Origin of the sequence: Streptomyces sp. NPDC019224, from assembly GCF_040632605.1 — a bacterium.
Lineage (GTDB): Bacteria > Actinomycetota > Actinomycetes > Streptomycetales > Streptomycetaceae > Streptomyces.
This window is the reverse complement of record NZ_JBEYCF010000007.1, coordinates 56,954-114,624: the sequence shown is the minus strand read 5'-3', so window position 1 is coordinate 114,624 and position 57,671 is coordinate 56,954. Positions and strand designations below refer to the sequence as shown.

The following is a 57,671-nucleotide window of genomic DNA, read 5'->3' as shown; positions in this document are numbered from 1 at the left end:
GGCAGACGGAAGACGGCAGATACCGACTTCCCGGCAAGAGTGACAAGATTGGTGTTATTACGGCTTTCTGTGTAGGGACGAACCGATGCCCTGAAAAGGTGAACTCGGCATGACATTTTCACGTGACTACGGAGCATGGAGCGGGGAGGCGTTGACAGAGCTGCATCGCACCTTGATGTGGCAGCTGCTGCGCTTCGTTTCGGTGCCGCTCGCCGGAGACACCTGTCAGGTAGTTCGCGGTGTCCTTCAGCCACCGGAGCGATGCGATGTCACCCGGGTCGTCATGTGGGACGGCCGAGACTTTGATTCCTCCGTGGCGTACGACCTGCCACTGATCGAGAGCGGCGACAACATCTCCTGGTCCGACCTCATCGCCGCTGTACGCTCTGCCCTCGGTGACGCTGGGCGCAACCAATCAGGGACGCGAGATCCGCTGGGCGTACCGGTTGTTGACCTGCGTGGCGAAGTTCTCAGGTTTCTGACCGCACCGGTCTTCGACCTGACGGATGCGCTCCACTCAGCGGCCTCTGTATTCCGGCCACTGGTTGAGGAATACGAGGAGAGGGTGCAGATGAGCGGTTTTCTCCTGCTGGACCGCAGTGTTGCGAGACTGTATGTGGACGGGCCGACTCTGGAGGGCAGGGTAGGCCTTGACGTCACGCTGCAGGACGGCAACGGGCGCGTTGCCGGTGGCCACACGGCGCTGATGGCTACGCTGCCCTCCCTTCTGTCGGACGGACTCGGAGAAGGCCGTTCCGGCTCCCAAGACCCTTACTGTACGACGGTTCACGACCTCACCCAATGGTGATGGCCGATAACGAGGACTTACGGACTTGTGCTAATACCGCGCCAGCCCCGCCTCCACCAGGAACGTACTCGGCGCGCCCGACCACGACACGTACAGCCCGTCGCGCGCCCGCGTGCACGCGACGAACAGGAGACAGCGCTCCGCCATCAGGTCCGAGGCGTGCTGTACGTGGTCCACCTCGACCGGTGTCAGCGCCCGGGGATACGGAAGCGCGCCCTCACGCACCCCGAGGACCGCGACGCAGCGGAACTCCAGCCCCTTGAACGCGTGCATCGTGCCCACCTGCACGGCGTCCGGCGAGGAAGCGACGTCGCCCCGAAGCCTCGTCGCGAGGATCCCCGCCGCCCGGAGCCGGTCCACGGCCTGGTCGCAGTTCTTGTTGAACCGGGCGGTCACGCCGATGTCCCCCGGAGCGATCCCGCTGTCGATCCAGCCGCGCACCCGCGACAGAAGGGCGTCGAACTCGGCCTCCTCCGAGTCCGCGGCGTGCACCTCCGGCCCGTTGCCGTGCAGGGCCGAGCGGTAGCCGAGCAACGTCTCGTTGCCGGCGCCGTCCTCCAGCTGCTCGAAGGGGCGGCCGACGAGGAGGGCGGTGGACCAGCTCAGGATCTCGTGAGTGGAGCGGTAGTTCTTGCGCATCTTCGCGGACCGGCCCGCGACCTTGATCCCGACCGCCTTCAGCGAGACCTTCGAGTCGTAGATCCGCTGGTGCGGGTCCCCGGCGATGAACAGGTCGTCCGGGCGCTGCGGGGCCGCCGCCCGCAGCAGCCGCCACTGGGCGGGGTGCAGGTCCTGCGCCTCGTCGATCACCACGTGCCGGTATCGGGGTCCCTCCGCCGCCAGCAGATCGGCGGCCTCCGCACACGTCCCCAGGTAGGTGCGCAACCCGTCGGAGGCGAGCCGCCCGGTGAACTCCTCCACCGTGCGCCACACCAGCGGACGGGCCGACGTGGGAAGCCTTCTCCCGCGGCCCGGACGGTCGCAGGCCACGTACTCCTGCTCGGTCCGCAGATTCTGCGCCAGGACCACGTGCCGGTACTCCTGGCCGAGGAACTGCGCGCTGCCCGTGAACCCGGTCGCGTTCGCCGCCCGGGTCCACCTGGCCTCCTCCTCGCCCCCGCGCAGGGGCCGGCGTGAGGTGGACAGGACCCGCCCCGCGAACGCGTCGACGGTCATGATGTCGACCCGGTCCCGCAGCGCCTCGTCCTCGACGAGGGAGGCCAGCCCCGTCCGCAGGGAAGCCACCAGTGCGTTGGTGTACGTGGTGAGGAGGATGCGCTCCCCGTCCCTCAGGTACCTCAGCAGGTGGCGTACACGGTGCAGCGCGACGACGGTCTTGCCGGTGCCCGGGCCCCCGGTGACCTGGGCGGGGCCGGAGTACGAGGCCCGGTAGGCGACCTTGTGCTGCGACGGGTGCAGGAAGACCCGCCAGGCGGCGAACGGCTTGTCGAGGATGTCCCGCAGCTCCTCCGACCCGGTGACGTGCGCGATACGGGTACGGGTACGGCGGATGGCGGTCGCGAAGTCCTCCGTGTCCACCGGCGCGTCGTCCCCGGGCGAGGCGGCGAGCGCGACGGAGACGACATCCCGCCACACCTCCTCCACGGTGAACCCGGCGGCGAGATATTCGAGCACCTCGCGCTGGTCCTGGGGGAAGTACGGTGCGAAGACCTCCAACTGCTCGGCATCGGTCAGCGCGCGCGCCTGGCGGAGCGTGGTCTCGTCGATCCCGAGCGCCGCCAGATCCCCGTCGGACACCTTCGAGAAGAGCCGGCGCTCGGGGGCGGCGGCGATGCGTTCGTACGCGGGCGTGAGCTCGTCGAGCATCGCGATGTCCCGCACCTCGACAGCGCGGGTGACCGTGTTGATGCTCGCCCTCTGCTTAACGGCCCAGTCGATCGCCTTGTCGTGCGGCATCACGCGCAGCAGCACGTACGTGTCCCCGCTGTCGGGCGCGAGCACGACACCACGCGTCGCCTGATCGATCCTGATGGTCCGGATGTGGGGGTCCCGCGCCCGCTTCAGCGTTTCGAGCTTCAGCCCGGGGTCCTTGAACAACTGGTCCAGGGTGAGCCGCTCGAACTTCTCCCACGCGTCGAACACCCCCTGCTTCACGCTGCCTTGCAGCTTGCCGAGCTGGGCGCAGAAACCGATGTCGAACGCGAGACGCGGCATGGGCGTACTTTCCGGGCGAGGGGCGAGGGGCGAGGGGCGAGGGGCGGGGGTGTCGGGCGGAGTCAGGGGGAGAGGGTCAGGCGGCCGGTCCGTCGAGCCCCAGGCTGATCAGGGCCAGCGCCTCGGCGACCTCTTCGCTCATCTCGTCGTCGGTGCCGAAGACCACGCACAGGTCGTCGTACAAGGGCCGCAGGATCCGGTCCGCCTCGGCGGCCTGCCCCTGAGCGAGCAGCAGCATCCCGATGTCACGGCGCAGCTCGACCGCCTCCTCGCTCAGGTCGCTGTCGACGGACCGGACGACAGCAAGCAAGGCACGGAGTTCGGCGAGCGCGTCGGTGGCCCGCCCGAGTTCCGCACGGCAGCGGGCGGCCTGGGCACGACAGGCGCGTGCCGACGCCCCGGCCGGCCCGTCGGTGCGGGCGTAGGCGTCGGCCAGGGCATCGAACTCGGGCAGCGCCGCCCGGTAGTCACCGCCGAGCAGTCGGATCGCCGCCCGGTTCTTCCGCAGCTCCAACACCCGCTTGCTCTCGGCGCCCAGGACGCGAGCGGCGGGTTCGATGACCTCGCCGAGCACCTCCGCGGCCTGCGCGAACCGCTCCTCCTCCAGAAGGGCGTCGGAATGGGCGTAGGCCTCGTCGATCTCCTCGCGCAGCCGCGCCGGCACGGGGACGGGGGCGGGCGCCTGCGGGTCGATGGTCGTCGCAGCGGCACGGCCGGCGCCGACGCGTGCTCGCGGGGCGTACGGGTGACGGAAAATGCCCGTCGGGTCGGGCACACCCGCCGGTCCGTCCTCCTCCGGCCCGCGGCTTTCACCCGGGGGTGGCAGGAACGGCCGCAGCCGCTCGTACACCTCCTGCACATCGGCCGGCCGGGCCTCCGGCGACTTGAGCAACAACTGGAGGACGAGCTCCTCCAGGGCCGACGGTACGTCGGGGCGCAGCACGCGCAGCGGGGTGGGAGCCGCGTTCACATGCTGGTACATCACCAGGTACTCGCTGTCCGCGCTGAACAGCACACGGCCGCTGAGCAGTTCGTGCAGCACGCACCCGAGTGCGTAGAGATCGGTCCGCGGCGAGATCCGCCCGCCACGCACCTGTTCCGGCGCCATGTACTGGTAGGTGCCGATGGGGTTGCCGGTGGCGGTCAGCTTGGTGACATCGGTCCGCAGTATGGCGGCGATCCCGAAGTCGAGGACCTTCACCGTTCCGTCGCGCGCGACCAGGATGTTGCTCGGCTTCAGGTCGCGGTGGATCACCGGCACCTCGTGTGCGTGCGACAGCACGGTGGCGACCTGCGCCGCCACGGCCACCGCCCAGCACACAGGAAGCGGACGCTCCGGGTGGACGCAGGCGGACAGCGGCACACCGTCCACCAGCTCCATCACCAGGAACAGCCGCTCATAGCTGTCGTCGAGCACCGCGTCGTACACCTGCGGCACACCGGGATGCTGGATCCGCGCGGTGATACGCGCTTCCCGGCGGAATCGCTTGACGAACTCGTCCGCCAGCTGCGGGGACCCGGCGACGGCCTGCGGCCTGATCCGCTTCACCGCGACGGGCCGGTCCAGCACCGTGTCGTAACCCCGCCACACGTCCCCCATGCCGCCGTTGGCGAGCGGTTCGAGGAGCTCGTACCGACCGGCGATCGACTGCTGCTGCGGCACATGTCCCCCGGGTGTGCGTATGTGCGGGCGCGGGGCCTGGCACGTACGGCACGCGTGTACGTGCCGTACGTGCCAGGCATCGTCGGGGCAAGTCTCTCCGGAAGGACGATCACCGGTCCAGCCGAAGCCGGGCCGGTGATCGTGGAACGTTGCTTTCCGGTCACGGGATGTGGCCCCGGCCCCGCGGAATGCGCCCTGCCGCCCTTCTACGCGGGCTGGGCGGGGAAGACGACCACCGAGCCGTCCTGGCTGCGCGCGATCTCGATCGTCACGTCCGTCGGACGGCTGTTGACCACGGCTCCGTCCCCCAGCCTGCGGATGTGGTGCGCCGCGCGCATCAGACGGTCCACCTCACCGGTCGTGAAGACGGGCCGCAGACCGCTCGGGCGTGCCAGCTCCAGTACCGAAAGGCCTATGAGGACACCGGCGATCCCCGACTCCAGCTCATCGAGGCGCTGCTGGTCCGCCTTGAGCGCGCGGGCGAAGTTCTCGAAGAGGTTGTCGGGGGCGCTCTGGGCGTGTTCGACGGCCTGCAGAACGACGACCCGCCGCTTCAGGGCGATGGCCAGGGAGGCGAGTTCGAGGTGGGCGCGGAACGTGCCGCCGAGATCGTCGACGCCGGGGAACGACTTGGTGAGGGTGCCGATGTCGACGGGCTTTCCCTCGGGCAGCTTGGCGAGCGCGTTCTGCCACTGGGCGAGACGGCGGTCAGCGGCGCCAAGGGCCGTGTTGATCGCGTGCACGGCGGAGTCCAGTCCCAGAGAGGCTCCGAGCTTGCCCTGGTCGAGCAGGATGGCCGTGGCCTTGTCGATGGCGTCGCGGCAGCCGTCGAGTTCGCTGTGCTCCTCGTCGAGCTTCTGCTCCTGCAGTTGCTCCAGCAGCTCGGTGATGTGCTCGATGGCCTGCTGCCGCTTGCGGTCGACATTCGCGCTCACCCCCACCGCCACGGCCATGAGGACGAGCGGCGCGGCCACGGTGAGCATCGCGCTGCCGCCGACCGCGATGCCGGCCGTCGCTCCGGCACCCCCGGCCGCGCCTGCCGTAGCCGCTGATCCGACCGGTATGAACGTCGCGCCGCCGACGATCCGACCCGTTGCGGTGTTCACGAGGGGGCTCCGGAGGGCATCGGTCGTTCCCTTGGCCACCATCGACTTGACCGCACCCTGACCCATCTGGGCTGCGACCTTCGCGGGAACCACCAGGCGGTACAGGCCTTCGCCGGAAGCGGTCGCCTTTGCAGCCGCGGACGAGTTGCGCGCGGTTTGCGTGATGAGCTGCGACAAGTGCGTCGCGAGGGGACTCACGGCGTCGAGCGGGATGCCTCGGCGGCGGTCGAGCTCGCCGGGCAGTGGATGGACCTCAAGCGTGGCGATCGGTGCGTCGGCCAGGCCGGCCAGCACACTGCGCAGTTCGGTCAGGCGCTCGGCCGTCATCGGCCCGTCCCCGGCCACTGCGGGCACCTGGACATCGCCGGTCGCCAGCGTCCATACCGGAATGAGCGCCTTGCGGTCGTCAGTCATCGTTTCTCCTCGTTCTCCGGCGACAGCCTACGGTCGATGCTCGGGCTGACGGACTGAACTTCAGAAACACCCTTTGGGGGGAACCAACTGCGAACCCCGTGCAGGCGGATCGATGGGTGATTACGGTGCCCGAGTGGGCGAGCCGAGGCGGGCGCTGCAGTTCGGGGCGCCTCATCGTGGTTGCTGCGGTGCTGATTTGGGGCGGATATGGGACGTAGGCGTATGTGGGACAGGCGGTGGTGGTGATGGCGCTGGACGAGGTGGGGACGGGCCCGGGGGCCGAAGGGGGCGGCGGGCCCGAGACAGGTGGTCGGCGGGACGAGGCTGGTTCGGGCGTGACGATCGCGTTCGGGCGGCAGCTGAAGCTGTTACGGATGCGGGCGGGGCTGGACCGGACGGAGTTCGGGAAGCGGGTGGGATACGCGGCGCCGTCCATCGCCTCGTTCGAGCAGGGGCGACGAATCCCCCAGCCGGCGTTCATCGATGAGGCGGATGCGGTACTGGATGCCGGTGGGTTGTTGCTTGCGCTGAAGGAGGAGGTTGCGCGGGCGCAGTATCCGGCGTTCTTTCGGGACGCTGCACGGCTGGAGGCCGAGGCGCTTGAGCTGTATCTGTACGCGGTGAGCGCAGTGCCCGGACTTCTCCAGACCGAGGAGTACACGCGCGCTCTTCTCGCAATGCGGCGACCGCTGCTCGACGAGGACATCATCGAGCAGCGTGTGGCGTCTCGCATCGCTCGACAGGAAGTACTCAACCGGTGGCCTGCTCCCCTGATGAGCTTCGTGATCGAGGAAGCTGTACTGCGAAGGCCGTTCGGCGGAGTGGCTGTGCTCAGGGGCGCTTTGGAGCGCATCCTTCTGGCCGGGCGGCAGCGAAGCGTCGAGATTCAGGTCATGCCGACGGTTCGCGAAGACAACGCCGGACTGGATGGGCCCTTCACTTTGATCACGTCCAAGAGCGGCGAGCAGCTCGCCTATCTGGAGGTGCAAGGGCGCAGCATCCTGCTGACCGACCGTGACGAGGTGCGCTCCGTCGCGGCACGCTATGGGATCATCCGCTCGCAGGCGCTGACTCCACAGGAGTCTCTGGTATTCATCGAGAAGTTGCTGGGAGAGCTATGAAGACCACTGATGCTGCTGTCACGCAGGAGCTGGTTTGGGTCAAGAGCAGCTACAGCGGTGCTGAAGGCGGCGAGTGCGTCGAGGTCGCTGCAGTCGCCACGCAGGTATACGTCCGTGACTCCAAGCAGACCAGCGGCCCCGTGCTGACCGTCGCACCAGCAGTATGGACGGGATTCGTCGGTCTCGTCACGAGCTGAGCCGCAGCCATGCGGGTGGGCCCCGCCGCGTGCCGAACCGGCAACGCGGCGGGGCCCACCCGTGCGTACGGACGAACTACTCGTCCACGCCCTCGTCGCGGCGGATCATCCGCCACGCCGCCCGGCGTGCACTGCGGTCCAGGCTGGAGCGGAAGCTCTTGTCGGGGCCGAAGTACTGGCGCCCTATGCCGGCCGTCGTCTCGATGTGGTCGGCCATGTTGTCGGCGAAGGCGCGGTCGAAGACCTTGCCGAAGTTCGCCTCGTCGTTGACGACGGCCGCGGCCCGGACCTTCGGGTCCTCGGTCGTCTTCTTGAACGGTGCGCGGACGTCGTCCTCGGTGAACTCCGTACCGAACTTCGCGTTGAACGCCTCGATCAGCTCCGACAGCAGCGACTTCTCCGGCTCCGCCGCACCACCCGTACCGTCCCCGAAGCCGGGCAGCTCGGCCGGCCCATCGGGGGACAGCGACACGTCCACCTCGCCGGTCTTCTCCACGCGGAGGTGGCTGAGGTCGATCTCGCCTATGTCGACGCCGCCGTCCGCCCGGCGGGGAAGCCGGTTGAGGAGGTAGCGGCCGTAGAGGTGCAGCCGCTCCAACTCCGCGTCGCGGTACGGGACGATCTGGGCGAGGAAGCCGTACTTCCGCACGTAGTCGTTGAGGTTCGCCCGGAAGTCCTCGGCCGTCTCGATATCGTCGTCCTCCTCGCTCTCCAGCAACGGGGTGAAGCGGGCGACGGCGGGGGAGAGGAGCCGGTACAGCTCGGCGTGCAGCTTTTCCCACTTCGCCTGCGAGCCGGCCGCCTTCTCCTTCGCCGCGAAGTACGCGGCGGCGAACTCGTCCATCTCCGACTCGGAGATGATCGGCGCCGACATGACCCGGCTCTGCGCGGTGTAGAGCAGGTTCGGGTCGGAGGGAAGGGTGTTCGCCTCCTCGAAGTACGGGCGGAACGCGTCCTGGATGTCCTGGGCGTCGTTGGCGAAGTCCAGGACCGCCAGGTCGGCCTGCGTCTTGCGGTCTGCGGTGCGGTTGAGACGGGAGAGCGTCTGGACGGCCGAGATCCCGGTGAGCTTCTTGTTGACGTACATGGTGGTCAACAGCGGCTGGTCGAAGCCCGTCTGGTACTTCTCCGCGACCACCAGGATCTTGTACTCCTGCTGCCCCCGCCCGCCCGCGCCGACCGTCTTGTCGTCGGCCCGGGTGTACGCGAACGCCTTCGGCAGCGCGCTCTCCGCGATACCGCCGTTCTCCTTCGACTCGGTGGTCTCCTCCTTGTCACCATCGACCTTCAGCGAGCCGGAGAACGCCACCAGCACGCCCAGGTCGGGGTACTTCGTGTGGTAGTCCCGGTCCTTGATGTAGCTCCGGATCGCCCGGGCCATGTCCACGGCGGACCTGCGCGAGGCCGTGACCACCATGGACTTGGCGCGCCCCCCGAGCCGGCCCCGGGAGTGCGCCACGAAGTGCTCGACGATCACCTGGGCGTGCTGGGAGACGGTGGACTCGTGGGTGAGCGCGAACCGGGCGAGGAGGCCGTTGGCCTTGGAGGGGTCAACCTCCCGCTCGTCCGGGTTGCCGTTCACCAGCTTCCAGTACGTGTGGTACGTGACGTAGTTCCGCAGCGGGTCGAGGATGAAGCCTTCCTCGATGGCCTGCCGCATGGAGTACGTGTGGAAGGGGCGGTAGACGGCCTTCCCGTCCACCGTGTCCTCCGTGCCGAAGAGTTCGAGGGTCTTCGCCTTCGGGGTGGCGGTGAAGGCGAAGTAGGAGAGGTTCGCGGCCTTCGAACGCTCCGCGGCCTTCTGCTTCAGCTTCTCGTAGACGGTTGCGGTGCTCGCGCCCTGGTCTTCCGAGTCCGCGTCCAGGCCGAGGTCCCGCAGCGCGGCCTTGACGGCGGTGGAGGCATCGCCGGACTGCGAGGAGTGGGCCTCGTCGATGACGATCGCGAAGTTGGTGCCCTTGATCTCCGTCGGGTTGCGCTCGATGTAGTCGATGAGCGCGGGGAACGAGTGCAGGGTCACCGTCACGATCTTGCCGGTGTCGCGGGACAGCGCGCGTGCCAGCTGCTCACTCTTCGAACCGTGCTTCTCGTCCACCTTCACGACCAGGCCCTCGGTCTGCGAGAAGCTGCCGACCGTTTCGCGGAGCTGGGCGTCGAGGTTGCGGCGGTCCGTGATGACGATGACCTTGTCGAACACGGGCGAGCCCGGCTTGATCCGGCCGGCCGCGAGGGCGTCGGGGTCGAGCGCGCGGGGATCGGTGCCGGCGTGCAGGTCACTCAGCCGGTGAGCGAGCCAGCCGATGGTGTTCGACTTGCCGGAGCCGGCGGAGGCCATCACCAGGTAGTTCTGGCCCACGCCGTGGAAGGAGGCGTGCGCGGTCAGCCTCTTGACGACGTCCCACTGGTGGAAGCGCGGGAAGATCGTCGACTTGGTGGTCCCGCCGCCGGGAGTCTTCGTCTTCTGCTGGTGCACGTAACGCTGGAGCAGGTCCAGCCAGTTGTCCCGCGCCCAGACCTGCTCCCACAGGTAGGAGGTGGCGTACGTGCCGTACGCGGTCGGGGCCGGGTTTCCGGCCCCGCCGGGCAGGCCGGCGCCGTTGGAGCCGGTGTTGAAGGGGAGGAAGCGGGTTTTCTTGCCCCGGAGTTGGGTGGCTACGAACACGAGGTCCGGGTCGACGGCGAAGTTCGCGATGACCCGCCGGGAGAAGATCAGCTCGGTGGGGTCGCGGTCGGTGCGGTACTGCTCCTTCGCGTGCTCGACGCCCTGCCGGGTGAGCGGGTTCTTCAGCTCGGCGGTGGCGACCGGGATGCCGTTCAGGAAGAGAGTGAGGTCGAGCTTGTTGCCCCAGTCGGCCTGCTTGGTGGCATAGACGAGTTCGCGTACGACGGTGAGGCGGTTGGCCCGGTAACCGTCGAGCACGGAGTCGTCGGCGACGAGGTTCGGCTTGAAATAGGCCACGCGGAGGCGGACGCCCCGGTCCTTGACGCCGTTACGGAGGACGTTGAGGAGGCCGTCCTCACTGATGGCCTTGTCGAGGCGCTGGGCGAAGCCGCGCTGGGCTGCGTTGGGGTCTTTGCCGTAGACGGCGAGCAGTTCGGCCCACTCGCGGGGCTGGCTTTCGCCGAGGAAGGTGAACAACTCGTTGGTGTCCAGGCCGAGGTCGGCCTGGTAGTCCTCGGGCTGCGCCTCGCGCCAACCGCGCTCGGTCATGGCCGCGACGATGGCGTCCCCGAAGGCGGACTCGCTGTGTATGGGGCTCATGCTGTCGGCACTCCGTCCGTTACGTTGCGGCCGCTGGCGGTGGAGACGTCGAACTGGCCGGTTACTGCGGCGGTGATGAGGGCCTGGCGGCGTTCGGCAAGGAGGGCGAGCCGCTGGTTGACCACGGGGCGCAACGCATCGAGCTGCTTCCGGCTGCGGGAGACGCGTTCCACCAGCTGCATCTGCATGGACAGGGAAACAGCTGGCATCGGCCACCTCTTGATTTCTTCGAACCTGATGTTTGCCATCGACGAGGAGGCCCCGTTGGATCCAGCTGCACTCAGAGATCGAACGCGGCTTCCTCGTGCGACTGCGGCGACGAATTCGGGCGAAATATTCTCTGACAGGCGTACGCGGAAAATCTTGTCAGAGAGTAGAATCTTTCTACGTACCTGACGGACTACTGCTGTTGATCCGACCAATTGAGGCGTGTTGGCTCGGGTGATCAGGAGATCTCCCTCGCGTACTTCATTTCTGTGATCTGGTTGAATCTCTGCAGGGAGACGTTTGTTTTCTCGCGGATCGAAAACCCCAGGGCGCAGGCAGCTGACCTTGAGCACCCCCCATTCATCTTCGGACGCGGGAACCGCCTCGCACTGCGGGCTCGTCCCTTGATCTACGCTCCACACGAAGCGGCGGAAAGGTACCATGCCTGCCCGTGAAATCAAGTCGTCGATGGCGATATCGAGTTGAGCGGCCTCGCGCTCATTGAGGCCAGCGATCATTTTCCGTTGCAGATCGGCAAGTCGATCGATGCGGGCGGTTTCGGCGTCGAGGAATTCGGCGATGCGGTGCTGCTCTTGCAGGCTCCAGTTGGGGAACTTGAGGTTGCCGACATCCTCCGCGGTTACGGCCTTGTATGTTGTTCCGGTGGAGACTGCGTCCAACTGCGGCCGTTGGCTATGCAGCCACCACCAGAGGAATCGACCTTCGCACGATGTCGGAGTAATGGAGCACAGGCCTCGTCCGATTCCGTAGGGTTCATCGGCGACGTTCAATGCGCCCACCGGTGCTCGCACTGAAAGTAGAACGTCATTTCGTGTAGCTACTTTTGGAGAGGTGGTGCATTCGAGTCGGGGGAGAGGATGCAATTCTTTGAATTCTGCATTCCCTTGCAGGAAAGGCCTTCCGGATGAAAGAGGGAATACCTCTGCGGAGGGTGGTGACTGGCCAGCGTTGATTCGAGCCACATATTTGAGCGGGATGTTACTCATTCCGCGACCTCCCCTAGCAGCGCCTGAATCTCTGCCTCAAGCGCCTTCAGCTCCGCATCGATCTCCGCCAACGGGCGCGGCGGCTCGTACACGTAGAAGTGGCGTGTGAACGGAATCTCGTACCCCACCTTCGTCTTCGCGTGGTCGATCCACGCGTCCGGCACGTGCGGGTGCACCTCCCGCTTCAGGTACTTCTCGACGTCCTCGCCCAGCGGCACGTTCTCGTAGTCCCGCAGCTCCGCGTCCGGCTCCGGGGCACCGCCCTTGAGGAGCTGGAGCTCGCCCTCCGGATCCCGCACCCCCACCGCATCCCGCAACGCCTTCGCGAACGGCGCCCCCGTCGGCCCCGGGACGCCGGCCTGCGCCATCGCATCCCGCACCGCCACCTGAGCCTCGGACTTGGTCGCCCACTCCGATCCCAGCAGCGGGCTCAACGCCTCCCCGAGCACCGCCCCCTCCGCATCGGCCAGCTTCCGGAACTGCGCCTCCTCGTCCTCCGTCAGCTTCCGCCGGGCCTTCGCCTTCGCGGCCAGCTCCGGTTCACGCGGCAGGAAGCGCTCCTCCGCCCACTTCTGCACCGGCTTCGACGCGAGCAGCGCGGCAAGCGTCTCCTCCGTCAGCTCGAAGCGCAGCTTCAGCGGCCGTTCCACCGTGATCCGCTGGTAGCCGAACGCCGTGTTGTCGAAGACCTTCACCTTGGCGTGCATCGGGTGCTCCGGGTTGGCCGCAGCGTCCACCGCTTCCCCGTACAGGCGGGTGATGTCGCCGATGTGGTTCGGCTTGCCGCCCGTGCCGTCGCCCAGTTCCTTGCGCTTGTCGCCGAGCGACTTCCGCATCTTGACCCACTGGTCGCGCGCGTCCAGCAGCACCACCTTGCCCTTGTGCTGGGCGTCCTTGCGGTTGGTCAGGATCCAGAAGTACGTAGAGATGCCGGTGTTGTAGAAGAGCTGGTCCGGCAGGGCGACGATCGCCTCCAGCCAGTCGTTCTCCAGGATCCAGCGGCGGATCTCCGACTCGCCCGAGCCGGCCGCACCCGTGAACAGGGGTGAGCCGTTGAAGACGATCGCGATGCGCGAGCCGCCCCCACCGTTCACGTCGACCGGCTTCATCTTCGAGATCATGTGCTGGAGGAAGAGGAGCGAACCGTCGTTGATGCGGGGCAGTCCCGCACCGAAGCGGCCGGAGTCACCGAGGCTGTTGTGCTCGAGCTCGACGGCCTCCTTGACCTTCTTCCACTCCACACCGAACGGCGGGTTCGCCAGCAGGTAGTCGAAGGTCTCGCGCGCGTGGCCGTCGTCCGAGAAGGAGTTGCCGAAGGCGATGTTCTCCGGATTCTGATCCTTGATCATCAGGTCGGACCGGCAGATCGCCCAGGACTCCGGGTTGAGCTCCTGACCGTACATCTCCACCGTGGCGTCTTCGTTGTACGCCTTGATGTGATCTTCAGCCGCACTGAGCATGCCGCCCGTGCCGCAGGCCGGGTCCATGACCGTGCGGACGACGCCCGGCACGCTGAGCGCGTCGCCGTCCGGGGCGATCAGCAGGTTGACCATCAGCTTGATGACTTCGCGGGGGGTGAAGTGTTCACCCGCGGTCTCGTTCGACTGCTCGGAGAAGCGGCGGATCAGCTCCTCGAAGATGTAGCCCATGTTGTGGTTGGGCACGGTCTCCGGGCGCAGGTCCAGGTCCGTGAACTTGCCGATGACCTGGTAGAGCAGGTTCGCGCTGTCCAGCTTGCGGATCTGCTGGGCGAAGTCGTACTTCTCCATGACCTCGCGGGCGTTGGGGGAGAAGCCCCCGATGTACACCTGGAGGTTCGCCGCCGCGTTGCTCGCGTCGCCGGCGATCTTCTTCAGGGTCAGGCTGCTCGTGTTGTAGAACGAGTGGCCCGAGGCCCGGCGCAGGAAGTGGTCCGTGTCGATGTCCTGGCCCTCGAAACGGGCGACCGTCTCCGCGACCTTGTCCCGCGTCGGCTCCAGTACGCATTCGAGGCGGCGCAGTACCAGGAACGGAAGGATGACCTTCCCGTAGTCCGACTGCCTGTAATCGCCGCGCAGAAGGTCGGCGACGGACCAGGCGTGGTTCGCCAGCTCCGTGTGCTTGCTGCTGTTCAAGTCGTTCCCCGGTTCCCTGTCGAACCCGCTCTGCCGGAGCGGGTATGGGCAAGTGTGATGGTTGCGTGAAGGGTGTGGTGCCGGTTCAGGCCGATCCGGCGCCTGATGTCCTGTCGTCCCCGGTCGGGGGCGGTGACGGGATCAGGCCGCCGCCCGTGAGGCCGCCCGCCAGCAGCCGGGCCGTTTCGTCGGCCAGTTCCGTGGCGCGTGCGGCTTCCGCGCGCAGCGTGTGTACGCGGCGGAACGCCTCGCCGTAGCGTCTCTGCTCCTCCAGCGGAAGCAGCGGCACCCGGAGGCGGCCCGGACTGACGTGTACGACGGTGCTGCCCGTCGAGGCGGCGGCGATGTTCTCCGTGGAACCCAGGAACCCGGCCAGGAACCACGGGTCGAGCCGGGCCGGGTCCGGGCGGAACAGGTGGACCTGGGGGCCGAGCAGCGCCCCCGTGTCCGTCTCGTCCGCCACCCGGGACATCGCACCGCTGCCTCCCGCGACCGCCCGGACGAGGACATCGCCGGTCGCGATCACCGGTGCCGTGTCCGCCCGCAGGCTGCCGGGGCCGCCGGACGGGGCCGTGCCCCGGGCGATGTCCTGGCCGGTGAGCACGGGCAGCGTGGCCGTCGATGCCTCGCCCGCAGTCTCCCGTGACTCCGGCGCCGTACGCAGCAGCGTCAGCGCACCGCCTCGTGCCAGGTCCGCCGCGGTGGCCGTGCGCCACTCGCGGGGTTTCGGGCCGGCCGCGCCCCAGTCGGTGTAGCGTGCGGCCTCGCCGAGCGACGCGGCTCCGGCGATCAGCCGGCGGCGCACCTCCTCCGTCTCGCGGGCCAGGTCGGCCGGGGCGATGTCCGTGCGGGAGGCGCGGACATGGCGGGCGGGCGTGAGGTCGACGAGGTCGTCCAGGAGGTCCACCACCGGCACCGCACGCGCCGTACCCGGCTCGTCCGTGAACGTGTCCGGGGCCTCGGCGAACGCCGACCACTGGCCCAGGGCGGCCTCCGTGAGCGACGGCCAGTCCGGGGCGGAGCGGGCACCACGCGTACCGGCCGCAGTCCCCGCCGCCCCCCGATCGCCCGTGCCCGCCGCCTCCGCCGTGTCGACGAAGAGGACCGACTTCCGCTCCGAGCCCGCCGGTTCGGGGCGTTGCAGCACCCAGACCTGGAGTCCCACGTGGAGGGGTGCCGCCGCTCCGGGCGGCAGCGCGACGACCGCGCGGACGGCTCCGCTGCGCACGAGATCCATGCGCACCCGACGGCCCGACGCGCGCGAGGCGGTGGCCGGCGGGAGGAGCATCACGGCGTGGCCGCCCGGCACCAGATGGGCCAGCGCGTGCTGAACCCACGCGAGTTCGGACTCGGCGCGGGGCGGGACGCCGTACGCCCAGCGTGAGTCGTACGCCAGCTCGTCGTGACCCCAGTCGCGGTCACCGTACGGCGGATTGCACAGGACGGCGTCGACGGTGAGGTCGGCGAAGGCGTCGGCGCGGAGACTGTCGCCGACACGCACCTCGACGTCCGCCTCGGGCGCGGCCAGCAACAGGCTCACCGCGCTGCGCTGCGCCTGCACCGTAACGGTGTCCTGGCCGTACAGCGCCCCCGCGCCGAGCCGCGCCGCCGCCGCGAGCAGCGATCCGCTTCCGCACGCGGGGTCGAGCACCCGCGCGCACGGACCTGGGAGGAGCCGGGCCATGAGGTCCGCGAGGGGGGCCGGAGTCCGGTACGTGCCCCCGGCCGCACTGTCCTCCAGCTCGCGTTCCGCCAGTACGGCCAGCGCCGCCTCACCGGTGCCGTCGTCCTGTACGCAGCGCAGCAGCGCTCGCAGCACGTCGATGTCCTCCCCGGCGAAGCGCACGGCCTCCGCCCCGGGGACGAGATCCGCGACATCGGCCGAGGCCCCCTCGGCGCGGACGATCAGGCTCGGGTCGGACAGGCCGGCGAGCGCCGCGCGTTCCTCGGGCGTGCACTGGGCGGCCGCCAGCACCAGCGGGAGCAGTACACCGCTCGGGCCGCCGGCCGCCCGGTGCAGGCGCAGCGCCGTGCGCAGCTCCTCCGCCGGGTCGGCCGTCGCCGCATAGCCGCGGGCGCCGAGCCAGGTCCGTACGTCGAGGAGGTCGTACAGAGGGCTGGAATCGGTGCCCCCGGAAGGGGCCGGGAAGTCGTCGTGCCTGCGACGCCAGTTGCTGACCGTGGCGCGCGTGACTCCTGCGATGCGTGAGATCTCGGCGGCGGTCACCTGGGCGGATGGCTGTGGCATGGCGGGAGTCCTGAGCCTCTCGGTAGTGAACAGCTCACAAGCTACACCAGTCGTCAAATCGATGGAAGTGATTGACAATGCTTTCATGGCTCTGCTTCTCTGGGTTTGCTTCCGGGTGAAAGTGCCCGGCAGTCGCTCAACGACCCAGGGGGAAGCATCGCCATGCCCATCACCATGCCGACCGCAGTCATCGAGGGGACCCAGCTCACCGTCATGCCGTTCCGGACCGACGCGGTCATCGGGACCATGTCCGTCGCGACGCTCGTCCAGCTCGTCCCGTCACCCCGTCGCGAGGAGGACACCAAGACGCTCAAGGCGGCCTCGGGCGCCTTGCGGCGTCACGCCGAACTGCGGGCGCTCGTGCAGCGGGCGCTGAAGTCCACGCAGAAGGGGAAGAACGTCGGTTCCTACGCGGAGTACATCGCCGACGGGGTCAAGGGGGAGCTCGGCTCCGGCTGGTCCACCCCGCCGGTGACCTTCTGGCACGCCGGCCCGCTCGCCGCGCTCAGCGACGAACTGCTGCCCGGCACCGGACTGCGGACCCTGACGATCGCACCGGGCACGTCGGTGGTCGCCATCGACGGCGAGACGCAGACGACGGCGTGGCACGAGCTCTACGACGATCCCGAGCGTTTCGGACTGACGTATGCCGAACTCGCGCAGGTACGGGTCCCGTTCGAGCTGTACGTGGACCTCGGCGTCGCCGACGCGCGGCAGATCTTCTACGACCGCAATGTGCAGGGCGTGGCCGTCGCGAAGAACCTGGCGATGTCCATGGACCAGCGCGACTTCGCCACCCGTCTCGCCCACCGCGTCGCGGAGTCGGTGAAGGTGGACATCGACGGCCGGCTCGTCCCCTTCACCAAGTTCGTCAACGCCACCAAGCGGCAGGTCGGCAGGACCGATCCCGAGGTCGTCACCCTGTCCGCGCTTCGGGCGCTGGTCATCACGGCGGTCTACGGCAAGGGCGGTCTCTCCCGGTCGGCCGAGACCGTGCACGAGGACGAACTGCCCATGGCGGCGACCGCCGAGCAGGTGGAGCAGTACGTGGTACCCGTGCTGGCCCGTCTGATCGCCGGGCACAGCGCGCACTTCCTCTCCCGTAGCGCCCTCACCGCACCCGCCGTACTGGCCGGCCTCGGCATCGCCGTGCACCACACCACTCCGTGGGCCGACCCCGCGCACGCGATGAGCGGCGACGCGCTGGACCGGCTCCTCGGCGGCATCCACTGGGAACGCGAGGCCCGCTACTGGGACGGCGTGGCGGCGAAGGCCGGCGCTTCCGGGCGCCTCAACTTCAGCGGCGGTGTGAAGGACTCCGGAGGCCGCGTCGCGGACGCGCTGCTCTACCCGGGCACGGAGGCGGGGCGCCGGATCAGGGGGCAGTGACCCCTTCGCCTCCTTGCTCGTCCCCTCGCACATCCGCGCGGCCGCGTTTGTGCTCACCGACCCACCACTGTTCGGAGTACGCCATGAACACACCCGACCACCAGAGCCCCGGCCCTTACCAGGCCCCCCACCCCCAGCCGGGTGGCTCGTACGGGGCGGTTGTTCCGCCCGCTCCGCAGCCGCCCCGTAGGGCCTCACCCGCCAAGGCGTGGCTGACCCACGGCGCGGCCGCCTTCGTGGCGTTGTTCCTCGGAGTGGGCATCGGCGCGAGCGGCGGATCGGACACCGGGAAGACGGACGACAAAGCGGACGGCGAGGTGAAGCCGGGGCCGACCGTGACAGTGACCGGGGCGGCCAGGACCCGTCCGGCGCCGACCGTCACCAGGACGGTGACGGCCGAGCCCAAGCCGCCGAAGAAGACCAAGGCCCCCGGGCCGGCCACGAGCTTCAGCGGCGACGGCGAGTACCTGGTCGGCGAGGACATCCAGGCCGGGACGTACAAGACGGCCGGGGCGGAAGGCGCGTTCGGCTGCTACTGGGAGCGGGCCAAGGACGCGAGCGGGGAGTTCGGGTCCATCATCGCCAACAACAACCTCGACGGACCGGGTCGGGTCACGCTCAACAAGGGCGAGTACTTCAAGACGAACCGGTGCGCGGAGTGGAAGCGGACCGGCTGAGGAGTCCCGCCACGTCACCTCCGCTTTGCGTACACGATCAGGTTGTCCACCGGGTGGCCGTTCTGGTCGAAGGCGCCGTCGCAGGTGATCAGGCGCAGGGCGCGGTCCGTGGTGCGGCCGTAGACGCGGGCGGTGGGGAAGGCGTTCTTGCGTACCGTCTCGCGGGCCGTGACCTCGAAGTGGGTGGTCCTGCCGCGGGCGTCCCGGATCACGATGTCCGCGCCCTCGGCGATTTCGCGCAGGTCGTGGAAGACCGCGCGGCCGTAGCGGGTGTCGTTGTGGCCGATCAGGACCGCCGCGCCGGGTTCGCCGGGGACGGCGCTGCCCGTGTACCAGCCGGCCGTCATGCCCTGGTCGGCCGGCGGGACCTCGACCGTGCGGTCCGGGTTGAGGCCGAGCCGCATGATGTCGCTGTCCACGCCGAGGGAGGGGATGGAGACGTGGGCGGGGGGCCGGGAGGTGGCGGTGGGGGCGGGTTTCGTGGTGGTCGCCGCCGAGGCCGGGGGCTCGGCCGGTGATGTCCCCGGGGCGGGGGAGCCGCCCGAGCAGGCGGTCAGTGCGGCGAGCGCGGTGAGGGCCAGGGCGGCGGCGAGAGGGGTGCGGGGCATGGGAAGGGGCTCCAGAGGTCGTACGCCGGCGGTGGCGCCGCCCGGTCGAGGGGCGGCGCCACCGCCGGTCATCGGCTGCGGGACGGGTCAGCCGTCGCGGCGGGCGGTACGGCGGCGCAGGACGACCGTCCCGGCACCGGCCAGCATCAGCGCGGCGGCCGCGGAGCCCGCGAGGGCGGTCGTGTGGCCGCCCGAGGTGCCGGCCGGGTGCTCACCGGCCGCGACGCCGCCGCGCGGGACCACGGAGGGCGCCGCCGAGGGCGGCTCGGTGGGCTCGGCGGACCTCGCCGGGGTCGGCTCGGCCGACGGTACGACGGACGGCTCGGCGGGCTGCTCCGCCGGCGGCCGGGACGGCTCGGCCGACGGGGTGGCCGTGGAGTCGGCGAAGGCCGGGGCGGCCGGTACGCACACCGCCCCGGCCGCGACGGCGGCGAGGAGGACGGTACGCAGGGATGTGCGCAGGGGCATGGGCAGGGCTCCGTTCCGGATCGGCCTCAGGGGCGGCCGCGGTGCGGGTGCGCACCGCGGCGCGAGGCGTGCGGACAGGCTCGCGCCATGTTGTGAGGAAGCTGTCAGATCGTTGTGTTCATCGCATCAGGGCCGCCCGGACCGCCGGAGGCCGTGGCGTCGGCCGGGAGCCGGAGCGTGAACACCGAGCCCTCACCGGGGGTGCTCACCGCCGTGGCCGCACCGCCGTGCGCCTCCGCGAGCTTGCGCACGATCGCCAGGCCGAGCCCGCTGCCGCCCGTGCGACGGTTCCGGGACTTCTCGCCCCGCCAGAACCGGTCGAAGACATGCGCCAGATCGTCGGCCGGGATGCCGCTGCCCGTGTCGGCGACGTCCACGAGCACCGCGTCCCCGTCCGCGGAGCCGTACGGCCGCAGCGTGACCTCCCCGCCCGCGGGGGTGTGACGCACCGCGTTGGACACCAGGTTGCCGACGGCCTGCCGCAGCCGGACCGGGTCGGCCGTCAGCGGCGGCAGGGGGCGGTCCGGCGGCGCGGGACGCACGCTCAGCGTGACGCCCGCCGCGTCGGCCCGCGCCTGGTGCGCGGCGGCGACCTGGCCGAGCAGCTCCTCGATCCGTACCGGCTCGGGGTGCAGTCGCAGCGCGTCGGCGTCGGCCTGGGCCAGGTCCTGGAGGTCGTCGATGATGTGCTGGAGCTGGACCGCCTCGGTGTGCAGGAAGGCGATGAACGCCGGGTCCGGATCGGCCACCCCGTCCTGCGCCGCCTCCAGCCAGCCCCGGATGTTGCTGAGCGGGGTGCGCAGTTCGTGGGCGACGTCGCTGACCATGGCCCTGCGCTGGGCCTCCAGGCGGGCGCGGTGCGCGGACATGTCGTTGAAGGCGGCGGCGAGCCGCCCGATCTCGTTGTCCGCGGCGACCACCACGGGTGCGGTGTCCTCCCCGTCCCGCATCCGCTGGGCGGCACCCGTCAGGGCCCGGAGCGGGCGCACGAGGCGCGCGCCGACGAGCACCGAGGCGCCGACGGTCAGGGCCAGCACCAGGGCCGCCGCGCCCGCGATCCGCGCGGTGTTCGCCGGTGAGAGGTCGAAGCCGGGCACGGTGGCGCCGCCCGGGTCGCCGATGAACAGCAGCGCGGGGGAGGCGACGTACGAACTGAGCTGCTCGCGGCGGGCCGTGCCCACGCAGGAGGCGACGGCCCGGTCGTCCTCGCCGGTGGCGGTCGCCTGCTGGTCGCCGGGACCGGGCACGGTGGTGGGGGCGGGGCTCGGTTCCTCGCGGGGTGCGGCGGTCGGCTCGACGCTCGGCACGGCGGCCGGCGGCAGGGTGGGTGCCGCCACCGCGGGCACCGGCACCGCCCCCACCGGTACGGGCTGGGCCGCCTGACCCCAGGACAGGCCCAGTTCGAGGTGGACGCCGTCGCGGCCCTGGCGCTCCAGACAGGCGTCGGCCAGCTGGTCGAGCGCCTCCAGGGCCTTCCGCTCGGTGGCGGTGGGGGTGTCCAGCGCGTCGACGGCGCACCCCGTGCCCCGGATCCGCTCGGGGTCGTTGCCACCCACCACCTGGACCAGGGGCCGGCCGCTCGCGCCGGCCACCACGTCCGCGGCGATCCCGAAGTCACCGAGGCAGGCCACACCCCGGTCCGCGATCTTCCGCAGCCGGGCCCGCTCCGACGCCGGCAGCCGGAACGGGCCCACCGCGCGCGGATCGACCCGGTCCGTGCTCGTGCCCGTCACCCCGGCGCCCTCGGCCGCCAGCGCGGTGTCCACGGACAACGGGTCGACCACGGCCGACGCCTGGGCCGGGAGCGCCGCCGCGTCCGGTGCCGCCGAGTCGGCGAGCGGGGCGCGCGCCGGGGTCGTCAGGGCGATCCGCCGCCCGGACTGCTCGGCCAGTTCACGTACCGTCCTCCCGACGCCGTCCCAGGTGGGATGAGCCGCCGCGTAACCGAGCAGACGGTGGTAGATCCGGGCGTCGGCGGCCAGGTTCTGGCCCTGCTCCTGGCGGATCGCGCCCGAGGTCGTCTGCACGGCGAGCCAGGCGGTCGCCGCCACCGAACACGCCGCCACCAGGGCCGAGACGGCCAGCAGCCGGGCGAACAGGCTCTTGCGCAACAGGACGGGCCGCCGGACGCCGCCCGTGCCCGGGCGCCCCGGGCTACGAAGTCGCCGCACGGGACGCCGCCTTCGCCGGGTCCGTCAGCTTGTAGCCGACACCGAAGACGGTGAGCAGCCGGACGGGCCGGCGCGGGGCCGGTTCGATCTTCTTGCGGAGGTTCATCACATGCACATCGACGGTCCGGTCACTGATGTACCGGTCGAAGCCGTGCAGTTCGGCGAGGAGTTGCTGCCGGGAGAACACCCGGTCGGGCTCGGCGGCGAGCGTGGACAGAATCCGGAACTCACCCGGCGTGCACTCCACGGCCCGCCCCTCCACGGTCACCACGTGCCGGACCGGATCGACGACCAGCGCCCCCACCCGCAGCACACCCGAGCCGTCCGGATCGCCGCTCGCCCCGCGCCGGTTGCGGCGCAGCAGCGTACGCACCCGGGCCATCAGCTCGCGCGGGCTGTACGGCTTGGTCACGTAGTCGTCGGCGCCCAGATCGAGGCCGAGCAGCAGATCGTCCTCCGTGGTGCGGGCCGTCAGCATCAGCACCGGCAGCTCGCGCTGCTCCGCGCGCAACACGCGTACGACGTCGAGGCCGTCGGCCCGAGGCATCATCACATCGAGCACCAGCAGGTCGGGTTCGCCGTGCCGGACCGCGTCGAGCGCCGCGAGGCCGTCGGGGGCCACGGTCACGCGGTGGCCCTCCCGTTCGAGGTAGCGGCGGAGGAGTTCGGCCTGATTCTCGTCGTCCTCGGCGACGACCACGTTTGCGCACACCTGATCGATCGTAGAGGGGCCGTACTTCCGGACCCTCCGTCGGCCGGGAGTACGCCGCACCCGCCGGCGGGCCTCTCGCGCCCCTTTCCCCTCGTATACGCTCTTCTGGTCTCGGCGCGGCCCTGATGGCAGGGGCCGCCCCACGTGGCGGTGTCCCACCGGCCTCCGCGCACCCGTCCCTTTCCCACCGACTCGCCGGGAAGCCCGCCTGATGCCCGCCACCGCCAGCAGCCGGCCCCCGGACCGGCTCCGCAAGGGCGTGCGGACCGCCCTCACCACCCTGGGCACCGGCTTCCTGCGCCACCCCGCCAACGCGGCCCTCCGCGAGAACGCCGACGCCCACGCCCTGTACGAGGCCCTGTTGCGCCTCGTCCACCGCCTCCTCTTCGTCTTCGTCGCCGAGGACCGCGACGCCCTGCACCCCCCGGACGCGAGCGCCCGGGGACGGGCCCGGTACGCGACGCACTTCTCGTCGGCCCGCCTCCGCGCCCACGCCCGCGAGCGGCGCGGCACGGAGGAGGGCGAGCTGTACGCGGCCCTGCGGACCGTCCTGGACGCCCTCGGCGACGCCGACGGCCGCCCCGAGCTGGGCCTGCCCGGCCTCGGCGGCCTTTTCGACGCCACGGAGGCCGACGCCCCGCTGCACGGCCTGGCCCTGTCCGACGAGCACCTGCTGACCGCCGTGCGCCACCTCTCCCAGGTCCAGGACCCGGGCACGCGCAACTGGCGTGCGGTCGACTTCCGCCGCCTGGAGGCCGAGGAACTGGGCTCCGTCTACGAATCCCTCCTCCAGCTCGTCCCCCGGACCGACGCGGCGGACCGGACCTTCGAACTCGTCGGGCTGCCCGGCAACACCCGTAAGACGACCGGCTCCTACTACACCCCGTCCGCGCTCGTCGAGTGCCTGCTCGACGCCACCCTCGATCCCGTGCTGGACGCCGCCGTCACACGCGGCGAGAAGGCGGCCGCCGCGACGGGTGCCGCCGACCCGTCCGAGGACGTCGCCCGGGAACTGCTCTCGCTCACCGTCTGCGATCCCGCCTGCGGCTCCGGCCACTTCCTGGTGGCGGCGGCCCGCCGCATCGCCGCGCGGGTCGCGGCGGTCCGCGAACACCCCGCCGAACCAACCCCGGACGCGGTCCGCCGTGCCCTCCACGAGGTCGTCGCCCGCTGCGTCCACGGGGTGGACCTCAACCCGATGGCGGTCGAACTGACCAAGGTGTCGCTGTGGCTGGAGGCCCTGGAGCCGGGCCGTCCGCTGGGCTTCCTGGACGAGCGCGTCAAGCACGGCAACGCCCTGATCGGCGCCACGCCGAGCCTGCTGCGGCGCGGCATCCCGGACGAGGCGTTCACGCCTGTGAGCGGCGACGACAAGGGGTGCGCCAGGGCCCTGAAGAAGCGGAACAGGGCCGAGCGGGCCGCCTCGTGCGGCGAGGCCGGCCGGCCGGCGGACCACGCACGCGCGCGGCACGTCGCCGACGCCTGGTGCGCCGCCTTCCTGTGGCGCGAGACGGCGGACGCCCCGCCGGCGGTGACCGAGGCGGTCTTCCGCGATCTGCGGGACGCGCCCCGCTCCACCCACGAGGAGATCGTGCGGCTGCGCGACCAGTACCGGTTCTTCCACTGGCACCTGGAGTTCCCCGAGGTCTTCGGCGCCGGCGGCCCCGGGGACGGCGTCGACGCGGCCACCGGGTGGACCGGTGGCTTCGACTGCGTCCTGGGCAACCCGCCGTGGGAGCGCATCAAGCTCCAGGAGCAGGAGTTCTTCGCCCAGCACGATGCGGAGATCGCCGCCGCGAAGACCGCCGCGGCCCGCAAGCGCCTGATCGCCGCGCTGAAGGAGGACGTGGACCGCACCGCCCTCCATACCGGGTTCGAGGCGGCGAAACGCATGGCGGAGGGCACGAGCCACTTCCTGCGCAACGGCGGACGGTACCCGCTCACCGGCCGCGGCGACATCAACACCTACGCCGTCTTCGCCGAGGCGGGCCGGACGCTGACCGGTCCGCGGGGCCGGATGGGCGTGATCGTGCCGACGGGCATCGCCACGGACGCGACGACCCAGTTCTTCTTCAAGGACCTGGTGGTCAAGGGCGCGCTGGCCGCCCTGTACGACTTCGAGAACGCCGCACCCGTCTTCCCGGACGTCCACCGCTCGTTCAAGTTCAGCATCCTGTCCCTGACCGGGCGCGCGGTGCGCGAACCCGCCGCCAGGTTCGCCTTCTTCCTCCGCGAGCCCGCCGAACTCGACCAGGAGGAAAAGGCGTTCGCGCTCACGCCCGAGGAGATCGCGCTCCTCAACCCCAACACGGGCACCTGCCCCGTCTTCCGCTCCCGCCGGGATGCCGAGATCACCCTCGGGATCTACGCGCGGGTCCCCGTCCTGGTCGAGGAGGGCGCCCCGGACGGCAACCCGTGGGGCGTCACGTTCGGCACGATGCTGCACATGGCCGACGACTCGCACCGCTTCCGCACCTGCGACGAGCTGACGGCCACCGGCTGGCGGCCGGCCGGAAACGCCTTCGTCAGGGGGGACCGGGCCATGCTGCCGCTGTACGAGGCCAAGATGGTCGACGCCTACAACCACCGCGCGGCGGACGTGGTCAAGAGTGCCACCGCCGTGAAACGCCAGAACCAGCCGTGCTACCTGACGGCCGACGCCTGGGCCTCCGCGTCCCGTCTCGCCCTGCCGGGCAACTGGGTGGACCGGGCCGACACACCGCCCGACGCCCCGCCCGGCTGGCTCGCCTTCCTCCGTATCAGCAGCCCCACCAACCAGCGCACCATGATCTCCGCGATACTGCCCCCGGCCGCGATCGGCGACTCCGTCTTCCTGCTCCGCACCAGGTCCTCGCGGGACAGCGCCGCCCTGGCCGCCCACTTCAACTCCTTCGTCTACGACTACGTGACCCGCCAGAAGGCCGCCGGGCTCAACCTCAACTTCTTCTACATCCGCCAGCTCCCGGTGCTGCCGCCCGCGATCGCCCACCGCCACACGGACTTCCTGATCCCCAGGGTCCTGGAACTCACCTACACGGCCCACGACATGCGCCCCTTCGCCGCCGACCTCGGCGACGCGGGAGCCCCCTTCCGCTGGGACGGGGAACGCCGCAGCCGGATCCGCGCCGAACTCGACGCGTTCTTCTTCCACCTCTACGGAATCGGCCGCGCCGACACCGGTCACATCCTGGACACCTTCCCCATCGTCCGGCGCAAGGACGAGGCGCGGTACGGCGGTTACCGCACGAGGGACCTGATCCTGGCCGTGTACGACGACATGGCCGCCGCCGGCCTCGTGGCGGGCGGGACCTATACCTCCCCGCTGAGCCCACCGCCGGGGGAGGGGGCCCGGCACCGGTGCTCCGTTCCGTCCGTGGCCCAGTGGAAACACGCCGAGGCGGCGCCACCTCACGCGGCGGTGGCGAGGGCGTCCTTCGCGAGCACCGCGTAGCAGTCAGCCGGGCGCCGCTCGAAGTCCGCCCGGGCCGGCAAGTGGTGACCTCGCCCGCGGTGCCGGTGTACCGCCGGGCCACGCGCGCGGCTGCGTCCCGCCGCCGCGGACCGCGCCTGACCAGGCCCTGGAGCCACGGGCCCGGGGCGGAGCCGCGGCTGCGCGAAGGGCTGGGCGGGGTGATCATCCCTACCCGCGCGCCCCTTTGTCCACACCAGAGAAAAAGTTCGACGAGTTCCTGCATAAGGGCTATCCGTCCCGGACGAACAGGTCTACCGTCCAAACCGTCCAAGACGCATACATGACATAAGTCCCCTCAGTCGCCGGTGCCCCGCAGGCCCCGGCTGACCTGCGCGGCAGTCCCCGCGCGGAACGGCACTGCAGTACCCGCCCGTACCACCGGCACTCTCCGGAGGACACACGTGCACCGATCCAGAACTGCATCCGGCAGCGGATCCGGGAGCCGCACCAGGCTCCGCGTCCGCAAGTCCCTCGCCCTGTTCACCGGCGGCCTCCTCGCCGCCGCGACCCTGAGCCTGAGCGCCGCCTCGGGCACCGCCGCCGCCCACGAGGAGCCCGCGCCTGCCCCCGCCGCGGAGGACTTCCAGCAGGTCACCCTCGCCAAGGGCGCCGCCGAGACCGGCGAGCCCATGTCCCTGGCGGTGCTGCCCGACCGCAGCGTCCTGCACACCTCGCGCAGCGGTGAGCTGCGCATCACCGACAGCGCGGGCAACACCCGGATCTCCGGTGTCATCCCCGTCTACTCGCACGACGAGGAAGGCCTCCAGGGCATCGGGGTCGACCCGGACTTCAGCGAGAACCGGGCCATCTACCTCTACTACGCGCCCCCGCTGGACACCCCGGCCGGCGACGCCCCCGAGACCGGCACCGCCGCCGACTTCGCCAAGTTCGACGGGGTCAACCGGCTCTCCCGCTTCGTCCTCAACGAGGACGGCACGCTCGACCTCGGCAGCGAGAAGAAGGTCCTCGACGTCAAGACGTCCCGCGGCATCTGCTGCCACGTCGGCGGCGACATCGACTTCGACGCCGAGGGCAACCTGTACCTGTCGACCGGCGACGACTCCAACCCCTTCGCCTCCGACGGCTACACCCCGATCGACGAGCGCCCGGACCGCAACCCGGCGTTCGACGCCCGCCGCTCCTCCGGCAACACCAACGACCTGCGCGGCAAGATCCTCCGCATCAAGGTCGCCGATGACGGCTCGTACACCATCCCGGAGGGCAACCTCTTCGCGCCCGGCACGGACAGGACCCGCCCCGAGATCTACGCGATGGGCTTCCGCAATCCCTTCCGCTTCTCCGTCGACAGGAAGACCGGCATCGTCTACGTGGGTGACTACGGCCCCGACGCGGGCGCGGCCGACCCCAAGCGCGGACCGGCCGGACAGGTCGAGTTCGCCCGGGTGACCAAGGCCGGGAACTTCGGCTGGCCGTTCTGCACGGGTGCCAACGACCCTTACATGGACTACGACTTCGCGACGAAGACCTCCGGCGCCGCCTTCGACTGCGCGGCCCCGAAGAACACCTCGCCGCACAACACCGGCCTGGTCGACCTGCCGCCGGCGCAGGCCGCCTGGATCCCGTACGACGGCGGCTCCGTACCGGAGTTCGGCACCGGCTCCGAGTCCCCGATGGGCGGACCGGTCTACCACTACGACCCGGACCTCGACTCGCCCGTGAAGTTCCCCGAGGCCTACGACGGCGACTTCTTCGCCGGCGAGTTCGGCCGCCGGTGGATCAAGCGCATCGAGCAGGACGCCGACGGCAAGGTCCAGTCGGTCAACGACGTCCCGTGGTCCGGCACCCAGATCATGGACATGTCCTTCGGTCCCGACGGGGCGCTGTACGTCCTGGACTACGGCCTCTCCTGGTTCGGCGGCGACGAGCACTCCGCCCTCTACCGCATCGAGAACGCCACCGGAGGACACTCCCCGATCGCCGAGGCCTCGGTGAACAAGACCTCCGGCACCGCACCCCTGAGGGCGCAGTTCTCCTCGGCCGGCACCACGGACTCCGACGGCGACGCGCTCACGTACACCTGGGACTTCGGCGACGGAGGCACCTCCACGGCCGCCAACCCCACGTACACGTACAAGAAGAACGGCACCTACACCGCGACCGTCACGGCGAAGGACCCCACCGGGCGGACCGGCTCGGCCAGCGTCCACATCACCGTCGGCAACACGGCCCCGGTCGTGAAGCTGGAACTCCCGGGTGACGGCCAGCTGTTCACCTTCGGCGACGACATCCCGTTCAAGGTCACCGTCACCGATCCCGAGGACGGCACCATCGACTGCTCCAAGATCGAGGTCAGCTTCGTGCTCGGCCACGACAGCCACGGCCACCCGATCACCTCGGAGCACGGCTGCACCGGCACCATCGCCACGGAGATGGACGGCGGGCACGACCCCAACGCCAACATCTTCGGCGTCATCAACGCCTCGTACACCGACGGAGGGGGCGGCGGCCAGGCCGCGCTGAGCGGCCACGACCAGGCACAGCTCCAGCCCCGCCACCGGCAGGCCGAGCACTTCAGCGACTCCTCGGGCGTCAAGACGTACGACAAGGCGAACGCCGAGGGCGGCAAGACCGTGGGCGACATCGACAACGACGACTGGATCTCCTTCGAGCCGTACATCCTCGGCGACTCCACCAAGCTCACCGCCCGGATCTCCTCCGGCGGCGCCGGCGGCTTCCTCGAGGTGCGGTCGGGCTCGGCGACCGGGAAGATCCTCGGCTCCGCACCCGTGCCCGTGACCGGTGGATGGGAGACGTTCCAGGACATCGACGTCCCGCTGCGCGACGTGCCGAAGAAGGCCACCGAACTGTTCCTGGTCTTCAAGGGCGGTGCCGGAGCCCTCTTCGACATCGACAGCTTCGAACTCTCCAACACCCCGCCCGACAGGACCGCCAAGCGCGTCCTGGTCTTCTCCAAGACCGCCGGCTTCCGCCACGACGCGATCCCCGAGGGCATCGCCGCACTGAAGGAACTCGGCAAGGGCAGCAACATCACTGTCGACGCCACCGAGGAGGCGGGCCAGTTCACCACCGCCAACCTGGCCCGCTACGACGCCGTCGTCTTCATGTCGACGACCGGTGACGTGCTCAACGCCGACCAGCAGAAGGCCTTCGAGAACTACATCGCCACCGGCGGCGGATACATGGGCGTCCACGCCGCCGCCGACACCGAGTACGACTGGTCGTTCTACGGCGGACTCGTCGGCGCGTACTTCGCCGGTCACCCCGCCATCCAGCCCGTCACCGTCCGCGTCGAGGACCACAAGCACCCGGCCACCGCCCACCTGGGCGACGCCTGGGAGTGGACCGACGAGCTGTACAACTACCGCACCAACCCCCGCGACAAGGTGAAGGTCCTCGCCACGCTCGACGAGACCACCTACACCGGCGGCACCATGAAGGGCGACCACCCGATCACCTGGTGCCAGGCCTACCAGGGCGGCCGTTCCTTCTACACCGGCCTCGGCCACACCAAGGAGTCGTACGCCGACGCGGACTTCCGGGGGCTGCTCCTCGGCGGAATGCGGTACGCCGCCGGTCAGGTCAAGGGCGACTGCAAGCCCGACACGGGCTACCGGTCGATCTTCAACGGCAAGACGCTCGAAGGCTGGAAGCAGGCGGGCCCGGGGAAGTTCGACGTCGTCGACGGCGAACTGCGCTCCCAGGGCGGCATGGGCCTGCTGACCTACCAGGCCAAGGAGCTGAAGTCGTACTCCCTGAAGCTCGACTGGAAGATGGCGGGCGACGACAACTCCGGTGTCTTCGTCGGCTTCCCGGAATCCGACGATCCCTGGTCCGCGGTGAACAACGGCTACGAGGTCCAGATCGACGCCACCGACGCCGTCGACCGCACCACCGGCTCGATCTACACCTTCAAGGCCGCGAACATCAAGGCCCGCGACCAGGTGCTGCGGCCGCCGGGACAGTGGAACAGCTACGAGATCAAGGTCCAGGGTGAACGGCTCCAGATCTTCCTCAACGGAGTGAAGATCAACGACTTCACCAACACCGACCCGGTCCGCAGCCTCAAGGAGGGCTACATCGGCCTCCAGAACCACGGGGCCAACGACCAGGTGTCCTTCCGCGACATCCAGCTGAAGGAACTCCCCTCGGCGTAGGACCGCCCTCCGCCCGGCGGCGGGCGGGACCTGACGCCCCGCCCGCCGCCCGGCCCGACCAGCCCCACGGGGCCCCGGCCCCCTCCTGTACAGCGCCACTTGCTCTGCCCAGCCGGCACCACCAGTCAGGGAGGCAGCCCGTGTCAGCACACGCCGTTCGTACCGGAGTCTGGTTCATCGGAGCACGCGGCTCCGTCGCCACCACCGCCACCGCGGGATGCGCGGCGCTCGCGGCGGGTCTCCACCCGGCGGCGGGCATGGTCACCGAGACCGCCCCGTTCGCCGGCATCGGTCTGCCACCCGTGTCCTCCCTCGTCTTCGGCGGGCACGACACCCTGGACTGCCCGCTCCCCAAACGCGCCGAGGCGCTCGCCGCCGGGGGAGTGCTGCCGCACGGCCTCCCCTCCGCAGTCCGCTCCGAACTCTCCGCCGCCGACGCGGAGATACGCACCGGCGGACCCCTGCCGGGCGACACCCGCACCGACGAGGAACTCATCGCGGCGTTCGCCGCCGACCTCACCGACTTCACCCGCCGGAGCGGCCTGGCCCGCACCGTCGTCATCAACGTCGCCTCCACCGAACCCGCGCCCGCCGCGGACGCCGACCGGCTCCCCGCCAGTTCCCTCTACGCCGCCGCCGCGCTCCGGGCCGGCTGTCCGTACGTCAACTTCACCCCCTCGACCGGGCTGCGCGCCCCCGCCCTTCGGGACGCCGTCGCGGCCTGCGGCCTCCCGCACGCCGGCCGCGACGGCAAGACCGGCCAGACCCTGCTGCGCTCGGTCCTCGCCCCGATGTTCGTCCAGCGTGCCCTGCCCGTCCGGGCCTGGTCCGGCACCAATCTGCTGGGCGGTGGCGACGGCGCCTCCCTCGCCGACCCGGCCGCCGCCGCGGCCAAGAACGCCGGCAAGGAACGGGTGCTCGCCGACACCCTCGGCACCGCCCCCGAGGGCGAGGTCCACATCGACGACGTACCGGCGCTCGGTGACTGGAAGACCGCCTGGGACCACATCGCGTTCGACGGGTTCCTCGGCGCCCGCATGGTGCTCCAGACGACCTGGCAGGGCTGCGACTCCGCGCTCGCCGCGCCCCTGGTGCTCGACCTGGCGCGGCTGCTGGCCCGCGCCCACGAAGCGGGCCTGACGGGCCCCAGGCCCGAGCTCGGTTTCTACTTCAAGGACCCGGACGGCGGACCCGCCGCCCTGTCCGAGCAGTATCTGGCCCTGCTCGCCTTCGCGGAGCGGCTGCGGGGCGCCGAATGACGGCACGCGCCTGGGCGGAACTGCTCAGGGTCTCCGCCCTGTTCACCGTGCCGGGCGACGCCCTGGCCGGCGCCGCCGCCGTGGGCCGGCGCCCCGGCCGCTCCACCGCCCTGGCCATGGGAGCGTCACTCTGCCTGTACGAGGCGGGCATGGCGCTCAACGACTGGGCCGACCGGGACGAGGACGCCGTCGACCGCCCGCAGCGGCCGATCCCCTCGGGCCGGATCACGCCCCGGGCCGCGCTCACCGCGGCCGGCGCACTGACCGCGGCCGGCCTCGGACTCGCCGCCCGCGCCGGCCGCCCCGCCCTGGCCGTGGCCACCGGCCTCGCGGCCACCGTCTGGGCCTACGACCTCCGGCTCAAGCACACCGCGGCCGGCCCGGCCGCCATGGCGGCGGCCCGCGGCCTGGACCTGCTCCTGGGCGCCACGGCCACGGCGACGGGCGGGACGACGGCCCCGGCGCCGGGACCACCCGCCCCGCACGCGAGCGGCGCGACGGCGACCGCGACGGGGCGGCCCGCCCCGCACGCGGGCGGCGCTCTCGCCGGCGCGGCTCTCCTCACCGCGCACACCTACGCCGTCACCGCCGTCTCCCGCCACGAGACCCGGGGCGGATCCACCGCGGCACCCCTCACCGCCCTCGCCTCCGTCCTCGCCCTCGGCGGCGCCATGGCGGCCGAGCGGCGGACCTCCCGCGACGGCGCGCCGGCCGCGCGGGCTCCCGGCAGGCTCCTGCGCACCGCACTGGCCGGCGCCTACCTCCGTACCGCCGCCCGCCCCCTCGCGCACGCCGCCCTCAATCCTTCGCCGCCGCTCACCCAGCGGGCGGTCGGCGGCGGCATCCGAGCGATGATCCCGCTCCAGGCCGCCCTCGCCGCACGCGCCGGAGCCACCGGCACGGGCCTGGCCGTCATGGGCCTCGTCCCGCTCGCCCGCGCCCTCTCCCGGAAGGTGAGCCCCACATGACACTCCGCCTCGGCTACGGCACCAACGGGCTCACCGACCTGCGCCTCGACGACGCCCTCGCCCTCCTCGCCGACCTCGGCTACGACGGCGTCGGCCTCACCCTCGACCACATGCACCTCGACCCCATGGCCCCGGACCTCGCCGCCCGCACCCGCCGGGTCGCCGCCCGGCTCCGGGAACTCGGCCTCACCGTCACCGTGGAGACCGGGGCCCGCTACGTCCTGGACCCGCGCCGCAAACACGGCCCCTCCCTCCTCGACCCGGACCCCGACGCGCGCGCCGCCCGCACCGGGCTGCTCCTGCGGGCCGTGGACATCGCCGCCGAGCTCGGCGCCCACGCCGTGCACTGCTTCAGCGGGATCCGGCCCGCCGACACGGACCCCGGCACCGCCTGGCAGCGGCTGACCGGCGCCCTCGCCCCGGTCATCGACGCCGCGGAACGCGCCGGAGTGCCCCTCGCCGTCGAACCGGAGCCCGGCCACCTCCTCGCGAACCTCGCCGACTTCCACCACCTGCGCGTCCTGTGCGGCGACCCCGCACCGCTCGGCCTCACCCTCGACATCGGCCACTGCCAGTGCCTGGAGACCGCGTCGCCCGCCGACTGCGTACGCGAGGCCGCGCCCTGGCTGCGCCACGTCCAGATCGAGGACATGCGCCGCGGCCTCCACGAGCACCTGCCCTTCGGCGACGGCGAGATCGACTTCCCGCCCGTGCTCGCCGCACTCGACGACAGCGGGTACGCCGGGCTCACCGTCGTCGAGCTGCCCCGCCACTCCCACGCCGGGCCCGAACTCGCCCGCACCTCCTTCGACTTCCTGGACAAGCACCGTCCGCCGCGCGAGGGCGAGAGCGCCGAAGGGAGCACGTCATGACCCGGACCCCCCTCCTGACCCGCAAGGAACTCGACGCCCTGCTCGGCGGCGTCGCGCGCGCCTGGCTCGACGAAGCGCTCGCCGAGGCCGCCCACGCCGGCACCCACCCGGACACCGCGCCCTTCGACGGATACGCCGTGCCGCCGTGGGAACTGCGGTACGCCGCCGCGGGCCGGCACTGCGGACTCGAACACGGCGACTCCGTACGCGCCCTGCTGCTCGTCGAGGCACGCGCCCAGCTGCCCACCCTCACCCGCCTCTACGACCAGGGCACCGCCGCCGAACGGCGCGCCGTCCTGCGCACCCTGCCCGCCCTGGACCTCGGCGCCACCGCGCTGCCCCTCGTCGAGGACGCGCTGCGCACCAACGACACCACGCTGGTCGCCGCCGCCGTCGGACCGTACGCCGCCGCGCACCTCGGCCCGCACGCCTGGCGCCACGCCGTGCTGAAGTGCCTGTTCACCGGGGTCCCCGTCGCCGCGGTCGACGGACTGGCGCGGCGCGCGCGGGGAGACGCGGAGCTCGCCCGGATGCTCGGCGACTACGCGGCCGAACGCACCGCCGCCGGCCGCACCGTCCCCGCCGACCTGCACCACGCCCTGGAGGCCACCCGGCCCTGATCCACCGGGCAGCCCCTCACCCCCACGGCCCCCTCGGCCCCACGCCCCCACGGCCCCCACGGTCTCGACGGAGGAGTCCTGATGCGCATCTTCGACCCGCACATCCACATGACCTCCCGCACCACCGACGACTATCAGGCGATGTACGACGCGGGAGTGCGCGCCCTCGTCGAACCCTCCTTCTGGCTCGGCCAGCCCCGCACCTCGCCCGCCAGCTTCCTCGACTACTTCGACGCCCTGCTCGGCTGGGAGCCCTTCCGCGCCGCCCAGTACGGCATCGCCCACCACTGCACCCTCGCCCTCAACCCCAAGGAGGCGAACGACCCGCGGTGCACGCCCGTACTCGACGCCCTGCCCCGCTACCTGGTGAAGGACTCCGTCGTCGCCGTCGGGGAGATCGGCTACGACTCGATGACCCCGGCCGAGGACACCGCCCTCGCCGCCCAGCTGCAGCTCGCCGCCGACCACGGGCTGCCCGCCCTCGTCCACACCCCGCACCGGGACAAGCTCGCCGGACTGCACCGCACCATCGACGTCGTCCGCGAATCGCACCTCGCCCCGGAACGGGTCCTGCTCGACCACCTCAACGAGACGACCGTCAAGGACGCTCTCGACAGCGGCTGCTGGGCCGGGTTCTCCATCTACCCCGACACCAAGATGGACGAGGACCGGATGGTCGCCGTCCTCCGGCTGTACGGCACCGAGCGGATTCTCGTCAACTCGGCCGCCGACTGGGGAAGAAGCGATCCGCTGAAGACCCGCAAGGTCGCCGACGCGATGCTCGCGGCGGGCTTCACCGAGGACGACGTCGACCTCGTCCTGTGGCGCAACCCGGTCGCCTTCTACGGCCAGAGCGGCCGCCTCCACCTCGACGCCCCCGAACCGGAGAACCTCCACGAGGGCAACTCCATCCTGCGCGGCGGGGAGTGAGGCGATGCGCTTCCGGCACCCGGACGGCACCGTCGTCCACCTCGCGTACTGCACCAACGTCCACCCCGCCGAAACCCTCGAAGGGGTCCGCGCCCAGCTGCGGGACCACTGCGAACCCGTACGCAAGAGGCTCGGCCGCGACCGCCTCGGCATCGGCCTCTGGCTCGCCAGGGACGCCGCCCGCACCCTGACCGACGAACCCGCGCAACTGCGCGCCCTGCGCACCGAACTCGACGGCCGGGGCCTCGAAGTCGTCACCCTCAACGGCTTCCCGTACGAGGGGTTCGGCGCCGAGGAGGTCAAGTACCGGGTGTACAAGCCCGACTGGACCGACCCCGAACGCCTCGCCCACACCACCGACCTGGCCCGGCTCCTCGCCGCCCTGCTGCCCGACGACGTCACCGAAGGCACCATCTCCACCCTGCCGCTCGCCTGGCGCACCCCGTACACCGGCGACCCCGAGGCCGCCCGCACCGCGCACGCCGCCCTCACCACCCTCGGTGAACGCCTCGACGTCCTCGCCGAACTCACCGGCAAATCCATCCGGATCGGCCTCGAACCCGAACCCGGCTGCACCGTCGAGACGACCGCCGACGCCATCGCCCCCCTCACCGCCGTCGGCCACCCGCGCATCGGCGTCTGCGTCGACACCTGCCACCTCGCCACGTCCTTCGAGGACCCGGCCACCGCACTCGACACCCTCGACACGGCCGGCGTCCCCGTCGTCAAGGCACAGCTGTCCGCCGCCCTGCACGCCGAGCACCCGCACCTCCCGGAAGTGCGCGCCGCGCTCGCCGCCTTCGCCGAGCCCCGCTTCCTGCACCAGACCCGCACCCCCACCACCGCGGGCCTGCGCGGCACCGACGATCTCGACGAGGCCGTCACCGGCGACGCCCTGCCCGACGGTTCCCCCTGGCGCTCCCACTTCCACGTCCCCCTGCACGCGCCGCCCGCCCCGCCGCTCACCTCCACCCTGTCCGTGCTCCGCGCCGCCCTGTCGCGACTGGCCGGCGGGGCCCGGCCGCGCACCCGGCACCTGGAGGTCGAGACGTACACCTGGCAGGCGCTCCCGGCCGAGCTGCGCCCCCGCACGCGCGTCCAGCTCGCCGACGGCATCGCCGCCGAACTCACCCTCGCCCGCGACCTGCTGGCCGACCTCGGCCTCAAGGAGCTGCCATGACCACCGCAGGGAAGGCCGGCACGCCCACCCCGCTCCTCGTCCTCGACGTCGTGGGTCTCACCCCGCGGCTCCTGGCCCACATGCCCCGCCTCAAGGCCCTCGGCCAGTCCGGCACCCACGCCCCGCTCGGCACCGTGCTGCCCGCCGTGACCTGCGCCGCCCAGTCCACCTTCCTCACCGGCACCCTGCCCGCCGAGCACGGCATCGTCGCCAACGGCTGGTACTTCCGCGAGCTCGGCGACGTCCTGCTCTGGCGCCAGCACAACGGACTCGTCGCGGGCGACAAGCTCTGGGACGCGGCCCGCCGCAGCCACCCCGGCTACACCGTCGCCAACATCTGCTGGTGGTACGCCATGGGCGCCGACACCGACATCACCGTCACCCCGCGCCCCGTCTACTACGCCGACGGCCGCAAGGAACCCGACTGCTACACCCGGCCGCCCGCCCTCCACGACGAACTCACCGGGAAACTCGGCACGTTCCCCCTCTTCCACTTCTGGGGCCCCGGCGCCGACCTCGTCTCCTCGCAGTGGATCATCGACGCGACCCGGCACATCCTCGACACCCGCCACCCCGACCTGGCCCTGTGCTACCTCCCGCACCTCGACTACGACCTCCAGCGCTACGGCCCCGACGACCCGCGCGCCTTCGCCGCCGCGGCCGAACTCGACCGCGCCGTCGCCCCCCTCCTGGACGACGCCCGCCGCGAGGGACGCACCGTCGTCGCCCTGTCCGAGTACGGCATCACCCGCGTCGACCGGCCCGTCGACATCAACCGGGCGCTGCGCCGGGCCGGACTCCTGGAGGTCCACACCCAGGACGGCATGGAGTACCTGGACCCGATGGCCTCCCGGGCCTTCGCCGTCGCCGACCACCAGCTCGCCCACGTCTACGTGCGCCGCCCCGAGGACCTGGAGGCGGCCCGCGAGGCGCTGGCGGACCTCCCCGGCATCGGGCAGCTCCTCGACGACGAGGGGAAGAAGGCCCACGGTCTGGACCACCCCCGCTCCGGCGAACTGGTCGCCGTCGCCGAACCGGACGCCTGGTTCACGTACTACTACTGGCTCGACGACGCCCGCGCGCCCGACTTCGCGCAGCTCGTCGAGATCCACCGCAAACCCGGCTACGACCCCGTCGAGCTCTTCATGGATCCGCAGGATCCGTACGTCCGGGTGCGGGCGGCGACCGCCGTCGCCCGCAAGAAGCTCGGCATGCGGTACCGCATGGCGGTCGTACCGCTCGACCCGTCACCCATCCGCGGCAGCCACGGCCGCCTTCCCACGAGCGACGAAGAAGGGCCGCTCATCCTCTGCTCCACCCCCCACGCGTTCACCGGCCCCGTCCGGGCCACCGAAGTGAAGTCCCTGCTCCTCACGCTCGCCGGCCTCGCGTGACCGGCCCGCGCAGCGTGTTCCGCACGTCTTCGACAAGGAGAGACACCGTGACCGCGTTCAACGAATCCGGATCGCACGACGCCCTGCGCCGCAGCCTCGGCGTCAGCCGCCGCAGCTTCCTCAGCACCTGCACGGCCGTGGCGGCGGGAGCCGTCGCCGCACCCGTCTTCGGGGCCTCGCCGGCCCTCGCCCAGCCCGCGCCCGACCGCGGCGCCGGCAGAGGCCTGTCCCTCGTCCCGGCGGACAAGCGGGGCATCATCCTGTACACCGTGCGCGACGCCACGGGCCGGGACCCGCTCAGCACCTCCCTGCCCTCCGGCTTCCGGGAGGTCTTCGGCGAGCTGGCCCGCTACGGCTACAAGCAGGTGGAGTTCGCCGGGTACGGCCAGCACGCCAACGCGCCCGGCGGCGGCAACCTGCAAACGGCCGAGGGCGCGAAGCTGCTGCGCTCCTGGCTCGACGAGTACGGGCTGCGGGCCCAGGGCAACCACGGCTTCATCCCCGGATCCTGGCCGCTGACCACCAGCGACCTGGACGAGTTCAAGCGCCACCTGGAGATGGCGAACATCCTCGGCATGGACCACATGGGCACCGGTGGCGACCCCACCGGCAGCGCCTACGCAGCCGACTGGGACGTCGCCGCCGAGAAGTGGAACGCACTGGGGCAGATCGCCCGCGCCGCGGGCATCAAGCTGTACACCCACAACCACGACGCGGCCTACGGCTTCCTGCTGGACGGCGGCCCGCTGGACGCCCAGGGCCGCCCGACCCGCAGCTCCGGCATCCGCAAGCTGGAGTACTTCCTCCAGCGCACCGACCCGAAGGCGGTGTGGCTGGAGATGGACATCTACTGGGCGCACGTCGCCCAGTACAAGTTCCACACCTACACCGCGCACGACGGGTCCACCCAGGAGGACATCTTCGACCCGGCGGCCCTCGTCCGCTCCCACAGCAAGCGCTACCCGCTGTTCCACGCCAAGGACGGCGTCGTCAACACGGCAAACGGACAGGGCTACGACATGGTCCCGTTCGGGACCGGGGTCATCGACTACCGGACCTTCTTCCGCCGCGTCGGCGCGAAGAACTACCACAACCCGATGATCGAGCAGGACAACGCCCCGAGCTCGTCCGTCCCCGGCCAGTCCCTGGCCCACGCGAAGATCGGCTACGACAACCTGGCGGCGCTGCGCAAGTAGCACCACGCCCCACCCGACGGGCCTCCCCGCACACCGTGGGGAGGCCCGTCGCGTGGGGGCCGTTCCCGCGTCGCCCGTGAGGCCCGCCCGGGCAGGGGGCGCGGAGGGAAACGGCACCGGGCGGCAACCTTTTGCCGGGTGACGGCGACTGTGTGCACGAGTCCACGTCCCGAACCGAACGCAGGTGCCCCCCATGAAACGCATCACCCGCCGAAGGGCTCTCGCCGTCCTGCCCGCCGCACTCCTCCTGGCCCTCGTGCCGGGCAGCGCGTCCGCCTACCCCAACCCCGGCAGGGTCACCGGGGACGTCGTCGTCCACGACCCCTCGATGGTCCGCACGTCCTCGGGGCAGTACCTCCTCTACTCCACCGGCGACAACCTCCAGCTGCGCACCTCCACCGACCGCACCGCCTTCGGCCGCGCGGGATCGGCTTTCGCCACCCCGCCGGCCTGGTGGAAGAACTACTCCCCGGCCTCCGACCCGTGGGCCCCCGACATCTCGTACCACGGCGGCAAGTACCTGATGTACTACGCGGTCTCGTCCTTCGGCTCGAACACCTCGGCCATCGGACTGGCCGGCTCCACCACAGGACAACCGGGCAGCTGGAGCGACTACGGCATCGTGTACACCTCCGGCCCGTCGAGCGACTACAACGCCATCGACCCCAACCTCTTCGTGGACGACGACGGCCGGTGGTGGCTGTCGTTCGGCTCCTGGTGGACCGGCATCAAGATGATCCGGCTCGACCCGTCCACCGGGAAGCAGTACGCCGGTGACACCGCGCGCCGCTCACTGGCATCCCGCCCCACCGGGACCAAGGCCGTGGAGGCGCCGACCGTGGTCGAGCGCAACGGGTACTACTACCTGTTCGCCTCCTACGACACGTGCTGCGCGGGCACGAGTTCCACGTACAAGGTCAAGGTCGGACGCGCCAGGAGCGTCACGGGGCCGTACTACGACCGCAACGGCGTGAGCATGCTCAGCAACGGCGGGACGCCGGTGCTGGAGTCGCACGGGCGGTACATCGGGCCCGGTGGCCAGTCGGTGCTCCCCGACGTCGACGGGGACCTGCTCGTCTACCACTACTACGACGGCCAGGACAACGGGACGCCCAAGCTCGGCGTCAACCTCCTGGACTGGAGCAGCGGCTGGCCCGTGGCCCGCTGACCCGGCGTCCGCCGGGGCCCGGCAACCTCGCGGCCCCCGGCGGCAACCACTACCCGCAGACTCACCACCTCCCCGACGCGAAGGTTCAGCTCATGACAGCGCATCACCGAACGGCACAGCACACCTCCCGCACACCGGCAGGCGGCGGTCACCGCAGGCGCCGCCCGCGAATGGTCCTGGCGGCAGCGGTCGCCACCGCCCTCGCGGCCACGGTCGCCGTCACCGCCGTGAACGGACTCTCCCCGGCGGCGGACGCGGCCGAAGCAGCCGCCGTCTCCCCGGTCCGGGCCGACGAGGCGGCCGACGGCTTCGCCTCGGTCGACGCCCTGGGGCAGAACGGCACGTACGGCGGGCGCGGCGGCGAGACCGTCACCGTGCGCACGCTCGCCGACCTGGAGAAGTACGCGACGGCGACGCAGCCCTACGTCATCGTCGTCGCGGCGGCCATCACCATGGACCCCAAGGGCCGGGAGATCAAGGTCGCTTCCCACAAGACGATCATCGGCTCCGGCACCTCGGGGCACATCGTCGGCGGGGGTTTCTTCCTCGGGCAGGGGGTGCACAACGTCATCATCCGCAACCTGACGATCCGGGACTCCTACGCCGGGACCTGGAACGACAAGGACCACGACTGGGACGCCATCCAGATGGACGGCGCCCACCACGTGTGGATCGACCACAACGACCTGCGGAACATGGCCGACGGGCTGATCGACAGCCGCAAGGACACCACCTACCTCACGGTCTCCTGGAACCGGCTCCAGCACGACAACAAGGCGTTCGGCATCGGCTGGACCGAGAACACCACCGCCGACATCACGATCCACCACAACTGGTTCCACGAGACCGAACAGCGCAACCCCTCGACCGACAACGTGGCCCACGCCCACCTGTACAACAACTACCTCCAGGACGACCCGGGCACCGCCATCACCTCCAGTTACGGCAACTACGCCCGCGGCCACACGAACATGGTCCTGGAGAACAGCTACTTCGACGGTCTGAACAATCCCGTCACCCGGGACAGCACCGCCACCCTCGTCCAGCGCGGCAGCGTCTTCAGCGGCACGAGCGGACGCAACGAGAGCGGCGGCGGCGCGTCCTTCGACCCGCGCAGCTTCTACCCCTACACGCTCGACGCCGCCAAGGACGTCCCCGCGCTGGTGAAGGCGGGCGCGGGGCCGCGCGCCGCCATGGGAACCACGGCCCCCGCCGCGGCCGCGGCCGTGAAGACGCTCACCGTCGCCAAGGACGGCAGCGGTCAGTACGGCAGCGTGCAGGCCGCCGTGAACGCGGTGCCCGCGGGAAACACGGCCCGGACCGTCATCGCCATCGCGCCCGGCACGTACCGCGAGACGGTGAAGATCCCCTCGACCAAGCAGAACGTCACCCTCCAGGGCACCGGACCCAGCCGCAAGAGCACCGTCATCGTGTACGACAACGCCTCCGGTACCCGCAAGCCCGACGGGTCGGGGACGTACGGCACGGGCGGCAGCGCGACCGTCGCGGCCGAGGCGGACGGCTTCCAGGCCCGCAACCTCACCATCGCCAACGACTTCGACGAGGCCGCCCACCAGGACATGAACGGCCAGCAGGCGGTGGCGCTGCGGACCGCGGCCGACAAGGTGTTCCTCGACTCGATCATCACCGAGGGCGACCAGGACACCCTGCTGCTCGACACCGCCGCCAAGGACAGGCTCGGCCGCGTCTACATGAAGAACTCCTACGTCGTCGGCAACGTCGACTTCATCTTCGGCCGGGCGAGCGCGGTCATCGACGCCTCGGTCATCACGCTGAAGAAGCGGTGGGACGGCAGTTCCGCCGGATACGTCACCGCCCCGAGCACGCCCGCCGGCCGCAAGGGCTTCCTCATCAACAACTCCACGGTCAACGGCGACGTCTCCGCCGGCACCTTCTACCTCGGTCGCCCCTGGCACGCCGGCGGCGACGCCACGCTCGACCCGATGACCACCGTCCGCGACAGCACCCTGAGCGCCGCGATCCGGCCGGCGCCGTGGACCGACATGAGCGGCTTCTCCTGGAAGGACGACCGCTTCGCGGAGTACCGCAACGACGGCCCTGGGGCCGGTGCGGCGAGCGGCGACCGGCCGCAGCTCGGCGACAGCGCGGCGGCCGGGCAGGAGGTCGCCGACTGGCTCGCGGGCTGGACGCCGACGGCCGACTGAGCCGGGCGGTCCGCGCTCCCGGTGATGTCCCGGGCGGCGGGCGGGCATATCGTGGCGGCAGCCGTCCGGCTGCCGCCACGAGCGGTTCTGGACGAGCTCTCGCCGGGACATTGAGTCGAAGCGCTTCGACAGTAGTCTGGACATGCTGTGCGGGACAGGTCTAGTCTCGGATTATCTGCATGTCGCAGGCGGAGAGGTGAAGTCGAAGCGCTTCGCCTCTTTCGACCGAAACCGCCGCAGCGGACCGAATCGTGTGCCGGATCCGACGACGCCCCTCCTGGAGAGCAGCATGGTCACCCTTGCCGAGGTCGCGCAGCATGCCGGAGTCTCGGCGAGCACGGTGAGCTACGTCCTCAGCGGGAAGCGGTCCATCTCGGTCTCCACGCGTGAGCGCGTCGAGCAGAGCATCCAGCAGCTCGGCTACCACCCCAACGCCGGCGCCCGCGCGCTCGCCAGCAGCCGGTCGAACATCATCGCGCTCATGGTGCCGCTGCGCACCGACATGTACGTGCCCGTGATGATGGAGATCGCCATCGCGGTCGCCACCACCGCCCGCACCCACGGCTACGACGTCCTCCTCCTCACCGGCGAGGAGGGGCCCGCGGCGGTGCGGCGGATCGCCGGCAGCTCGCTGGCCGACGCGATGATCCTGATGGACGTCGAACTGCACGACGAGCGGCTGCCGCTCCTGCGCGAGACCGACCGGGCCGCCGTGCTCATCGGCCTGCCCGCCGACACCAGCGGGCTGACCTGCGTGGACCTCGACTTCGAGGCGACCGGCGCGCTCTGCGTGGAACACCTGGCCGGTCTCGGACACCGCGAGATCGCCGTCATCGGCGAGGCCGCCGCGGTGTACGAGCGGCACACCGGATTCGCCGAACGGACCGTCGACGGCGTACGGACCAAGGCGCAGGAGACGGGCGTGCGCGTCCTGCACCGGCCGTGCGAGGGCGGGTACGCGGCGATGGCCCAGACCCTGTCGCGGATATTCGACGAGCGCCCCGGCACCACCGGCTTCATCGTGCAGAACGAGGCGGCGGTCGAGCCGCTGCTCAACCTGTTGCGGCAGCAGGGCCGGGCCGTGCCCGAGGACGTGTCGGTGGTGGCGATCTGCCCCGAGCAGGTGGCCACCCAGGCATCCGTCCGGCTCACCTCCGTCGCCATACCGGCCCAGGAGATGGGGCGCCGCTCCGTCGAGCAGGTCGTCGCCAAGCTCTCCGGCGGGGGCACGGACGAAGTGGAGCTGCTGGCACCTGAGCTGACGGTGCGGGAGAGCACCGGGCCCGCCCCGGTGTGACCACGTGGCCCGGCCCCCGGGCGGGGGGCCGGGCCACGTGCGCGCGGGTCAGCCCGCGGAGACGCCGAAGGAATTCGTGCGGAAGTCGAGGCCGCCCGCCGACGAGGTGATCTCGTAGCCGAACTGGACGTCACCGATGGTCTCGTTGCCCCACCAGCCCTTGGTGTCCTTGATCCACTTCAGGATCGGCAGGATGTTCACCGTTCCCGAGGTCGAGTCCGAGGTCCGCAGGAACGAGAAGACCTGGTTGGAGCCGTTGTCGCCCTTGTAGACGGTCCAGGTGTGCCCGCCCAGCGTCAGCGTGCCCTGCGGGGTGCCCAACGGGCCGACGGCGCCGTTGTAGTTGACCCAGAGCATGACCTCGTAGTCGTAGTCGCTGTCCCAGATGTCGTACGAGGTGTTGTAGGCGCCGGACGAGGGGACGGTGACGTTGTACGTGCTGGTGAGCGACGACAGCGAGCCGATCGGCTTGTTCACCACCTTCTTGGCGTTCGGGTACGACTTGATGCCGCCGGTGTTCGGGTGGTCCGCCCACACGCCCCAGTTCGACGAGGAGTTGGCCCAGACGGACTGGGCGCCCGCGCCGGAACCCCAGATGTTGTTGTAGAGGGTGTAGCCGTCGGAGGTGGTGTACGTGCCCCACTGGTCCGACGAGGACCAGACGGCGGCCTGGGCGGGGGCGGCGGCGAAGCCGACGAGGGCCGCCAGCGCCACCGCCGGGGCCAGTGCGAGCCTGTTGAGGGTACGGGTGCGTCGTGCCATGGTCGTCCTTCCATGGTGGGGGAGAGAGCTACCGCGGCCGGAGTTCCAGGACGCGGTCCACGCCGGCCGTCAGCTCCAGGGGAGCCGAGGGGGAGCCGGCGGAGGCTTCGGTGAGCGTGCTGCCGTCGCCCGTACGGACATCGACACGGGCGTCACGCGTCGGGTGCAGGACCGCCGTCGCGGTACCGTCGGCCGACCAGCGCAGATCCAGTCCGGCGCCGAACCGCGTACGCACACCGCGCAGTTCACCGCTCGGGCAGCCGTCCAGGGGCGCGGGCAGCAGGACCAGCCGGCGCGGCGTCGACTGGACCAGCGACTCGATGACGGCGGCGGGCAGGGCATGCGCCGCGTCCGCGTTGTACACGTCGCGGGCCGGGTAGTGGGCGCTCATCAGCGAGTCGTGGAAGAAGTCGCCCGCCAGGACGGACCGGACCGCCGCCGAGGCCCGGGCCCCGTCCCGCAGCCGCGCCGCGATCAGCGCGTGGTGCAGATGGCCGTGGGCCGAGTCGTTCTCCGCGCCCCGCAGCTCCAGCGCCCGGTGCGCGGCGGCGGCCAGCCCGGGCGTGTCGTACGGATTGATCGCGTCCAGCGGCCACACCGGGTAGAGGTGGCTGAGGTGGCGGTGGTCGTACGTCTCCGCCAGGCCCGGCCACGCCCACTCGGCGAGCGCGCCGTCCTCGTTGACCCGGTAGTCCGGGAGCCGGTCCGCCAGGGCCCGCCGGCGCTCGGCGACCGGGCCGGCGGGGAGCCGGTCGGCGGACGCGGTGAGCGCGTGGCGGGCCGCCGCGAGGTCCATCGTCGCGTTGACCGTGCCCCAGCTCGCGTTGGCCGGACGGTTCTCCGGCGAGTACGAGGGCACGACCGCCACCCGCCCGTCGGGGCCGGTCCGGGTGAGGAAGTCCTCGTAGAACAGGGCGGTCTCGTGCAGGGCGGCGGTCAGCCGGGGGTCCCGCGTCCCCGTCGTCTCCTCGTGCTCGACCAGCGGCTCCAGGAGCCAGTCCGCGCCGGCCGTCCACAGGTGCAGCGGGTAGGCGCGCTGGTAGTGGCGGGTGTGCCCCGACTCGCCGTCCGTGTGCGACGGGGCCACGAGGCCGCGCGCGCCGAACACCGCCCGCGCGTTGTCCCGCCAGTCCGCGAGCTGCCCGTACACCAGGGCGGCATGGGCCTCGGACACCTCCGGCAGCGCCGCCGCGGCGGCCGAGGCGATCTGGAGGTTGAGGTTGGCGTTGGTGGTGAACGCCCCCGACCACGCGGTGTCCCAGTCACCCGTCCACAGCCCGGTCAGCCGGGGCGGCAGGGCCCCGGAAGCGGACAGCAGGTGGTACCGCCCCGCCGCGAACAGCCGCTCCAGCAGGGCAGGGCTGTCCGGCCGCCGGACCAACTCACTTCCTGGCAGTTCGCGTTCGGCCGGGTCCGCGTCCAGGGTGAGCGCGGCCCGCTCGAACGCCGGCCGGTGCAGCGCCACATGGCGGGCGAGCAGCGTGGTGTAGTCGTCGCCCGGCAGCGCGGCGCACTCCGCCGTCAGGTCGAGGTGGCCCTCGTGCCGGCGCACCCGGGTCAGCAGCAGCAGGCTCCTGGCCCCCTCGACGCGGACGCCCTCGCCCGCCACCGAAACCCGCCCGCCCTCCGTCCGGAGCACCGTCACACCGCTGTACGCGAGGCCGCTGTCGGGGTAGCCCGCGCGCAGCGACAGCCGGGCGCCGTCCTGGGTCAGCACGGTGCTGCGCCCGACGGCCAGACGCGGCGGGGCGCCGGGCAGGGCGGGGTCCAGGGTCACGTCCGCGGCGAGCCCCGGCCCCGTGACGCACTGGACGATCACGTCGTCGGCGCGGGAGACGAAGACCCGGCTGCGCCACGTCTCGCAGGCGGCCGTGATCTCACCGGTGGCGAAGTCGACCGCCCGGCGGTACCCCGAGGACGGGTCCGCCGCCGGGTCGTTGCCGGGCACCGGCCGGACCCGGGTCTGGAAGGCCGGGTGGAAGGGCTGCACCCACACCAGGGGCCGGCCCGCACCGAAGCCTTCCGCCGCCCTGGTGTCCCCGGAGAGCAGGGCGCTCTGCAGCCGGTCGAGCCGGTCCGCGAGCTCGGGCGGGCGGACGTGCTCACTGCCGTTGGGCCGCACCAGGGTGTGGTGGTTGACGACGACCCGGTCGTCGGCCGGGTCGCCGTACACCATGGCCCCGTGCCGCCCGTTGCCCCCCAGGAAGGCGTCCTCCCAGCGGGCGGCGGGGCGCGGCTCCCAGGTGCCGTCGATGGTCGTGCGTCCGGTCACGGCGTGGCGCTCCGCAGCACGGCGACGCCGTAGCGGCCGAGCGCGATCCGGTCCGTCACCGACCGCCCGGTCAGCAGGTCCTCGTACGCGCCGGGGACGGCCACGGTGACCATCTCGCGGCGGTGGTGCAGCAGGAACAGCAGGTCACCCCGGCGCACTGCCTCCACCCCCTCGGGCAGCCCTGCCAGGACCGGCTCCACCCCGGCCTCCCGGACCACGTCGGCCAGGAGGGCCCGCAGCGCCGGCGGCTCAGGAAGCGTCGACACGTACACCGCCCGGCCCCTGCGCAGCACGGCCGGCAGTCCGGCCAGCTCGCCCTCGCGGTAGGTCGCCAGCACCTCGGCGTCCTCGGCCGCCTCCAGCTCCTCCGACCACAGGGTGCCCCGGAAGCCGTCGCACTCCACGGTCTCGTCCGCCTCCAGCGGCCACCACTCGTGCAGGGTGCCGATCCCGAACAGCTCGCGCAGCCGGGCGTCCATCCCGCCCGGCCTGATCCGGTCGTCCACGTCCGCGATGCCGCTGAAGAAGCCGCACACCAGCCGTCCGCCGCCCCGTACGTACGCCACGAGGTTGTCGACCGCCGCGTCGCCGAGCAGGTAGAGGTGCGGGACGACGACCGCCTTGAACCGGCTCAGGTCGGCGTCGGGCCGGGCGAAGTCCGTGGGTGTGCCGTTCTCCCACAGCGCCCGGTGCCAGCGCCGTACCACCTCGGTGTAGTCCAGCAGCGAGGACGGACCGCCCTCCTGAGCGCCCGCCCACCAGGCGTCCCAGTCGTGCAGCACCGCCACATCGGCGGCGACGCCGGTGCCGGACACCACGGGGCCGAGCGCGGCGAGTTCGGTGCCCAGCCGCCGGGTCTCGCGGAAGGAGCGGCCGTGCTCGCCGGCGTGGCCGAGCATGCCCGAGTGGAACTTCTCCGAACCCTGGCGGGACTGCCGCCACTGGAAGTAGCAGATGGCGTCGGCGCCGCGCGCCACCGACTGGAGCGACCAGAGCCGGTTCAGCCCCTCGGGCTTGGGGTGGTTGACGCCCCGCCAGTTCACCGCGCCCGCCGCCTGCTCCATCAGCATCCACGGGCCGGCGGCCTGCGAGCGCGTCATGTCCGCGAGCATCGCGTTGTACTGCCCGCCCTGCGGGTCGCGCGGGTCCGGGTAGACGTCGACCGAGACGATGTCCTCCTGTCCCGACCACGCCCAGGCGTCCTGCCCCGACCACAGCGGCATGAAGTTCGTCGTCACCGGGATGTGCGGGGTGTGCCGGGCGACGATGTCCCGCTCGGCGGTGAAGCACTCCAGCAGCGCGTCCGAGGTGAAGCGCTTGAAGTCCAGCACCTGGGTGGGGTTCCTCATGTACTGCGCCTTGCGCGGCGGCAGGATCTCCGTCCACGCGTCGTAGCGCTGGCTCCAGAAGGCCGTGCCCCACGCCTCGTTGAGGGCGTCGAGCGTCCCGTACCGGCTGCGCAGCCAGCGGCGGAAGTGCCCCGCCGTCTCGTCGCACCAGCAGTGCGTGCAGTACTCGTTGTTGATGTGCCACACGGTCAGCGCGGGGTGCTCCGCGTACCGCGCGGCGAGATCCTCGGTCAGGGCGGCGGCGTAGCGGCGGTAGACCGGTGAGCTGGCGCAGAACTGCTGGCGCGAGCCGTACCAGACGATGGACCCGTCCTCCGCGCGCGGCAGGGTCTCCGGGTGCCGCGCCCCCATCCAGGGCGGCGGGGACGCGGTCGGGGTCGCGAGCACGACGCCGATGCCGTGGGCGTGCATCAGGTCCATCAGCCGGTCCAGCCAGTCGAACTCCCTTGCTCCCGGGCGGGGTTCGATCTTCGCCCAGGAGAAGACGCCGAGGGTGACGGAGTTGACGCCGGCCTTCTTCATCAGCCGTACGTCGTCCTCCCACACCTCCTCGGGCCACTGTTCGGGGTTGTAGTCGCCTCCGAAGAGGATGCGGCCACGGGCTGCGTCGCGCAGGGACGGCATGGCGTCTCCGGTTCCTTACTGGGGTTCTGCGTACTGGATGCCGCGGCCGTTGGTGCCCAGGTAGACACGGCCGTGGACGCGGGGGTCGCCGGTGATCACCTCACCGGTCCAGCCCCACTGGTGGGAGTCGTCGTTGATCCGCACCCAGGTGCGGCCCGCGTCGTCGGAGCGCAGCACCGCCACCCCGTCGTACGTGTCCGCGACCCTGCCGGTCTGGAAGACGGCCGGATAGCCCGCGCCGGGCCGCCGGGGGTCCCGCACCGGGGCCGCCTTTCCGAAGCCCAGCGCGTGCGAGGCCTGGCAGCCGGGCACCGCGGTGAAGGTGAGCCCGCCGTCCGTGGAGCGGAAGAGGCCGTTGTCCTTCGCGGACAGCCACAGGTCACCGCTGCGGCCGGGTGCCGCCGCCACCTTGAACTGCGGGTCGCCGGACGGGAGTCCGCTCGCGCCCCGGCCGAAGGTCGCGCCCCCGTCGCGGGAGACGAAGACGGCCCCGGTGTCGGTGTCGTACACGTAGAAGCGCCTCGGATCGACCGGGTCGGCGACCGGGGTGCCGCCCTTGGGGAAGGTCGTCACCTCGGCCCAGCTCGCGCCGCCGTCGGTGGACCGGTGGGCGGGGTACTTGGTGCCGTCCCAGTGGATGAACGACCAGAGCAGCGTCGCCCCGTCCGCCGAGACCGCGACGGGCCCCGGCGCGGAGGGCGCGATCGCGGGCTGGGCGGCGAACGGCTGCCAGCTGCGGCCCCCGTCGTGGGAGAAGGCACCGGCCGCGTCGGAACCGGACGGCCAGCCGGTGCGCACCACGTACGACGGCTTCAGCGCGGCGAGCGCGAGGCCGGTGGCCGTACCGAAGACCGGGTTCACGGCCATGCCCCGGGACGGGGACGCGGTCAGCGAGTCGTGGTACATCACCCCGATGTCGCCGAGGCCGCTCAGGAGCCGGGCGCCCTTGCCGGGCGGGGCGAGGAGGAAGCGTACCGACGACTCCTCCAGGCCCCGGATCTCCGGCGCCCAGTGGACGAGGTCGCGCGTCCCGAAGATCGTCGCGCCGGTCCCGTACACGATGTGGTGCGAGTCGAAGGGGTCGACGGCGACGGCCTGGATCCACCAGCCGAACTTGGCCGCGTCCCCGCCCCAGCGCAGATACGGGGTCTCCGACACGTCCACGACGGCGGTGTCCTTCAGCGAGACCCAGCTCGCGCCGCCGTCGGTGGACCGGAACACCGTGTCGATCAGCCCCCAGCGGTTGTTGGTGGTGACGACGAGCGTGCCGGCCCGGCGCGCGTCGACGGCGACCCCGCCGTACCCGAAGCCGTCACCGGCGGCGGCGTCCGGCCGCACCGGGGTGACCTCGCTCCAGGCACCCGTCACCGTGTCGAGCCGGTGCACCGAGCCGTCGGACTGCCCGTTGGGCCCCGGGGCGTCCGCGTAGGTGACGTACAGCGCCCGCCCCCGGGCGTCGTACGCGGCCCGCACCGGCACCTCGACCGCCGCGCTCCCGGACGGCTGCCCGGGCACCGCCTCCCAGCCGCCCCTGCCGTCCGTACGGTAGAGCGCGCTGCCGCCGTCGCCCCAGCCCGCGTACACCGTCCGGCCGGCGGCCACCAGGAACATCACGCCCTGCCCGGTCTCCGACGGGGTCGCCGGGAACGCGGCCGGAGCCCAGGTCGCGCCCCGGTCCGTGGAGCGCAGCAGCCCGTCGTGCCGGGTGCCCAGCCACAGCGTCCCGCTGTCGCGGGGGTCCACGAGCAGTCGCTCGCCGGCCCCGCGCCCGTCCTCGTTCGCGCCGAGCCGCACGGGCAGGTCGGCCCGCTCCCAGGTGGCGCCCCGGTCGTCGGAGCGCAGCACCGCGCCGGGGGACGCCCAGGACTGCGCGTACGTGCCGCAGGCCAGGTAGAGGCGGTCCGGGTGGGCCGGGTCGACGGCCATCGCCTCGATGCCGAGGAGGTTCCAGTCGTCCCAGCCGATGTGGTCGGTGAGCGCCGTCCAGCGGGCCTTCGCCGCGTCCCAGCGGTAGGCGCCGCCGATGTCGGTGCGGGCGTAGGCCAGGCCCTTCACCGCGGGGTGGAACAGCAGCCCGGTGACGAACCCGGTGCCGCCGATCGCGGCCGTCCGCCAGCGGTGGGGCCGGGGCCCGCCGTCGTGGTGGCGGCCTTGGGCCGCGGCGGTGCCCGCGGCCGGGAGGGCGGTGGCAGCGGCGGCGACGGCCGCCGTGGCGAGCACGGTTCTGCGGCGGGGCGTGGGCGCGGACGAAGCGCGCATGGCGAACACCTTCCGGACAACGGGGGAGGGGGAGAAGGAGTGGGACCGGGCAGCGGGTCAGCCCTTCACGGCGCCGGTGAGCATGCCCTTCTGGAAGTGCTTCTGGACGAACGGCGACAGCACCGCGACCGGGACCAGCGCGAGGATCATGACGGCCATCTGCACGGCGAGGCTGTTGATCTGGCCGTTGCTGACGGCAGCGCCCATGGCGCCCGGCGGCACCTGGTGCTGGAGGACCAGCTGACGCAGGATCATCTGCAGCGGGTACTTGTCGCTGTCCTGGATGTAGAGCATCGCGTTGAACCACTGGCTCCAGTAGCCGACCGCGTAGAACAGCGAGATCACGGCGATCACCGCACGCGACAGCGGCATGATGATCTGGAGCAGGATGCGCCACTCGCCGGCCCCGTCGATGCGGGCCGCGTCGATGAGTTCGGGCGCGGTGTCCATGAAGAAGCCGCGCAGCACCAGCACGTTGAACACGCTGATCGCGCTGGGCAGGATCATCGACCAGTAGCTGTTGCTCAGGCCGATGCCGGTGACCAGCAGATACGTCGGGATGAGCCCGGCGCCGAAGAACATCGTCGCCATCAGCGTCATCAGCAGCGGGCGGTGCGCGTACGAGTCGCGGCGGCTCAGCCCGTACGCGCACAGGACGGAGACGACCATGCTGACGGCCGTACCGACGACGGTGAGGCCGACGCTGACGGCGGCCGCGCGGGTCACCGCGCCCCCGCTCAGCAGCTCCTTGTACGCGACGAACGTGATGTGCTTCGGCCAGACGACCAGGCCGCCCGCCTCGTTGATGGCCTTGGTGTCGGAGAGGCTGGTCACCAGCACCACCCAGATCGGGATGATGACGATCGCGCAGATCGCGACGAGCCCGATGCCCTTGAAGGCGAGGCCGGCCTTCGTCGGCTCCTCCTCCCACACCGGGCGCGGCTCGATGCGCAGGGCGCGCTGGAGTGGCGTCTCGGTGCGGGGCGCGGGGGCCGCCGTGCTGCTCTCTTGGTCCAGGAGAGTTGTCATTTCTTGGAGTACACCCCCTGCTCGCCCAGCATGTGGGCGACCTTGTTGGCACCCAGCACCATGGCGACGCTGAACAGTCCCTTGAAGATGCCGGCGGCGGCCGCGTAGCCGAAGTCGCCGGTCTTGATGCCCGTCCACCAGATGTAGGTGTCCAGGATTTCCGAGGCCCCCGCGCCGACCTGGTCGCGCTGGAGCAGGATCTGCTCGAAGTCGAGGTTGAGCGCGCTGCCCACCCGCAGGACGAGCAGCAGGGCGATGACCGGGCGCAGCGCGGGCAGCGTGACGTGCCACATGCGGCGCCAGCGGCCGGCCCCGTCGACGGCGGCGGCCTCGTACAGGTCGGTGTTGACGGCGGCGAGCGCGGCCAGGAAGACGATGACGCCCCAGCCGGCGTCCTTCCATACGGCCTGCGCGCTGACCAGGAACTTGAAGAAGCCCGGGTCGGTCATCAGGTCGAAGCCCTCGTGACCGCGCTCGCGCAGCCACTGGGCGACCAGTCCGGCGCCGCCGAACATCTGCTGGAAGACGGTGACGACGAGCACCCAGGAGAAGAAGTGCGGCAGGTAGACGACCGCCTGCACCCAGGCCCTGACCCGGGCGCTCATGATCGTGTTGAGCAGGAGCGCGATGGCGATCGGGATGGGGAAGAACAGGACCAGCTGGGTCACGAAGATGACCAGCGTGTTCACCAGGACTTCCCAGAAGCGGTAGTCCTCGAAGATCCGGGTGAAGTTGTCGAACCCGACGAACGGGCTGCCCGTGATGCCCAGGTCGTACACGTCGTAGTCCTGGAAGGCCACGATGTTCCCGAGCAGCGGGATGTAGTTGAAGATCAGCAGCAGCGCGATGGCCGGCATCGTCATCAGGATCAGGGTGCGGTCGCGCCGCAGCCGCTGACGCCAGGTGATGCCGCCCGTCCGCCTGCCCGAGTCCGCCCGTCCGCCCTTGTCCGTACGGGATCCGCGGGCGCCGCCCGCCCGGGACCTGCCCGCCCGGACACTCCTCGTCTCCCCGCCGTCACCGTCCCCGGCGCCGCTGCCGCCTGCCGGGGCGCTCGCCCCGCCGGCGGTGCGGTCCGGGTCGGCCGCGACCGTGGCCCGTGACTTCACCCTGTGCTCCCCATGTCGTGCTCCTGACCCCGGCCGCCGGGCCCGGTGTGCCCGGCGGCCCTTCCCTCTCGTGCGTACGGTGTGTGCCGCGTACGCGTCAGTTGCCGGAGCCGTTCTTGTCGAGAACGTCCTGGTACCAGTCGCGCAGCTTGTCGCCGCCGCTCTTCTTCCAGGTGTTCACCGCGTCGTCCACGTCGCTGACCTTCTTGCGGCCGCGGCGGATGTCCTTCTGCAGGTCGTCGAACGGGGTGTACAGGGAGGCGTAGCGCTGCGGCTCGACGACCTGCATCCCGAAGAACATGGGCTTCTTGACGTGCGGCGCCTGGCGCGCCATCCAGCCGGCGTAGTCCTTGGCCAGCTGAGGCTGGTCCGGGTAGGCGATGGAGGTGGGCGGCGAGGCGACGAACAGGAACGTGGAGGGCTGGGCCTCCTCGATTCCCTGCGGGGTGTAGGTCGGGGCCCCGTCCTTGATGGTGTAGTGGGTGCCCTTGACGCCGTAGTTGGTGAGCATGAACTCCTCGGTGCCGAACGGCGCCGCCGCGTAGTCGGCGATCGCGAGGAACTCCTCGATCTTCTCCTTGGGCAGCTTCTTGCTGAGGAAGGTGAAGATGCCCGCCGGGTCGGACTGCCAGAGCGTCGGACTGCCGCCGTCGGCGCTGAAGAAGTCGAGCGCCTGCATGTCGAACTTCGGGTTGGCGGAGGCCTGTTCGGTGACCATGCCCTTCCAGCCGCCGGTGCCGTCGTTGTACATCACGGTGTGACCGCTGGTGAAGCGGATCTTGGCGTCGGCGTCCTTGCCGGCCTCGGCGTCCGGGTGGACGTACCCGTTGTCGTGGAGCTTGCGGGCGAAGGCCAGGGCTTCCCGGTACTCCTTCGTCTCGATCTTGTGGACGAGCTTGCCGTCCTCCAGCCGCCAGTAGTGCGGCGCGTCCGGGAGCAGGCCGAAGATCATCTGGATGCAGACCCAGAGGTCGTCGAAGGCCCACACCTTCTTCTTGGGAGCGGTGTACTCCTTGCCGAAGGCCAGCAGGTCGTCGGCGCTCGCCGGGACGGCGCCGGAGCCGATCAGGTCCTTGCGGTAGAAGATCGCGTTGCCGATGATCGGCGTCGGCATGGGCAGCCCGCGCAGCTTGCCGCCGAAGACCGAGTACTGCCAGGCGCCGGTGGGGATGTTGGCCAGGTTGGGGTACTTCTTGACGGCGTCGCCCGCCAGGTAGGGGGACAGGTCCGCGAACTTGGCGGTGATGGCGTTGCGGATCTGCCCCTGCATGTTCCAGCCGGGGATGGTCACGACGTCCGGGATGTCCGAGCCGGCGAGGACCGCGCCGATCTTGTCCTGGTAGGTGTTGCCGTCCTGCGGGTCGAAGTCGAGCGTCGCGCCGACCGCCTTGTTCACGGCCGTGTAGTACGGGTTGTTCTTCTTCGGGACGGTGCCCCACAGCGGGGTCATGACCCGGAACTCCGAACCCTTGCCCGGGACCGACTTGACCGAGACCACCAGCGGGTCCGGGAGCTTGGTGAAGCCGGGGCTCGAACCGTTGACGCCGGGGACATCGGGCTGGACCAGGTTCAGCGGGACGTAGCTCGGTACGACCTTCTTCAGGGCCTTGCCCGAGGTCGTGCCCTCCTTGCTCCCGGAACCGGAGCCGGAACCGCCGCACGCGGCGAGCAGCGGCACCCCGCCGGCCACGGCGACGGCCGCCACCGCGCCGGTGGCGAGGAAGCTTCTCCGGCTCGGGGCCGGGGAGGTGGGGGAGGAATTCGGCGTCATTGCGTCAACCCTTCGAGGCGCACCAGGACGACACGCGGCGGGGCGACCGCCGTTCGGTTCCTGTGTCTGAGGTGGAGCGTTGCTGGCTGAGCCGGTGTCACCGGCCCCAGGTGAAGCGGTTCAACTGGGCGGCGGCAGAACGTGTCGCCGTCCCGGGAAATCCAGGGCGCCGGGCGCCCCATCGAAGCTCCGTCGAAGCGCTTCGATGTTGCAGCGAGGTTAAGTGAAGGGTCTGTGTGGCACAAGAGTTCGTTGCCGGATTCCTCCGATGCGTTTCCGAACTGTTTCCTGCGACGACTCGGCCGCGCCGGAGGCACAGGTCGGCCACCGACCCTTGACACGCCCCGGGTTGGCCGTTGAGCATCGAAGCGCTTCGAAAGATCGTCCGAGACCCTTCCGGGGCCCGCACGAGGCGCCGGCACCGCCAGACCTCCCACCTTTGAAGAAGGACCCGCACGTGACGGAACAACCGCAGCCCTTCCGCGACCCGCGACTGCCCTTCGCCAAGCGCGTCGACGATCTGCTCCAGCGGCTCACGCCGGACGAGCGCGTCGCGATGCTGCACCAGTTCGCACCGGCGGTCGACCGGCTCGGGATCGGCGCCTTCCGCACCGGCCAGGAGGCCCTGCACGGTGTCGCCTGGATGGGGCAGGCCACGGTCTTCCCGCAGGCCGTGGGGCTCGGCGCCACCTGGAACGACGAGCTGGTGCGCCGGATCGGCGAGGCCGTCGGCAACGAGGTCCGCGCCAAGCGCGCCCAGGACGACCGGGTCGGGCTCAACGTCTGGGCCCCCACCGTCAATCTGCTGCGCCACCCGCTGTGGGGGCGCGGCGAGGAGGGGTACAGCGAGGACGCCGCGCTCACCTCCGCCATCGCCGTCGCCTACACCCGGGGCCTGCGCGGCGACCACCCGCACTACTGGCGCACCGCTCCGGTCCTCAAGCACTGGCTCGCCCACAACAACGAGACGGACCGCGACACCTCGTCCTCCTCGATCCGCCCGAGGGTGCTGCACGAGTACGACCTCAGGGCCTTCCGCGACGCCGTCCGAGCGGGCGCGGTCGCCGGGGTGATGCCCGCCTACAACCTGGTCAACGGGCGCCCCAACCACGTGTCGCCGCTGCTCTCCCGGCACCTGCGCGGCTGGACCGACCAGCCCCTGGTCGTCTGCTCCGACGCCGGCGCACCGACCAACCTGGTCGACTCCGAGCACTACTTCGACACCCACGAGGAGGCGACCGCCGCCGCCCTGCGCGCCGGCGTCGACAGCTTCACCGACCACGGCCAGGACTCCACCGTCATGACCGGCCGCATCAAGGGCGCCCTGGAACGGGGACTGCTCGACGAGCACGACGTCGACACCGCCGTCCGCCGCCTGCTCCACATGCGCTTCGCACTCGGCGAGTTCGACCCCGGCCTGGACCCGTACGCGGACACCACCGCCCTCGACACCGAGGAACACCGGGCGCTCGCCCTGGAGGCCGCCGAGCAGGCGGTCGTGCTCCTCAAGAACGACGGACTGCTGCCGCTCGACCCCGCGGCCGGCCGGACCGTCGCCGTCGTCGGACTCCTCGCGGACGCCTGCAAGCTCGACTGGTACAGCGGCACCCTGATCCACCGCTCGACCCCGCTCGACGGACTGCGCGAGCGCCTCGGCGCCGACCGCGTGATCCACGCCGAGGGCGCCGACCTGGTCCGGATCAAGTGCGCGGACGGCTGGCTGCACATCCCCCCGGCGGACCCGGGCGGCGACGCGGCGCGCGGCGCGGAGGGCGCACTCGACCCGGCGCTCCTCGCCGGCCGCACCGACCTGCCCCCGCTGACCTGCGCCGACACCCCGTCCGAGCTGGCGCTGGTGGACTGGGGCGGCGGCGTGATCACCCTGCGGGAACCCGAAGGCCGCTACCTCTCCGTCGCCGACGACGGCTTCGTACGCGCCTCCGCGGACGAGCCGGGCGGCTGGATCGTCCAGGAGACCTTCCGGTGGGAAGCGGTGGAAGGTCATGCCGGCGGTCACCGCCTTCTGCACATCGGAACGGGTGGGTATGTCTCAGTCGCCGCCGACGGCGTAAAGGTTGCCGTCCCGGGCGAAGAGAATTCCGAGGCCCCCGGCACCGTCTTCGAGACCGAGGTCACCGAGCGCGGCGAGGACGCCGTCGCCCGCGCCGCGGCGGCCGCCGACACCGTGATCGTGGTGGCCGGCAACGACCCGCACATCAACGGCCGCGAGACCGAGGACCGCACCACCCTCGACCTGCCCGCCCAGCAGGAACGCCTCTGGCGCGCCGCCCACGCCGCCAACCCGCGCACCGTCCTGGCGGTCACCTCCGCCTACCCGTACGCCCTGGCCGACGCCGCCGCCACCCTGCCCGCACTGCTGTGGACCGCGCACGGCGGCCAGGCCGCGGGCACCGCCCTCGCGCGTGTCCTCGCCGGCGACGTCTCCCCGGCCGGCCGGCTGCCGCAGACCTGGTACGCCTCCGACGCGGAACTGCCCGGGCTCCTCGACTACGACGTCATCGGCTCGCGGCAGACCTACCTCTACTACGAGGGCACCCCGCTCTTCCCCTTCGGCCACGGCCTCACCTACACCGACTTCGCGTACAGCGCCCTGACCGCCGTACGCGAGGGCGACCTGCTGCACGTCTCGCTGACCGTCACCAACACCGGCACCGTCGGCTCCGACGAGGTCGCCCAGCTGTACGTACGGGCCGTGGCCCCGTCCGTCACCCGGCCGCTGCGCCAACTGGCCGGACACCGCCGGCTGCACCTCGGCCCCGGCGCCGAGGAGCGCGTCGCGTTCACCGTGCCCGTCGAGGAGCTCGGCCACTGGGACGTGGCGCACGGCCGCTGGAGCGTCGAGCCCGGCGCGTACGAGATCCAGGCGGGCGCCTCCAGCACGGACATCCGGGCCGTCACGGTCGTCACGGTGGAGGGGGAACCGGCCGCGCCGCGCCCGGTCCTGGCCCGCGGCCTGGAGGCCGCCGACTACGACGAGCAGCTGGGCACCGAGATCGTCGACCGGATGAAGACCGACGACGACGCGGTCACCGCCACCGCCGAATCCAACGAACTCCTCTACCGCCGCTGCGACTTCGGTGCCGGAACGAACGGCGTCGAGGCCTCCGCCTCGGGGGAGGGGGCCGTCCTGCTCACCATCGACGGCACCACCGTCACCGTCCCGGTACCCGCCACCGGCGGACCGTACGACTACCGCACCCTCCGGGCCGGTCTGACCGCCTCCGGCGTCCGCGACCTGCGGATCACCCTGCGCGGCACGGTCCGGCTGGCTTGGCTCGGCTTCACCGGGGCCGGCGAGTGAACCGCACCGCCGCGCGTCCCCCTCTTCCTCCCCCTCCAGTTGCCCCCGGCAAGGAGTCCGCATGAAGTTCACCGACGGCTTCTGGCTCATGCGTGAGGGCGTACGCGCCTCCTACGCGACCGAGATCCGCGATCTGCGCGTCAGCGCCG

At 71.4% G+C, this 57,671-nt stretch carries 39 protein-coding genes (2 of these 39 running past the window's edge); 21 read left to right on the top strand and 18 right to left on the bottom strand.

Annotated elements, in window-relative coordinates:
* Together ABZ564_RS06915 and ABZ564_RS06910 are read left to right on the top strand one after the other, a co-directional pair.
* Positions 1–113, top strand: partial view of a hypothetical protein gene (locus tag ABZ564_RS06915; RefSeq protein WP_360850666.1) — the final stretch only. The gene continues 157 nt to the left of window position 1, outside the view; only the last 113 of its 270 coding nucleotides appear in the window; the start codon falls outside the window, past its left edge; the stop codon is at positions 111–113.
* Positions 110–808: a hypothetical protein gene (locus ABZ564_RS06910; RefSeq protein ID WP_360850663.1), complete on the top strand. Its 699-nt coding sequence runs from the start codon at positions 110–112 to the stop codon at positions 806–808. Before ABZ564_RS06915 ends, ABZ564_RS06910 begins: the two co-directional genes overlap by 4 nt.
* A gap of 30 nt (positions 809–838) precedes the next feature.
* On the opposite strand, the gene ABZ564_RS06905 is transcribed toward ABZ564_RS06910, so the two are convergent.
* From ABZ564_RS06905 to ABZ564_RS06895, 3 genes are all read right to left on the bottom strand, one after another.
* Entirely contained in the window at positions 839–2,983 is a 2,145-nt protein-coding gene (locus ABZ564_RS06905; RefSeq protein ID WP_360850660.1) for a UvrD-helicase domain-containing protein, read from the bottom strand.
* A gap of 76 nt (positions 2,984–3,059) precedes the next feature.
* Positions 3,060–4,646, bottom strand: a complete 1,587-nt coding sequence (locus tag ABZ564_RS06900; protein ID WP_360850657.1) for a protein kinase — start codon at positions 4,644–4,646, stop codon at positions 3,060–3,062.
* Between the two features lie 206 nt (positions 4,647–4,852).
* Entirely contained in the window at positions 4,853–6,166 is a 1,314-nt protein-coding gene (locus ABZ564_RS06895; RefSeq protein ID WP_360850654.1) for a hypothetical protein, read from the bottom strand.
* A 245-nt stretch (positions 6,167–6,411) separates the two neighbouring features.
* Between ABZ564_RS06895 and ABZ564_RS06890 the strand changes: the two genes are divergently transcribed.
* Positions 6,412–7,287: a helix-turn-helix transcriptional regulator gene (locus ABZ564_RS06890; RefSeq protein WP_360850651.1), complete on the top strand. Its 876-nt coding sequence runs from the start codon at positions 6,412–6,414 to the stop codon at positions 7,285–7,287.
* Positions 7,284–7,484 carry a DUF397 domain-containing protein gene (locus ABZ564_RS06885; protein ID WP_360850648.1) on the top strand — a complete coding sequence of 67 codons (201 nt, stop codon included), beginning with the start codon at positions 7,284–7,286 and terminating at the stop codon, positions 7,482–7,484. Before ABZ564_RS06890 ends, ABZ564_RS06885 begins: the two co-directional genes overlap by 4 nt.
* A 76-nt stretch (positions 7,485–7,560) precedes the next feature.
* On the opposite strand, the gene ABZ564_RS06880 is transcribed toward ABZ564_RS06885, so the two are convergent.
* From ABZ564_RS06880 to ABZ564_RS06865, 4 genes are all read right to left on the bottom strand, one after another.
* Complete coding sequence (locus ABZ564_RS06880; RefSeq protein ID WP_360850645.1) at positions 7,561–10,746, bottom strand: type I restriction endonuclease; 3,186 nt, start codon at positions 10,744–10,746, stop codon at positions 7,561–7,563.
* The gene (locus ABZ564_RS06875; protein WP_360850642.1) at positions 10,743–11,960 is read right to left on the bottom strand and encodes a restriction endonuclease subunit S; all 1,218 of its coding nucleotides are present in this window, start codon (positions 11,958–11,960) and stop codon (positions 10,743–10,745) included. Before ABZ564_RS06875 ends, ABZ564_RS06880 begins: the two co-directional genes overlap by 4 nt.
* Positions 11,957–14,074, bottom strand: coding sequence for a class I SAM-dependent DNA methyltransferase (locus tag ABZ564_RS06870; RefSeq protein ID WP_360850639.1), 2,118 nt, complete (start codon positions 14,072–14,074; stop codon positions 11,957–11,959). Before ABZ564_RS06870 ends, ABZ564_RS06875 begins: the two co-directional genes overlap by 4 nt.
* Before the next feature lie 85 nt (positions 14,075–14,159).
* Positions 14,160–16,322 carry an N-6 DNA methylase gene (locus ABZ564_RS06865; RefSeq protein WP_360850635.1) on the bottom strand — a complete coding sequence of 721 codons (2,163 nt, stop codon included), beginning with the start codon at positions 16,320–16,322 and terminating at the stop codon, positions 14,160–14,162.
* A gap of 162 nt (positions 16,323–16,484) precedes the next feature.
* Between ABZ564_RS06865 and ABZ564_RS06860 the strand changes: the two genes are divergently transcribed.
* Both ABZ564_RS06860 and ABZ564_RS06855 read left to right on the top strand, forming a co-directional pair.
* Entirely contained in the window at positions 16,485–17,711 is a 1,227-nt protein-coding gene (locus ABZ564_RS06860) for a DNA sulfur modification protein DndB (protein ID WP_360850632.1), read from the top strand.
* Positions 17,712–17,794: 83 nt separating this feature from the next.
* Positions 17,795–18,388, top strand: a complete 594-nt coding sequence (locus ABZ564_RS06855) for a hypothetical protein (RefSeq protein WP_360850629.1) — start codon at positions 17,795–17,797, stop codon at positions 18,386–18,388.
* A gap of 14 nt (positions 18,389–18,402) precedes the next feature.
* Here ABZ564_RS06855 and ABZ564_RS06850 read toward each other — a convergent pair whose 3' ends face one another.
* The 4 genes from ABZ564_RS06850 to ABZ564_RS06835 form a co-directional block, all read right to left on the bottom strand.
* A complete protein-coding gene (locus tag ABZ564_RS06850) occupies positions 18,403–18,996 on the bottom strand; it encodes a class F sortase (protein WP_360850626.1) in 594 nt (197 codons plus the stop codon).
* 87 nt (positions 18,997–19,083) lie between these two features.
* Positions 19,084–19,464: a sortase-dependent protein gene (locus ABZ564_RS06845; RefSeq protein ID WP_360850623.1), complete on the bottom strand. Its 381-nt coding sequence runs from the start codon at positions 19,462–19,464 to the stop codon at positions 19,084–19,086.
* 104 nt (positions 19,465–19,568) lie between these two features.
* The gene (locus tag ABZ564_RS06840) at positions 19,569–21,635 is read right to left on the bottom strand and encodes a HAMP domain-containing sensor histidine kinase (protein WP_360850620.1); all 2,067 of its coding nucleotides are present in this window, start codon (positions 21,633–21,635) and stop codon (positions 19,569–19,571) included.
* Positions 21,619–22,347, bottom strand: coding sequence for a response regulator transcription factor (locus tag ABZ564_RS06835; protein ID WP_360850616.1), 729 nt, complete (start codon positions 22,345–22,347; stop codon positions 21,619–21,621). The genes ABZ564_RS06840 and ABZ564_RS06835 overlap by 17 nt, the downstream gene beginning before the upstream one ends.
* 211 nt (positions 22,348–22,558) lie before the next feature.
* Between ABZ564_RS06835 and ABZ564_RS06830 the strand changes: the two genes are divergently transcribed.
* The 13 genes from ABZ564_RS06830 to ABZ564_RS06770 all read left to right on the top strand — a co-directional run bounded on the left by ABZ564_RS06830 (position 22,559) and on the right by ABZ564_RS06770 (position 43,025).
* Positions 22,559–25,798 carry a DNA methyltransferase gene (locus ABZ564_RS06830; protein ID WP_360850613.1) on the top strand — a complete coding sequence of 1,080 codons (3,240 nt, stop codon included), beginning with the start codon at positions 22,559–22,561 and terminating at the stop codon, positions 25,796–25,798.
* A gap of 422 nt (positions 25,799–26,220) precedes the next feature.
* Positions 26,221–29,955 (top strand): ThuA domain-containing protein, encoded by a 3,735-nt coding sequence (locus tag ABZ564_RS06825; protein WP_360850609.1) that lies wholly within the window; start codon positions 26,221–26,223, stop codon positions 29,953–29,955.
* A 140-nt stretch (positions 29,956–30,095) separates the two neighbouring features.
* Positions 30,096–31,214, top strand: a complete 1,119-nt coding sequence (locus ABZ564_RS06820; RefSeq protein WP_360850606.1) for an inositol-3-phosphate synthase — start codon at positions 30,096–30,098, stop codon at positions 31,212–31,214.
* Positions 31,211–32,182: an SCO3242 family prenyltransferase gene (locus ABZ564_RS06815; RefSeq protein ID WP_360850602.1), complete on the top strand. Its 972-nt coding sequence runs from the start codon at positions 31,211–31,213 to the stop codon at positions 32,180–32,182. Before ABZ564_RS06820 ends, ABZ564_RS06815 begins: the two co-directional genes overlap by 4 nt.
* Complete coding sequence (locus ABZ564_RS06810; RefSeq protein WP_360850599.1) at positions 32,179–33,054, top strand: sugar phosphate isomerase/epimerase family protein; 876 nt, start codon at positions 32,179–32,181, stop codon at positions 33,052–33,054. Before ABZ564_RS06815 ends, ABZ564_RS06810 begins: the two co-directional genes overlap by 4 nt.
* Positions 33,051–33,674, top strand: coding sequence for an EboA domain-containing protein (locus ABZ564_RS06805; protein ID WP_360850596.1), 624 nt, complete (start codon positions 33,051–33,053; stop codon positions 33,672–33,674). The genes ABZ564_RS06810 and ABZ564_RS06805 overlap by 4 nt, the downstream gene beginning before the upstream one ends.
* An 81-nt stretch (positions 33,675–33,755) precedes the next feature.
* Positions 33,756–34,604 (top strand): TatD family hydrolase, encoded by an 849-nt coding sequence (locus tag ABZ564_RS06800; protein ID WP_360850593.1) that lies wholly within the window; start codon positions 33,756–33,758, stop codon positions 34,602–34,604.
* Positions 34,605–34,608: 4 nt separating this feature from the next.
* Complete coding sequence (gene eboE / locus ABZ564_RS06795; protein WP_360850590.1) at positions 34,609–35,784, top strand: metabolite traffic protein EboE; 1,176 nt, start codon at positions 34,609–34,611, stop codon at positions 35,782–35,784.
* Positions 35,781–37,178 carry a nucleotide pyrophosphatase/phosphodiesterase family protein gene (locus ABZ564_RS06790; RefSeq protein WP_360850587.1) on the top strand — a complete coding sequence of 466 codons (1,398 nt, stop codon included), beginning with the start codon at positions 35,781–35,783 and terminating at the stop codon, positions 37,176–37,178. The genes eboE and ABZ564_RS06790 overlap by 4 nt, the downstream gene beginning before the upstream one ends.
* Positions 37,179–37,225: 47 nt before the next feature.
* Positions 37,226–38,374 carry a sugar phosphate isomerase/epimerase family protein gene (locus ABZ564_RS06785; RefSeq protein ID WP_360850584.1) on the top strand — a complete coding sequence of 383 codons (1,149 nt, stop codon included), beginning with the start codon at positions 37,226–37,228 and terminating at the stop codon, positions 38,372–38,374.
* Positions 38,375–38,567: 193 nt separating this feature from the next.
* The gene (locus tag ABZ564_RS06780) at positions 38,568–39,542 is read left to right on the top strand and encodes an arabinan endo-1,5-alpha-L-arabinosidase (protein WP_360850581.1); all 975 of its coding nucleotides are present in this window, start codon (positions 38,568–38,570) and stop codon (positions 39,540–39,542) included.
* Positions 39,543–39,634: 92 nt separating this feature from the next.
* Positions 39,635–41,728, top strand: a complete 2,094-nt coding sequence (locus ABZ564_RS06775; RefSeq protein ID WP_360850578.1) for a pectinesterase family protein — start codon at positions 39,635–39,637, stop codon at positions 41,726–41,728.
* Between the two features lie 289 nt (positions 41,729–42,017).
* A complete protein-coding gene (locus tag ABZ564_RS06770) occupies positions 42,018–43,025 on the top strand; it encodes a LacI family DNA-binding transcriptional regulator (RefSeq protein ID WP_360850868.1) in 1,008 nt (335 codons plus the stop codon).
* A 48-nt stretch (positions 43,026–43,073) separates the two neighbouring features.
* Here ABZ564_RS06770 and ABZ564_RS06765 read toward each other — a convergent pair whose 3' ends face one another.
* From ABZ564_RS06765 to ABZ564_RS06735, 7 genes are all read right to left on the bottom strand, one after another.
* On the bottom strand, positions 43,074–43,787 hold the full coding sequence (locus ABZ564_RS06765) for a hypothetical protein (protein WP_360850574.1): 714 nt from the start codon (positions 43,785–43,787) through the stop codon (positions 43,074–43,076).
* 28 nt (positions 43,788–43,815) lie between these two features.
* Positions 43,816–46,059, bottom strand: a complete 2,244-nt coding sequence (locus tag ABZ564_RS06760; protein WP_360850571.1) for a glycoside hydrolase N-terminal domain-containing protein — start codon at positions 46,057–46,059, stop codon at positions 43,816–43,818.
* Positions 46,056–48,032, bottom strand: coding sequence for a beta-galactosidase (locus ABZ564_RS06755; protein ID WP_360850568.1), 1,977 nt, complete (start codon positions 48,030–48,032; stop codon positions 46,056–46,058). Before ABZ564_RS06755 ends, ABZ564_RS06760 begins: the two co-directional genes overlap by 4 nt.
* Before the next feature lie 15 nt (positions 48,033–48,047).
* Positions 48,048–50,291 (bottom strand): 1,4-beta-glucanase, encoded by a 2,244-nt coding sequence (locus tag ABZ564_RS06750; protein WP_360850565.1) that lies wholly within the window; start codon positions 50,289–50,291, stop codon positions 48,048–48,050.
* A 57-nt stretch (positions 50,292–50,348) separates the two neighbouring features.
* A complete protein-coding gene (locus tag ABZ564_RS06745; RefSeq protein ID WP_360850562.1) occupies positions 50,349–51,320 on the bottom strand; it encodes a carbohydrate ABC transporter permease in 972 nt (323 codons plus the stop codon).
* Positions 51,317–52,429, bottom strand: a complete 1,113-nt coding sequence (locus ABZ564_RS06740) for an ABC transporter permease subunit (RefSeq protein ID WP_360850559.1) — start codon at positions 52,427–52,429, stop codon at positions 51,317–51,319. The genes ABZ564_RS06745 and ABZ564_RS06740 overlap by 4 nt, the downstream gene beginning before the upstream one ends.
* A 97-nt stretch (positions 52,430–52,526) precedes the next feature.
* Positions 52,527–54,134, bottom strand: coding sequence for an extracellular solute-binding protein (locus ABZ564_RS06735; RefSeq protein WP_360850864.1), 1,608 nt, complete (start codon positions 54,132–54,134; stop codon positions 52,527–52,529).
* A 523-nt stretch (positions 54,135–54,657) separates the two neighbouring features.
* On the opposite strand from ABZ564_RS06735, the gene ABZ564_RS06730 reads away from it, so the two are divergent.
* Together ABZ564_RS06730 and yicI are read left to right on the top strand one after the other, a co-directional pair.
* A complete protein-coding gene (locus tag ABZ564_RS06730; RefSeq protein ID WP_360850556.1) occupies positions 54,658–57,522 on the top strand; it encodes a glycoside hydrolase family 3 C-terminal domain-containing protein in 2,865 nt (954 codons plus the stop codon).
* A gap of 61 nt (positions 57,523–57,583) precedes the next feature.
* Positions 57,584–57,671: the start of an alpha-xylosidase gene (gene yicI, locus ABZ564_RS06725; RefSeq protein WP_360850553.1), read on the top strand. 2,192 nt of this gene lie beyond the right edge of the window; 88 of the gene's 2,280 nt are visible here — the first part of the coding sequence; it begins with the start codon at positions 57,584–57,586; its stop codon lies off the right edge, out of view.

Excerpts from the sequence above, each read along its gene's own strand:
- ABZ564_RS06910 (WP_360850663.1), top strand. The coding sequence starts at position 110 with ATGACATTTTCACGTGACTACGGAGCATGGAGCGGGGAGGCGTTGACA.
- ABZ564_RS06905 (WP_360850660.1), bottom strand. The coding sequence starts at position 2,983 with ATGCCGCGTCTCGCGTTCGACATCGGTTTCTGCGCCCAGCTCGGCAAG.
- ABZ564_RS06895 (WP_360850654.1), bottom strand. The coding sequence starts at position 6,166 with ATGACTGACGACCGCAAGGCGCTCATTCCGGTATGGACGCTGGCGACC.
- ABZ564_RS06890 (WP_360850651.1), top strand. The coding sequence starts at position 6,412 with ATGGCGCTGGACGAGGTGGGGACGGGCCCGGGGGCCGAAGGGGGCGGC.
- ABZ564_RS06885 (WP_360850648.1), top strand. The coding sequence starts at position 7,284 with ATGAAGACCACTGATGCTGCTGTCACGCAGGAGCTGGTTTGGGTCAAG.
- ABZ564_RS06880 (WP_360850645.1), bottom strand. The coding sequence starts at position 10,746 with ATGAGCCCCATACACAGCGAGTCCGCCTTCGGGGACGCCATCGTCGCG.
- ABZ564_RS06875 (WP_360850642.1), bottom strand. The coding sequence starts at position 11,960 with ATGAGTAACATCCCGCTCAAATATGTGGCTCGAATCAACGCTGGCCAG.
- ABZ564_RS06865 (WP_360850635.1), bottom strand. The coding sequence starts at position 16,322 with ATGCCACAGCCATCCGCCCAGGTGACCGCCGCCGAGATCTCACGCATC.
- ABZ564_RS06860 (WP_360850632.1), top strand. The coding sequence starts at position 16,485 with ATGCCCATCACCATGCCGACCGCAGTCATCGAGGGGACCCAGCTCACC.
- ABZ564_RS06855 (WP_360850629.1), top strand. The coding sequence starts at position 17,795 with ATGAACACACCCGACCACCAGAGCCCCGGCCCTTACCAGGCCCCCCAC.
- ABZ564_RS06850 (WP_360850626.1), bottom strand. The coding sequence starts at position 18,996 with ATGCCCCGCACCCCTCTCGCCGCCGCCCTGGCCCTCACCGCGCTCGCC.
- ABZ564_RS06845 (WP_360850623.1), bottom strand. The coding sequence starts at position 19,464 with ATGCCCCTGCGCACATCCCTGCGTACCGTCCTCCTCGCCGCCGTCGCG.
- ABZ564_RS06830 (WP_360850613.1), top strand. The coding sequence starts at position 22,559 with ATGCCCGCCACCGCCAGCAGCCGGCCCCCGGACCGGCTCCGCAAGGGC.
- ABZ564_RS06815 (WP_360850602.1), top strand. The coding sequence starts at position 31,211 with ATGACGGCACGCGCCTGGGCGGAACTGCTCAGGGTCTCCGCCCTGTTC.
- ABZ564_RS06810 (WP_360850599.1), top strand. The coding sequence starts at position 32,179 with ATGACACTCCGCCTCGGCTACGGCACCAACGGGCTCACCGACCTGCGC.
- ABZ564_RS06805 (WP_360850596.1), top strand. The coding sequence starts at position 33,051 with ATGACCCGGACCCCCCTCCTGACCCGCAAGGAACTCGACGCCCTGCTC.
- ABZ564_RS06800 (WP_360850593.1), top strand. The coding sequence starts at position 33,756 with ATGCGCATCTTCGACCCGCACATCCACATGACCTCCCGCACCACCGAC.
- eboE (WP_360850590.1), top strand. The coding sequence starts at position 34,609 with ATGCGCTTCCGGCACCCGGACGGCACCGTCGTCCACCTCGCGTACTGC.
- ABZ564_RS06790 (WP_360850587.1), top strand. The coding sequence starts at position 35,781 with ATGACCACCGCAGGGAAGGCCGGCACGCCCACCCCGCTCCTCGTCCTC.
- ABZ564_RS06780 (WP_360850581.1), top strand. The coding sequence starts at position 38,568 with ATGAAACGCATCACCCGCCGAAGGGCTCTCGCCGTCCTGCCCGCCGCA.
- ABZ564_RS06775 (WP_360850578.1), top strand. The coding sequence starts at position 39,635 with ATGACAGCGCATCACCGAACGGCACAGCACACCTCCCGCACACCGGCA.
- ABZ564_RS06770 (WP_360850868.1), top strand. The coding sequence starts at position 42,018 with ATGGTCACCCTTGCCGAGGTCGCGCAGCATGCCGGAGTCTCGGCGAGC.
- ABZ564_RS06765 (WP_360850574.1), bottom strand. The coding sequence starts at position 43,787 with ATGGCACGACGCACCCGTACCCTCAACAGGCTCGCACTGGCCCCGGCG.
- ABZ564_RS06755 (WP_360850568.1), bottom strand. The coding sequence starts at position 48,032 with ATGCCGTCCCTGCGCGACGCAGCCCGTGGCCGCATCCTCTTCGGAGGC.
- ABZ564_RS06750 (WP_360850565.1), bottom strand. The coding sequence starts at position 50,291 with ATGCGCGCTTCGTCCGCGCCCACGCCCCGCCGCAGAACCGTGCTCGCC.
- ABZ564_RS06745 (WP_360850562.1), bottom strand. The coding sequence starts at position 51,320 with ATGACAACTCTCCTGGACCAAGAGAGCAGCACGGCGGCCCCCGCGCCC.